Origin of the sequence: Massilia sp. YIM B02769, from assembly GCF_030411995.1 — a bacterium.
In the GTDB taxonomy this organism is placed as follows: domain Bacteria; phylum Pseudomonadota; class Gammaproteobacteria; order Burkholderiales; family Burkholderiaceae_D; genus Telluria.
This window is the reverse complement of the sequence record NZ_JASNRC010000003.1, coordinates 112,161-168,587: the sequence shown is the minus strand read 5'-3', so window position 1 is coordinate 168,587 and position 56,427 is coordinate 112,161. Positions and strand designations below refer to the sequence as shown.

Below are 56,427 nucleotides of genomic sequence, written 5' to 3'. Positions count from 1 at the left end.
AGCTTCGAGTCGAGCGCGGCGTCGCCGTGCATCTCGCCGTCGATCTCCAGGTGCGGCGCCTTTTGCTGCACCAGGCCCAGGGTGGCGCGCATCTTCTGCGCCGACTCGCTGTCCGAGGTGCCGAAGTTCGAATGCGACACCAGCGCCACGCGCGGGGTGATGCCGAACCGTTCCAGCTCCTCGGCCGCCATGATCGTGATCTCGGCCAGCTCGTGCGCGGTCGGGTTGTCGTTCACATGGGTGTCGACCATCGCCAACTGGCGTTCCTCGGTGATGATGAAGTTCATCGCCGCGTACACGTCGGCGCCCGGACGGCGGCCCAGCACCTTGTCGATGAAGTCGAGGTGGGTCCAGGTGGTGCCGTAGGTGCCGCAGATCATGCCGTCGGCGTCGCCCTTGTGGATCATCATGGCGCCGATCAGGGTATGGCGGCGGCGCATCGCCAGCTTGGCCATGTCGGCGGTCACGCCCTTGCGCATCACCATCTGGTGGTAAGTCTGCCAGTAGTCGCGGTAGCGCTCGTCGAAGTCTGGGTTGATGACGTCGAAGTGCTGGCCCAGTTTGAGGCGCAGGCCGAACTTCTCGATGCGCTGCTCCAGCACGGCCGGACGGCCGACCAGGATCGGGCGCGCCAGCTTCTCGTCGACCACCACCTGCACCGCGCGCAGCACGCGCTCGTCCTCGCCCTCGGCATACACGATGCGTTTCAATTCCGGCGGCGTGCTCTTCGCCACCTGGAACAGCGGCTTCATGAAGGAGCCGCTGCGGTAGACGATCTGCTGCAGGCTCTCGGCGTAGGCGTCGAGGTCGGCGATCGGACGCGCGGCCACGCCGCCATCCATGGCCGCCTTGGCCACGGCCGGGGCGATGTGGGTCAGCAAACGCGGGTCGAACGGCATCGGGATCAGGTATTCCGGACCGAACGACAGATTGTTGATGCCGTAGGTGGTGGCCACCACGTCCGACTGCTCGGCGTGGGCCAGGTCGGCGATCGCGTGCACCACGGCGATTTCCATTTCGCGCGTAATCGTCGTCGCACCGCAGTCCAGCGCGCCGCGGAAGATGTAGGGGAAGCAGAGGACGTTGTTCACCTGGTTCGGATAGTCCGAACGGCCGGTGGCGATGATGACGTCGCTGCGCACGGCTTTCGCGTCTTCCGGCAGGATTTCCGGGTTCGGGTTGGCCAGCGCCAGGATGATCGGGTTGGCCGCCATCTGCGCCACCATGTCCGGCTTCAGCACGCCGCCGGCCGACAGGCCGAGGAAGATGTCGGCGCCGGGAATGATGTCGGTCAGGGTACGGTGTTCGGTCTCCTGGGCGAAGCGCTCCTTGTCCGGGTCCATCAGTTCGACGCGGCCCTTGTAGACCACGCCGGCCAGGTCGGTCACGAAAATGTTCTCGATCGGGAAGCCGAGGTCGACGATCAGGTCGAGGCAGGCCAGGGCCGCGGCGCCGGCGCCGGAGACGACGAGCTTGCAGTTCTTGATGTCCTTGCCGACCACCTTCAGGCCGTTCAGGATGGCGGCGCCGACGATGATGGCGGTGCCGTGCTGGTCGTCGTGGAAGACCGGGATCTTCATGCGCTCGCGCAGTTTGCGCTCGATGTAGAAGCACTCCGGCGCCTTGATGTCTTCCAGGTTCACGCCGCCAAAGGTCGGTTCCAGCGAGGCAATGATGTCGACCAGTTTATCGGGGTCGTTCTCGGCGATCTCGATGTCGAAGACGTCGATCGCGGCGAACTTCTTGAAGAGCACGCCCTTGCCTTCCATGACAGGCTTGGAAGCAAGTGGGCCGATGTTGCCCAGGCCGAGGACGGCGGTGCCGTTCGAAATCACGGCCACCAGGTTGCCGCGCGAGGTGTACTTGTACGAGGCCGCCGGGTCCTTGACGATTTCCTCGCAAGGGGCCGCGACGCCGGGCGAATAGGCCAGTGCCAGGTCGCGCTGGTTCAGCAGGCCCTTGGTCGGGGTGACGGCGATCTTGCCGGGGCGGGGAAACTGGTGGTATTCGAGCGCTGCAGCACGCAGTTGTTGGCGTAATTCTTCTTTTTTATCCGATGACGAATCCATGCTATGCAGCCTTCCTGAACTAGAGGGGAACCTCCAATTTTATCAGACTGACTCTTTCTGGCGGCTACGTATTTTCCACTGGCGGGGGTGTTATATAAGCTAGTCTTATAGATGACATCCCCCTATAACCCCGGCCTATAAATGGAGGTTTGCCGCTATTTATATAGTGGCAATGTCCGCCGTCGGCCTGCCGACGTTAGAATTCGCGCATGCTTTCCGAATTCGATCTCATCAAACACTATTTCCGCCGCAACCGCCCCGGACAGGCTGTGCTCGGCATCGGCGACGACTGCGCCCTGCTCGCCCCCACGCCCGGCATGCAGATGGCGATCTCGTCCGACATGCTGGTCGAGGGGCGCCACTTCTTTGCCGGGGCCGACCCGCGCATGCTGGGGCACAAGTGCCTGGCGGTGAACCTGTCCGACCTGGCGGCGATGGGCGCGCGGCCGCTCGGGTTCACGCTGGCCCTGGCCCTGCCCGAAGCGAATCCGGACTGGCTGGCAGGGTTTTCGGCGGGGTTGTTTGCGCTGGCCGATGCCCATGATTGCGAACTGATCGGCGGCGATACGACCCGCGGGCCGCTGAATATCTGCATTACCGTGTTCGGCGAAGTGGCGCCGGGGCAGGCGCTGCGGCGCGATGCGGCGCGGGCCGGCGACGACATCTGGGTTTCCGGGACGCTGGGCGATGCGCGGCTGGCGCTGGCGGGCTACTGGAAAGAGTATGCGCTGGGCGAGGACGAGCACGAGGCGGCGGCATCGCGCATGCACATGCCGACGCCGCGCCTGGCGCTGGGCCTGCGGCTTGCGGACTTTGCCTCGCCGCCGGCGGCACTGGACATCTCGGACGGGCTGGTGGGCGATCTCGGGCATATCCTGGCGGCATCCGGCGTCGGGGCGACGCTGGACGTGGATGCGCTGCCGGCGGGGCCGGTGCTGGTGCGCCAGCCTTTGGCGTGGCGGCGCCGCTTCACGGTGGCCGGTGGCGACGATTACGAGTTGTGTTTTGCGGCGCGGCGCGAAGACCGGGAGGCAGTAATTGCGGCGGGTGCGGCCAGCGGCACGGCGGTGACGCGGGTCGGGACCATCGATGCCGAGGCCGGGTTACGGTTCGTGGATGCGTCAGGCGCGCCGGTATCGATTCAAGTCAGCGGGTGGGACCATTTCAGCGCCGGTTGATGTTCAAGCGTTGTCGTGGTGGGTGTAGGGTGGGTTCTCGAACCCACCACCCCGTGCGCACACCGCGAACTCACCCCGCCCGCGGCACCTTCCGGTCATCATACGGCCCATGCTCCATCCAGTACTGCCGGAACGCCAGCCGCACGTTGTCGCGCAACTCCGCATCGTTCCACGGCTTCGTATAAAACTTGTAGATCGACCCGCGGTTGATCGAATCGAGCACCACGTTCACGCCCGTGTAACCGGACAAAATGATCCGCATCGTGTCCGGATACATCTCCTTCACCTTGCTGAGGAACTCGGTGCCGCTCATCACCGGCATGCGCTGGTCGCACATCACCACCTGCACCCGGTACAGCGCCAGCGCCTCGAAGGCCTCGGCCGGCGACGACGCCGTCAGCACCCGGTAGTTGTCGCGCCTGAACAAACGGTGCAGCGCGCTCAGGGTGTCGGGTTCGTCGTCGACCACCAGGATGGTCTGCACATTGCTGTCGTCGGCGGCCGGCATGTCGGGCGCGGCGCGGTTCTTGCGCACCAGCGCCGCCAGCTGGGCCGCCGGCAGCGCGCGCGAGAAGTGGAAGCCCTGGATCTCGTCGCAGCGGTTGCGCCGCAAATAGGCCATCTGGGCGCGCGTTTCCACGCCTTCGGCGATCACCTGCATGTGCAGGCTGTGCGCCATGCTGATGATGGCCAGCGCAATCGCGGCGTCGTCCGGGTTGGTGACGATGTCGCGCACAAAGGCGATGTCGATCTTCAGTTTGTCGATCGGGAAGCGCTTCAGGTAAGCCAACGAGGAATAGCCGGTGCCGAAGTCGTCTATCGCGATGCGGATGCCGAGCGCCTTCAGGCGCTGCAGCACGGCGATGGTGCGCTCGGCGTTGGTCATCAGCGCGCTCTCGGTGAGTTCGAGTTCCAGCATGCCGGGGTCGATGCCGTGGCGCTCGATAGCGGCGCGCACCACGCTTTCCAGGTCGCCCTCGACGAACTGGCGGCTCGACACGTTCACCGCCACGCGCACTTCACGCACGCCCTGCTCGTTCCACTCGGCGATCTGGCGGCAGGCCTCGTCGACGATCCAGTCGCCGATGCGCACCACCATCCCGGTTTCTTCCAGCACCGGCACGAATTCGGCCGGATACACCAGGCCGTGGCCGGGACGGTGCCAGCGCAGCAGCGCTTCCACGCCGGTGACGCGGCCGGTGTTCAGTTCCAGCTTGGGCTGGTAGTGCAGCACGAACTGCCCGCCCTCGAGCGCGCTGCGCAGCGCCACTTCGAGATCGAGGCGGGCCAGCACCTGCACGTTCATGCCGGCGGTGAAGAAGCGGTAGCCGTCGCGCCCCGCTTCTTTCGCGCGCACCATGGCGGTGTCGGCGTATTTCACCAGCGTGCCGGGGTCGACCGCGTCGTCCGGGTACATGGCGATGCCGATGCTGGCGGTCAGCACCGCCTGCTGCCCGCCCAGGTCGAAGGGCGTGCGCAGCGCTTCGCGGATCTCGTTGGCCAGGTGCGCCGGCTCGTCCTGCTGTTCGCGCGTCATGTTCAGCACCACCGCGAATTCGTCGCCGCCCAGGCGGCCGACGGCGTCGCGCAGGTCCATCACCCGCACCAGGCGGTTGCTGACCTGGCGCAGCAGTTCGTCGCCCAGCGCCGGCCCCAGCGAATCGTTGATGATTTTAAAACGGTCGAGCGTGATGAACAGCACCGCCACGCGCCAGGTCTTGTCCTGGGCCAGTTCGATCGCTTCGCGCAGGTTCTGGAAGAACAGGGTGCGGTTCGGCAGGCCGGTCAGCGCGTCGTAGCTGGCCAGGTGTTTCAGGCGCTGCTGGGCGTGGCGCCGCTCGCTGATGTCGCGCGCCACCGCGATCAGGAGTTTGCTGCTGCCCGCTTCCTGCCACTGCCAGCTGATCTCGACCGGCACCGCGCCCTCGCCGCCGGCGCGCAGCAGCTCGGTCTCGGCGATGTCGGATTCGTGGGCGGCGCCATTCGTGTCGAGGTGGCGCTGCAGCTGGTCGGCGGTGGTCAGGCCCAGCGCCACCGGGTCGATGCGCAGCAAGGCGTCGCGCGAAAAGCCGAGCATGCGGCAGGCGCCATCGCTGACATCCACCAGCGCCAGGCTGGCGGCGTCGATCAGGAAGATGCCGTCGGCGGTGGCGTCCATCGCGCGCCGGAAGCGTTCCAGTTCGGCCGTGCGCTCGCGCACCGTGCGTTCCAGGTTGGCGCCGTGGGCCAGTGACTCGCGGTGCATCAGGCGCACTTCGAGCAGGTTGCGGATGCGCGTCATCACCTCGACCGTGTCGAGCGGCTTGCCGATGAAGTCGCGCGCGCCCGCTTCCAGCGCAGCCAGCTTCTTGTCCGGTTCGGCCGTCACCACCAGCACCGGCAGCCAGGACTCGCTTTCCAGCGGCTTCAGGGCTTCCATCACCTGGAAGCCGTCCATGTGCGGCATGTGCAGGTCGAGGATGATCAGGTCGAAGCGGTACTTCAGGTGCAGGGCCACCACCTGGCGCGGGTCGGTGGTGCTGTGCACGTTCTCGTAGCCGGTGGTCTTCAGCAGGTATTCGAGCAGCTGCACGTTGACCGGCTGGTCGTCGACGACCAGCACGCGGGCGCGCCGCACGTCGGTGGGCGTGATCATGTTTCTTGTCCTTTCTTGGCAGCCAGCCGGGCCAGCGTGCCGTCGATCGCTTCGTTGAACTTGTCGATGTCGACCGGTTTCGTCAGGTAGCGGAAGAAGCCCGCCGCCAGGCCGCGCTCGATGTCGCCGGCCATGGCGTTCGCCGACAGGGCGATGGCCGGGATCGCGGCCGTCTGCGGGTCGCGCCGCAGTTCGGCCAGCACCTCGTAGCCGCTCATGCCGGGCAGGTTAATGTCCATCAAAATGATGTCGGGATGCCGTTCGCGCACCAGCGCCAGCCCGCCCGGGCCGTCGCCCGCGGCGATCAGGTGCAAATCAGGCCGGAAGCGCACGATCTCCTCGACCAGTTTCAGGTTGGCCGGATTGTCCTCGATGTACAGCACCAGGTGCGGGGCGCCGGCGGCGCGCTCGGGCGGCGGCGCCGCCACGCCATCCTCGAACATGTTCGGACCGGCCAGCGGCGCCGTGGTCCCGAGTTCGATCGAGAACACGCTGCCCACGCCAGGGCTGCTGCTGACCTGGATCGCGCCGCCCATCAGCTCGACCAGGCGGCGCGTGACCACCAGGCCGATGCCGGTGCCTTCCTGGGCGCCGGCTTCCTGGCCGAGGCGGTTGAAGGGCTGGAACAGGCTGTCCAGCTGGTCGGGGCGCAGGCCCATGCCGGTGTCCTGCACCGAGATGCGCAGGCGCCCCGGCGCGGCGTGCGCGCAGTCGAGCACCACGGCGCCGGCCTCGCGGTTGTACTTGACGGCGTTCGACAGCAAGTTCAGGAGCACCTGCTTCAGGCGCGTGCGGTCGGCCAGCAGCACCGCGTCCACCTGTTCCGGGAACAGCACGCGGATGCCGCGCCCGGCCGCCAGCGGCTCGATCATGGTGCGGCACTCTTCCAGGATCTCGCCCAGGGCCACCGGCTCCATCGACAGCGGGATCGTGCCCGACTCCACCTTGGCCAGGTCGAGGATCTCGTTGATCAGGGTGAGCAGGTGGCGCCCGGACTTCAGGATGTGGCTGGAGAATTCCTTCTTTTGCGCGTCGGTGGTCGGCAGTGCCTCGGAGGTGAGGATCTGGGCGAAACCGAGGATGGCGTTCAGCGGCGTGCGCAGTTCGTGGCTCATCGAGGAGAGAAACGCCGATTTCGCCTGGTTGGCGTTCCTCGCCTCGTCGATGGCGTTGGCCAGTTCGGCGTTCGCCAGCGCCAGCTGCAGGGTGCGCTCGTCGACCCGGTGTTCGAGTTGCTCGTTCAGGCGCATCACTTCCTGCTGGGCGCGCGAACGCTCCTGGGCTTCGCGCGCGATCGTCGCGTTCGAGTCTTCCAGTTCGCGCGTGCGGCTCTCGATTTCGCTCAGCATGGCATTGAAGGAGTCGACCAGCTCGGCCGCCTCGTCGTTGCTGATGCGCGGCGCGCGGCGCGAATAGTCGCGCGTGGCCACCACGTCGTGGGCGATCTCGGTGATCGCCAGGATCGGCGCCGTGATCACGCGGCCCAGGCGCCGCATGACCAGGTAGGCGATCGCCATCGCCAGCAGGGTCACGGCCAGTGCGATGGCGAGATAGTCCAGGGTGCGCGCCAGCAGGCGGTTCTCGGCGCGCAGCCAGACCGTGCCCACGGTTTCGCCGTTCTCGACCACGGGACGGAACACCACCAGGTGGTCGCCCTCGATGCGCGCGGCGGCGTTTTCGGCGCGCGCCGGGAAGATCGCGCCGGCGCCATCGGCCGCGTAGGAGGCGAACAGGCGCCCGCGGTCGTCGTAGATGGCGGCGGCGTCGACCATCGGACGGGTGCGCAGCAGGGCCAGGTTTTCGCCGGCCAGGCGCGCGTCGTCGAAAGCCAGGGCGGCCGAGGTCATGTGGCCGACCAGCTCGGCCTGGGTCGAGAGGTCGTTGACCAAGGAGCGATGGTAACTGCGCAGGTCGTAGCCGATCACCAGCCCGACCGAGACCACCAGCGCGGCCAGGGTGGTGGCCATCACGACGGCAACCAGCTTCTTGCGGATCGAAGGCAGGCGGATCATGGCGCCTTGCCGTTCGAGAAATAGGTTTTGCGCGCGCACCACGCGGCCCGGATGGACAAAGCCATCACGACCGCGCCGGCCAATGCCGGCAGCTCGCGTATTGATGAAGCAGCATGGTGTTTGATCGGTTAACAAGAACGCGGCAGTAGTCCGCCGCGATGCAGGATAGCAGTATGGAATGTCAACGTGTCGCACGGGACATTTTGCACACTGAAAGTCTGCCACTCTACCGAATCCCTTGTCGTTTGGACAGCATTTGCGTGGATTTTCCCTGCAAGTTTGCCACACCGGCGACGGCTGCCGCGCGCTAGAATGGTTCCTGCGCGGCCAGTGCTGCCGCGCCGCCGCCCGCTCCCTTTTGCCTGCGGCGCAACGGTATCGACACTGGAGGAGCCGCATGAGCAACGAAATGATCGAACTCGCCACCAAGGTCGGCGCGGCATTGCAGGCCAAGCGCCTGGTGCTGGCCACCGCCGAATCCTGCACCGGCGGCGGCGTGTCGCAGGCCATCACCGAGATCGCCGGCTCCACCGCCTGGTTCGATTGCGGCTTCGTCACCTACTCGAACAACTCGAAGGCCGAACTGCTGGACGTGCCGGCCGCGCTGATCGCGCAATTCGGCTCGGTCAGCGAGGAAGTCGCCGGCGCCATGGCCGAGGGCGCGCTCTCGAACAGCAATGCCGACGTGTCGCTCTCGACCACGGGGATTGCCGGCCCCACCGGCGCGGTGCCGGGCAAGCCGGTCGGCACGGTCTGTTTCGGCTGGTCGCGCGGCGACACCACGTTCACGGAGCGCCTGGTGTTCCAGGGCGACCGCCAGGCCGTGCGCGAACAGACCGTCATCCACGCGCTGCGCGGACTCTTGCGCTTTATTGAATAGTGCGGGCGGCGCGCCGGTTCCACCTGTCGCTGGCGGGCCTGGGTCTGCTCGCGCCCGCTCTTGCCGTGCAGGGGGCGCCGGTGCAAACGCCGCCTGCACAAATCGTCTACGCCGCCGGCGACATCGCCCGCTGCGCCCATCCCGACCCGCGCTGGTCGGGCGCGGCCGATACCGCCGCCGTGGTGGCGTACGGCCTGGCCGCCGATCCGCAGGCCGTGGTGCTGACCCTGGGCGACCACACCTACCCGCGCGGCACGGCGAAGGAATTCGCCGACTGCTACGATCCGACCTGGGGCCGCTTCAAGGACCGCACCTGGTCCACGCCCGGCAACCACGAGTACTACACGAAGGGCGCCCTGCCCTATTTCGCCTATTTCGGCGCACGCGCCGGACGCCCGGAGCGCAGCTGGTACAGCCTGGACCTCGGCAGCTGGCGCGTGATCTCGCTCGACAGCAACCTGGCGCCCGCCGCTCATGCGGCCCAGCTGGACTGGCTGCGCGAGGAGCTGAAAGACAACCCGCGCCGTTGCACCCTCGCCTTCTGGCACCATCCGCTGTACAGTTCGGGCGGACATGGCAGCGTGCCGAAGATGCGCGATGCCTGGGCCCTGCTGCACGCGGCCGGCGCGGAACTGGTATTGTCCGGGCACGACCACGATTACGAACGCTTCGCGCCGCAGGATGCGCACGGCAAGCACGACCCGCGCGGGATGCGCCAGTTCGTGGTCGGCACCGGCGGCGCCTTTGCCACGCCCTTTCTCCTGTTCGAGAAGCACAGCGAAACGCGCGACGCCAGCCGCAATGCCGTGCTGCGTTTGCAGCTGCGCGAGGACGGCTACGACTGGGAATTGCTGGAAGCGACCCCACCTGAGTTGCCGAACGCATCGCCGCCCGACCATGGCAGCGCCGCCTGCCACTGACTTATACTGAATGATTCTGGAGTACCGCATGAAAACCCGACCGCTGTTTGCCGCCTCTGTGCTGCTGGCCGCTTTGAATAGCGCTGGCGCACAACCTGGTGGTAGCGCCGCGGCCCCTGCTGCCCCCGCCGACGTGCCAAGCGTCGCCTTCGACAAATACACGCTGCCGAACGGCCTGCAAGTCATCCTGGTGGAAGACAGGCGCCTGCCGCTGGTGGCCGTGAACGTCTGGTACCACGTCGGCCCGGCCAACGAGGCGCCCGGCCTGGCCGGCTTCGCCCACCTGTTCGAGCACATGATGTTCGCCGGTAGCAAGCACCTGCCGCGCGGCCTGGCCGACCGCCTGCTGGAAAGCGCCGGCGCCAGCGACAGCAATGGCGGCACCGGCTACGACAGCACCAGCTACTACGACACCGTGCCCGCCAACCAGCTCGAGCTGGCCCTGTGGGTGCACGCCGACCGCATGGGCTACCTGCTCGACGTGCTCGACCAGAAATCGCTCACCAACCAGCAGGACGTGGTGCGCAACGAGCGCCGCGAAACCGTGGAAAATGAACCCTACGGGATCGTCGAGGAAGCCCTGAACCACGCGCTGTTCCCGCCCGAGCACCCGTATTACGCCTCGGTGATCGGTTCGCACACCGACATCCAGAACGCGAAACTGGCCGACGTGCGCGACTTCTTCACGCGCTACTACGGCCCGAACAACGCCAGCATCGTGATCGCCGGCGACATCGACAAGGTGAAGGCGCGCGCCCTGGTGGCGAAGTATTTCGGCAGCCTGAAACGCGGCCCCGACGTCGAGCGCCCTCAGGTGACAACGCCGCCGATCACGGCCGAGCGCCGCCTGATCGTGCCCGACCGCGTCGAGCTGCCGCGCGTCTACATGGGCTGGCTCACGCCGCCGGCCTACCAGCCGGGCGACGCCGAACTGTCGGTGGCGGCCCAGATCCTCGCCGGCGGCAAGTCCAGCCGCCTGTACAAGTCCCTGGTCTACGAGCGCCAGATCGCCCAGGACGTCGACGCCGACCAGGATGCGCGGGCGCTTGCCTCGACCTTCCTGATCGAGGTCACGGCGCGCGCCGGCCACACGGCGCAGGAACTGGAAGCGGCGGTCGACGCCGAACTGGCCGCCCTGCGCGAGCACGGCCCGAGCGCACAGGAAGTCGAGCGCGCCAAGCGCCAGATCGAAACCGCCATGCTCACCGGCCTGGAGCAGCTGGGCGGCGACGGCCTGGCCGACCAGCTGAACCACTACAACCAGTTCACCGGCGACCCCGGCTACCTGGCGCAGGACATCGCCGCCCTGCGCCGCATCACGGCAGGCGACGTGCAGCGCGCCGTGAACACCTGGCTGCAGGCGAAGCACCGCGTGGTCGTGTCCGGCGTGCCGGGCGAACCGAAGCTGCCGCACGATCCGCCGGTGCCGAAGACCCGGAAGACTGCCAAGGCGAAGAACGCCGGCGTCAACCCAGCCGAAACCTGGCGTGCGAAGGCACCGCAAGCCGGCCCGGCGCCGGTCTTCCAGCTGCCGCAGGGCGAATCCTTCCGGCTGGCGAACGGCCTGACCGTGATCCACCACCGGAACCCGGCGCTGCCGCTGGTGTCGGCCGAAATCGTGGTCAAGAGCGGCGCCGACAGCAATCCGCTGGCCCTGCCCGGCCTGGCCGGCTTCACGGCGCAGATGCTCACCGAAGGCACAGCCAAGCGCAGCGCGCTGGCGATTGCCGACGAGATCGCGCAGCTGGGCGCCTTCCTGGATGCAGACAGCGGCACGAATGCCTCGGCGGTCTCGCTGCTGGCCTTGCGCTCGACCTTCGAGCAGGCCTTCGGCATCATGGCCGACGTGGTGCTGCACCCGGCGTTCCCGCCTGAGGAAGTGGAGCGCCAGCGCGCCAGCCGCCTGGGCGACCTGCTGGGCCAGCGCGACGAAGCCGAAGCCGTGGCCTCGGTGGCCGCCGCCGGCGCCCTGTACGGGCCGCGCCACCCTTACGGCTTTGGCCAGCTGGGTACCGAACCGGCGATCCGCGCCGTCACGCGCGAGGATGTACTGGGCTTCTGGCGCCGCCACTACGTGCCATCGAACGCGGCGCTGGTGGTCACCGGCGACGTCACGCGCGAGGAACTGAAGGCGTTGGCCGAACGCCACTTCGGCGCCTGGCAGGGAGACGACGCGCCGCCTTTCGCACCGGGCACGCCGACGCCGACCGGGGCGCGCGTGGTGGTGGTCGACAAGCCGGGTGCGCCGCAGACCGCGCTGCGCCTCGTGGCATTCGGCGCAGAACGGACCAGCGAGCAGTATCCGGCGCTGGAAGTCATGAACGCGGCCTTCGGCGGCCTGTTCACCAGCCGCATCAACCAGAATCTGCGCGAGGAAAAGGGCTACAGCTACGGCGTGTTCTCGGGCTTCCGCTACGGCCGCACGCCGGGCCCGTTCAGCATCGCCGGCAGCGTGCGCGCCGATGTCACCGGCGCCTCGGTGGCCGAGCTGCTGCGCGAAGCCCAGGCCATGCTCGACAAGCCGCTGCCTGAAGCCGAACTGGCGGGCGCACGCAACGCCCAGCTGCTGTCGCTGCCGAACGGCTTCGAGACGAATGCCGACATCGGCGCCAGCCTGGCCGAAGCCTTTGTCTTCGGCCTGCCGCTCGACTACTACCGCCAGCTGCCCGCCAGGCTGGCCGGCGTGACGGCGGCCCAGGTACAGGAAGCGGCGCGCCGCTACCTCGATCCGTCGCGCCTGATCATCGTGGCGGTGGGCGACCGCAAGCGCATCGTCGCCCAGCTGGAAAAGCTGAAACTGGGACCGATCGAACTGCGCGACAGCGAAGGACAGCTGCTGCCGTAACCCGTCGGGTGGGAACCCGTCCCCACCCGACGCGCCGCGCGTTTTTCGTAAGGTGGGGTCGTTAATGCCGAGGGCATTAACGACGAGCCCACGCTGTCTCACCATCTGCACGGAAGCAAACCTTTCAGTATCTCGCGCAGGACAACGCACGCGTTCTCCGAACGCCGGGTTGTCGAATCGTCTATCATGGCCCCACTGTATTCACACACCGGCGGCCCATGAACCAATTCACGATCCAGCAAAAGTTCTTCCTTCTCCTGCTCACCCTGGTCACCATCGCCTTCGGCTGGATCCTGCTGCCCTACTCCGGCGCGGTGTTCTGGGGCATGGTGCTGGCGATCCTGTTCGCGCCGCTGTACCGACGCCTGCTGCCCGTGACCAAGCAAAAGCCGACCGTCGCCGCCCTGCTCACCCTGTTCTCGATCATCGTGATGGTGATCCTGCCGCTGTCCCTGATCGGCGCCTCGCTGGTGCGCCAGGCGCTCGGCATCTACGACATGATCGGCTCGGGACAGATCGATTTCGGCCGCTACTTCCAGCAGATCGTCGGCGTGCTGCCGGACTGGATCGTGTCCGTGCTGGAGCGCTTCGAGGTCACCGACCTGGCCTCGCTGGAACAGAAGCTGTCCGAAGGCGCGGCCCAGGTCAGCCAGGTGTTCGCGCGCTACGCCATTAACTTCGGCCGGAATACCTTCGACTTCCTGGTCAGCCTGACCATCATGCTGTATTTGCTGTTCTTCCTCCTGCGCGACGGCCAGGGCCTGGCCAACCGCATCAAGCGCGCCGTGCCGCTCAGCCGCATGTACAAGCAGCGCCTGTTCGACAACTTCACCACCGTGATCCGCGCCACCGTGAAGGGCAACGTGCTGGTCGCCATCGCCCAGGGTGCCCTCGGCGGCCTGATCTTCTGGTTCCTGGACGTGCAGGCGCCGCTGCTGTGGGGCGTGGTGATGGCCTTCCTGTCGCTGCTGCCGGCCGTGGGCGCGGCGATTGTCTGGGCGCCGGTGGCGGTCTATTTCCTGGTGACGGGCGCGATCTGGCAGGGCGTGGTGCTGATCGCCTTTGGCGTGCTGGTGATCGGCCTGGTCGACAACATCCTGCGCCCTATCCTGGTCGGCAAGGACACCAAGATGCCGGACTACCTGGTGCTGCTGTCGACCCTGGGCGGCATGGCGCTGTTCGGGCTGAACGGTTTCGTGATCGGGCCGGTAATCGCGGCGCTGTTCATCGCGGCCTGGGAGATGTTTGCGTCGGCCGAGGAATTCCACCCGCAGTAAAGCCCCGAAAATGGTAACGGGGCCGGCCTGCACATGCGTGCTTGCCGGCCCCATCTTTTTACACTAACATGTGAACATCTATTCACATGTTAATGATGACTATTCCCGCCGAATCCGATCATGTCGAGCAGGTGGCCGACCTCTTCCACCTGCTCGGCGACGCCACCCGCCTGCGCATCGTGCTGGCCTGCCTGGCGCAGCCAACGGCGGTGGGCGACATCGCCACGGCCCTGAACCTGTCCAGCTCCCTGGTCAGTCACCATCTGCGCCTGCTGCGTGCGGCGCGTATCGTGAAGGCCGAACGCCAGGGCAAGCAGGTGTTCTACGCTGCCGCCGACGCCCACATCAGTACCCTGCTATCGAACATGTTCGAGCACATCGCCGAACCCGCCAACGGAAACGAACCATGAGCCATGACCATCATCATCACGACCACGCGCATGGGCACGCTCATGGGCACGGCCACCATCACCACCACGCCCCGGTCGAAGGCCACGGCCGTGCCTTTGCCCTGGCGATCGGCCTGAACACGGCCTTTGTCGCCATCGAATTCATCTACGGCTTCCTGGCCAACTCCACCGCACTGATGGCCGATGCCGGCCACAATTTGTCGGACGTGCTGGGCCTGGTGCTGGCCTGGGGCGCGGCCGTGCTGGCCAGGCGCGCCCCGAGTGCGCGCTATACCTACGGCCTGCGCAGCTCCTCGATCCTGGCGGCGCTGGCAAACGCCCTGCTGCTGCTGGTAGCCTGCGGCGCGATCGCCTGGGAAGCCGTGCAGCGCATCGCCGAGCCGCATCCGGTGGCGGGCGTCACGGTGTCGGTGGTGGCGGCCATCGGCGTGGCGATCAACGGCTTCTCGGCCTGGCTGTTCATGGCCGGCAGCAAAGGCGACCTGAACGTGCGCGGCGCCTACCTGCACATGGCGGCCGATGCGGCGATCTCGCTGGGCGTGGTGATTTCCGGCCTGGTGATCATGGTCACCGACTGGACCTGGCTCGACCCGGCTGTCAGCCTGGCGATCGTGCTGGTGATCGTCTGGGGCACCTGGTCGCTGCTGCACGAATCGCTGCAGATGGCGATGGCGGCGGTGCCGGCCAGCGTCGATGCGCACGCGGTCGAGCACTTCCTGGAAGCGCGGCCGGGCGTGACGAGCGTGCACGACCTGCATATCTGGGCGATGAGTACGACCGAAAACGCGCTGACGGCCCACCTGGTGATGCCGGGCGGGTATCCGGGGGATGGCTTCCTCGACGAGACCGTGGCGGCGTTGAAGAAGGAGCATGGGATTCACCATTGCACCTTGCAGGTGGAGGAAGGGACGACGAGGCACGGGTGTGCGCTGGCGCATGCAAGCTAGTTAGCCAAGACCGTACGGTGGGCACTCCGTGCCCACGCGGTTACGTGCGCATGCTTTCTGCGTTTGCTGTGCCATGTCGCTCGAAACGATGAGCGAAGCGTTAACCCGTTCGGGTTTGCCGTTGATAGTTGCGCTGCGGAGCGATGTGTTACGGCCAACGACGATGGATACGCACGTAACCGCGTGGGCACGGGGTGCCCACCTTACGATCAAGGCCACAGGCCTCAATCAGCCGGCGAGGTTAGCGAAGAGTGCAGTACTGAGGTAGCGCTCGCCGAACGACGGAATGATCGTCACGATCAGCTTGCCCGCGTTCTGCGGCCGCTGCGCCACCTGCAGCGCCGCCCACAAGGCCGCGCCCGACGAAATCCCGACCAGCAATCCTTCCTCGCGCGCCGCCGCCCTTGCCGTCTCGAAGGCATCCTCGTTGCGCACCGCGATCACTTCATCGTAGATCCCGGTATTCAACACCTGCGGCACGAAGCCGGCGCCGATCCCCTGGATCGGGTGCGGCCCCTTGGTTCCTTTGGACAGCATCGGCGACGCTTCCGGCTCCACCGCGATCGCCTGGAAGCCCGGCTTGCGTTCCTTCAGCACCTCGCCCACGCCGGTGATCGTGCCGCCGGTACCGACGCCGGCCACCACGATGTCGACCTTGCCGTCGGTATCGCGCCAGATTTCCTCGGCCGTGGTGCGGCGGTGGACCTCGGGGTTGGCGGGGTTGTTGAACTGCTGGGGCATGAAGGCGCGCGGGTCGGCCGCGACGATTTCTTCGGCGCGGCGGATGGCGCCGACCATGCCTTCGGCGCCCGGGGTGAGCACCAGTTCGGCGCCGTAGGCGCGCAGCAGCATGCGCCGCTCGTTGCTCATGGTTTCGGGCATGACCAGCTTGCAGCGGTAGCCGCGCGCCGCGCATACCATCGCCAGCGCGATGCCGGTGTTGCCGCTGGTCGGCTCGACCACGACGGTGTCCGGGCCGATCTTGCCGGCCTTTTCCGCCGCCTCGATCATCGCCAGGCCGATGCGGTCCTTGACGCTGTGCGCGGGGTTGTAGAACTCGAGCTTGGCGAGGACTTCGGCCCCGCCCTGGCCCAGCTTGCGGATCCTGACCAGCGGCGTATTGCCGATCAGCTCAGTGACATCGTTTGCGACGCGCATTCCACACCCCCACTGTTGGTTGTTGGCTGATGCTTATTTTACGCCGAGCAGTTCCACCTCGAAGATCAGGTCGGAATCCGGCGGAATCGAGCCGCCCGGTGCGCCGCGCGCACCATAGGCCAGGCGGCTCGGGATGATCAGGGTGCGCTTGCCGCCCACTTTCATCCCGGCCACGCCCTGCTCCCAGCCCTTGATGACCTGGCCGGCGCCCAGCTGGAAGTCGAGCGGCGTGCGGCCGGCGTCGAGCGAGGAGTCGAACTTGCGGCCGCGCTGGTTGCGCGCCATCGGCTTGTAGAACCAGCCCGTGTAGTTGACGGTGACCTTGTGGCCGAGCTCGGCCGTTTGGCCCTTGCCGACCACGCGGTCGACGATTTCGAGCTGGGGTTCGCTTGGCACGACCGGCTGCGGCGCCTGGGCGGCGGCAGCGGCATCCTGGGCCGCGCCGCTGACGGCTTCGGCGCCGCTCTGGGCGGCCTGGCCGGCCACGCCGGCGGCTTGCTGCGAACCGGCGGCGGCCTGGTCGGCGGCGCTTTGCACGCCCTGCTGGCGCACGGTGGTGGCGGCCTGGTCGGCGCCGGCTGCGGCGTTTTGCGGAGCGGTCACCGGGGCGCCCTGCTGGGCGTAGACGGCAGCGCTGGCGAGCAGCAGGGCCAGGAAGGAAGTACGACGGATCATGTGGTCTCTTTCAATAACAGGATTTCAATCGATCATCCTATGATAGCAAAGCCACACGGCGCGGTGACAGCCCCGTTACACCGCCTTACCTTTCGTTCACGCGGTCTCCGGCAACGCCAGCGCGTCCGGCGCGTCCATGCTGTCCGCCTCGGCCGCTTCTGCCATTTTGCGCAGGATATGGCCGGCAGCAATCATGCCGAAGCTGGCGGTGACCACCATGCTCGAACCGAAGCCGGCGCAGTTCAGGCCTGTCACACTGCTACCGATCTCGCAGGCATCCTCGGCTTCGGGATAACGCAGCGGCTCCATCGAGAACACGGCGTCGATGTGGTATTTCTGCTTCTCGCCGCGCGAAAAACCGTACTGCGCGCGCAGCAGCTTGCGCACCTTTTTCAGCAGCGGTTCCTGCTCGGTACGGGCCAGGTCGCGCACCTCGATCTTGGTCGGATCGATCTGGCCGCCGGCGCCGCCGATGGTCACCAGCGGCAGCTTGTGGTCACGGCAGTAGGCGATCAGCGCGGCCTTGGCCTTCACGCTGTCGATGGCATCGACCACGTAGTCGAAACCCTTGCCGCCCACCATCTGCGGGATGTTGTCCGGGTCGACGAAATCCTCGATCAGCGTCACCTTGCAGAACGGGTTGATCTGGGCGATGCGCTCGCGCAGGGCCTCGATCTTCGGCATGCCGACGGTGCTGGTGAGGGCCTGGATCTGGCGGTTGATGTTCGATTCGGCCACGTTGTCGAGGTCGATCAGGGTCAGGTGGCCGACCGCGCTGCGCGCCAGGGCCTCGACGATCCAGGAGCCGACGCCGCCCACGCCGATCACGCAAACGTGCGCCGCACGGAAGCGTTCGAGGGCACGCTCGCCATACAGGCGGGCGATGCCGCCGAAGCGGCGTGCGAAGTCGATTTCGTCGTCGAGGGCGGCGCTGAAGGTGGGGGTATCGGTGGTATGCATCCCGCCATTTTACCGAACCCATCTATCGCACCTGCACTAAAATGCCTCTTGGTCAATCAAAAAAATCTCCACTGTCAGAAAAACGCACATGAACGATTCCCTCCTCGATGCCGCCCCTGGTTTCGACCAGCCGATCGCCGTCCTCAAGCATTGCCATGGACGCATCCGCAAGCAGCTCTCCACCCTCGAACGCCTGCTCGCGCACCTGCCCGAACACGGCGCCGACGAACAGGCGCGCCAGGCGGCAGCTGCGGTGCTGAAGTACTTCGAGAAGGCGGCCCACCTGCACCACGACGACGAGGAGCAGGACCTGATCCCGATGCTGCGCGCCGTGGCGCAGGGCGAGGACGCGGCCACGCTGCAGGGGCTGGCGCCGACCATCCTGCAGGACCACAAGGAGATGGACGCGATCTGGCAGGACCTGCACGAACAATTGACGGCGATTGCCGAGGGCAGCGCCGCCACCCTGTCGAGCCCGGGCGTGCAGCGTTTCGTCCAGCGTTACACGGCCCACATGGAGCGCGAGGAAAGCACGATGGCGCCGATGGCCATGCGTTTGTTTTCAAGCGAGCAGATGGCGCGCCTGGGCGCGGCGATGGGGCGCCGCCGTGGCATCGAGGTAGGCAATGGTGCCCCGGCAGTTGCCGCACCGGCCATCGGCGACGCCGTCGCCGGCCTGCGCAAGGATTACGGCCAGGCCAGCCTGAACGACGACGACGTGCTGGACGATCCGATCGCCCAGTTCACGCACTGGTTCGAGCAGGCCCTGAAGGCCGAAGTCAACGAGCCGAACGCGATGAACGTGGCCACCGTGGATGCGGATGGCCGGCCGAGTTCGCGCATCGTGCTGGTCAAGCAGTTCGACGCGCGCGGCTTCACCTGGTACACGAATTACGACAGCCGCAAGGCGCAGGAATTGCGCGCCAACCCGCACGCTGCTCTGCTATTCTTCTGGAGCGAGCTGGAACGCCAGGTGCGCATCGAGGGCCGGGTCGAAACGACCTCGACTGAGGAAAGCGACAAGTATTTCCATAGCAGGCCCTTGAAGAGCCGCCTGTCGGCGATCGCTTCCCGGCAAAGCGCGCCGATCGCGAACCGCGCTGACCTGGAACGGAACTACGAAGCCGTTGCCGCCCAGGCTGGCGAAACGCCGCCGCGGCCGGCCAACTGGGGCGGCTTCCGCCTGGTGCCCGAGCGCATCGAGTTCTGGCAAGGACGCCGCTCGCGCTTCCACGACCGCATCGTCTACACGCGGCAGGAAGACGGCAGCTGGACCCGGGAACGCCTGCAACCGTAACATCGCACCACTGCACCACTGCACCACCGCTGCACGCAATCGTTTCACGCACAGCCCGTGTCCGCACGGGTTCCGTCATGCCGTTACGCTGGCCGGAGGAAACGTGTTTAACGAACTGAAAATCGGCGCCTGGAGCACGGGCATGCGCAGCAAGCTGTCGCTGCCCCTGCGTGTCGAACTGTGGAATGGCGAGCGCATCGACCTGTCGTCCGACCCGCCGCTCGTCACCATCCGCGTACCGCAGCCGTCGTCGCTGCGCTACCTGCTCTCGCCCTCGCTGTACAAGCTCGGGCAAGCCTACGTGGAAGGCGCCCTCGAGATCAAGGGACGGGCCGCCGACATGATCCGCATCGGCAGCGAACTGGCCGCTTCCACCGGCAAGCACGGACGCCACTTCACGCATCCGCTGCGCCTGTTTTCGCCGCACACGCGCCGCAAGGACGCCGAAGCGATCCGCTACCACTACGACGTCTCCAACGATTTCTACGCGGCCTGGCTCGACCCGAACCTGGTGTATTCCTGCGCCTACTTCGACACCGGCGCCGAGGACCTGGCCACGGCGCAGGTCCGCAAGATCGACCACATCCTCACCAAGATCGGCCTGCGCCCCGGCCAGACCCTGCTCGACATCGGCTGCGGCTGGGGTGCGCTGGCGATCCGCGCGGCCGACCGTTTCGGCGCGCGTGTGCTCGGGGTCACGCTGTCGGAGAACCAGGCCGCGCTGGCGCGCGAACGCGTGCAGGCGGCGGGGCTGGACGGGCGGGTCGAGATCCGCCTGCAGGACTACCGCGACGTCACCGGCCAGTTCGACCGCATCACCAGCGTCGGCATGTTCGAGCACGTGGGTGTGCAGCACCTGCCCGAGTATTTCGCGCGCATCAACACCCTGCTGGCGCCGGGCGGCGTGGTCATGAACCACGGCATCACCTCGACCGACGTCGAAGGCCGCGCCACGCCCTACGGCGGCGGCGAATTCATCGACCAGTACGTGTTCCCGCAGGGAGAATTGGCTCACCTGGGGGCGGTGATCAAGGCCATGCAGGCGGGAGGACTGGAAGTGCGCGACGTGGAAAACCTGCGCCGCCACTATGCGAAAACCTGCGCCGCCTGGACCGAGAATTTCGAGAACCATGCCGACGAGATCGCGCGGCTGACCGACGGCAAGCGCTTCCGCATCTGGCACGTGTACCTGGCCGGCTGCGCCTACGCGTTCGCGCACGACTGGATCAGTTTGTATCAGATCGTGTGCGGCAAGGCGGGGGAAGACCCGGCGCAGATACCGTGGTCGAGGAAGTACATGTACGAGTGAGGCGGCGGTGTGTTCGTGCGGCGGTGTTTATGGCCCGATGGTGTTTATGGCACGACGGTGTTTTTCGTAGGGTGGGCTCTCGAGCCCACGCTGTATGGCACGGATGATCTATCGAAACGCTGCGATATTGGACTCGCGGTGAGTTGGCTTCTTTTCATGTGCTGACACAGCGCGGGCTCGAGAGCCCACCCTACGAAACCCCGCCAATTCCGGGGTTTGCCTTACTTCATAAACTGCTGGAACGTCTTCCTGAACTTCGCCACCTTCGGCGCCACCACGAACGCGCAATAGCCCTGCATCGGGTGCTGCGCATAATAATTCTGGTGATACTCCTCGGCCTTGTACCAGGTTTCTTCCGGCAGCACCTGGGTCACGATCGGCGCATCCCACACGGCCGCCATTTCCGCCATCACCTGCCGCGCGGTCGCTTCCTGTTCGGTATCCTGGGTAAAGATCACCGAGCGGTATTGCGGGCCGACGTCGTTGCCCTGGCGGTCCTGGGTGGTCGGGTCGTGGATGGTAAAGAAGATCTGCAGGATGTCGCGGTAGCTGATTACCGACGGATCGAATTCCAGCCGCACGACTTCAGCGTGGCCGGTGGCCGCGCCGCATACCTGCTCATAGGTCGGATTCACCACATGGCCGCCCATGTAGCCCGATTCCACGCGCGTGACGCCGCGCACTTCCAGATAAACGGCCTCGACGCACCAGAAGCATCCGCCGCCAAGGATCGCCACGCCGGTTGCTGTTTGCTCGCTCATCGCATACCTCGATAGTGTTAGTGATGGCTTCACTGTAACGTAAAGCCACACTTTGTGCAGACGCAACATATGGCGCGAACCGGATGCGGATACGAGCCAGGCGGCATCGCGCGCCCCGCGATGGCATAATGAGCATGCAACTTTTTAAGGGTCCGATGAACACACGCTCTCCCCGCGCCACCGAGCGCGGTTTCGATTCGGCGCATTTCCGCCAGGCACTGTCGCAATTTGCGACCGGGGTCACCGTCATCACGACGCGCCTCGAGGACGGCAGCTTCCGTGGGCTGACCGCCAGTTCCTTCAATTCCGTCTCGCTCGATCCGCCGCTGGTGCTGTGGAGCCTGGGCGCGGCGGCGAACAGCATGCCCATCTTCAGCGGCAATTCGCACTACGTCATCAACGTGCTGGCGGCCGGCCAGGAAGAACTGGCGCTGCGTTTTTCGCGCCGTACCGACAACCCGTTCGACGGTGTCGACTACGACCTGTCGCGCACCGGCCAGCCGATCCTGAAGGGCGCCGTGGCCTGGTTCGAATGCCATAACCGCAGCCGCTATCCCGAAGGCGACCACGTGATCTTTGTCGGCGAAGTCGAGGAATGCGCAGTCGAGCCGCAGCCGGCGCTGCTGTTCCACGGCGGGCGTTTCGGCGTCACGGCGTAAATCCAGTCACGCAACCGGCGAGGATCGCGCCAGCTCCCTGGAGTTTCAGGCAAGCCTCGCTGCCCTCCCCGCCCTACCATTTCTCTTCCTCGCAACGCTTTATCAAAGGAAGAGACACCATGAGCAAAGTCTGGATGATTACCGGCGCCGGCCGCGGCATCGGCGCCGAGATCGCACGCGCAGCCCTCGCCAACGGCGACAAGGTCGTGGCCACCGCCCGCAAGCTGGGCCAACTGCAGGACACCTTTGCCGGCGCCGACCCCGAACGCATCGCCCTGGTCGAACTCGACGTCGCCGACGAAGCCCAGGCGGCGCCGGCCATTGCCGCCGCCGTCGAACGCTTCGGCCGCATCGACGTGCTGGTGAACAACGCCGCCTACGGCCTGCTGGGCCGCCTGGAAGAAGTCTCCAGTGCCGACATCGCCCAGCAGTTCGCCGTCAACGTGCACGGCGTGATGCACATGCTGCGCGCCGTGCTGCCGACCATGCGGCGCCAGCGTGGCGGCCACATCATGAACATCAGCTCGATCGCCGGCATCACGGGCTTCGACGGCGCCTCGGTGTATTGCGCCAGCAAGTACGCCATCGAAGGCTTGACGGCCTCGCTGGCGCTGGAAGTGGCGCCGTTCGGAATCAAGGTCACGACGGTCGAACCCGGCTTCTTCCGCACCGAATTCCTCGACCCGAGCTCGGTGCGCTACGGCGCCGCCGCCATCGACGACTACGCCGCCCACGGTTCGATCGAGCAGGCGTATGGCGCCTACAAGGGCAAGCAGCTGGGCGACCCGGTCAAGCTGGCCGCCGCCGTGGTCGAACTGGCCGCGATGGCCGCGCCGCCACGCCAGTTCCTGGCCGGCAGCGATGCCCTGGCCATGGCCGGCGCCGCGCTCGACGCCCGGCGCACCGAGATGGCGGCCTTCGCGGCGCTGACGGTATCGACCGACCACGCTGCCTGAGTACCGTGTGCATGGTGTATTCTTCAGCGACACATGACGACGACTACGCCATGAATGCGCCCTCTCCTTCCATCGACCTCGGCTTGACCCGGCTGGCCGGCCTGCTGGCCGCCAGCGCGCCCCAGGACGGCACGTTTGCGACCTGCATCCCGGGCGTGCACGCGGTGCGCGCCTCGAACGACAGCGCGGAGCTGGTGCACGGCCTGCACCGGCCCGCGCTATGCATCGTCGCGCAGGGCGCCAAGACCGTAATGCTGGGCGACGAGTCCTACGACTATGACCCGTCGCGCATGCTGATCTTTTCGCTCGACCTGCCGATCGCCGCCATGATCCGGCAAGCCAGCGTGGCCGCACCCTACCTGTCGTTCCGCTTCGATTTCGACCTGGAACGCCTTAGCGAGCTGATCCTGAAGGCTTACCCGGAAGGCGTGCCGCCGGTGCGCACCGGCCGCGCCGTCTACGTGGCCCAGGCGGGCGAAGAAATCATCGACGCCGCCGCACGCCTGCTGGCACTGGCCGCCCGGCCCGAGGACGCCGCCCTGCTCGGCCCGCTGGTGCAGGACGAAATCATGCTGCGCCTGCTGCGCGGCCCCTTCGGCGCGCGCCTGGCGCAGATGGGCAGGATCGAGACCCACCGCATCGGCAAGGTGGTGGCCTGGATCCGCGCGCACTACGACCAGCCGATGCGCATCGACGACATGGCGCAACTGGCGCACATGAGCCCTTCCTCGCTGCACGGCCAGTTCAAGTCGCTCACCTCGATGAGCCCGCTGCAATTCCAGAAGACCCTGCGCCTGCAGGAAGCGCGGCGCCTGATGCTGGCGACCGGCATGGACGCCAACCTGGCCTGCCAGCGCGTCGGCTACCTCAGCGCCTCGCAGTTCAGCCGCGAATACGCGCGTCACTTCGGTAATGCGCCGACACGCGACATGGTGCGCTTGCGCGATGCGGGGCTGGCGGGCGCGGTTTCCTTTACCCAGTAGACATTGCGCTTCGAGCGAAAATGAAAATGCCTGTCGCAGTTTGAAAAGCAGCGTCAGTACGTCCTTCCTATAATTCCCTGACTCCGGAGCGCCGCCCGTGCGTATGCCGCCTACAAGAATCCGACAGAGACAGGACCGATCCATGACCACCTCCGCTTCGACCCGCAAGACCGCCTTCCACTGGGACGACCCGCTGCTGCTGAACAGCCAATTGACCGACGAAGAGCGCATGGTGCGCGACGCCGCCGCCGCCTACTGCCAGGACAAGCTGCAGCCGCGCATCCTCGAGGCCTTCCGCCACGAGACCATGGACACCTCGATCTTCCGCGAAATGGGCGAACTCGGCCTGCTCGGCCCGACCATTCCGGAACAGTACGGCGGCCCTGGCCTGAACTACGTCGCCTATGGCCTGATCGCGCGCGAAGTCGAGCGCGTCGATTCGGGCTACCGCTCGATGATGAGCGTGCAGTCCTCGCTCGTGATGGTGCCGATCTTTGAATTCGGTAACGAGGCGACCAAGCAGAAATACCTGCCGAAGCTGGCCACCGGCGAGTGGATCGGCTGCTTCGGTTTGACGGAACCGAACCATGGTTCGGATCCAGGCTCGATGGTGACCCGTGCGCGCAAGGTCGACGGCGGCTACGCGCTCACCGGCTCGAAGATGTGGATCACCAATTCGCCGGTGGCCGATGTGTTCGTGGTCTGGGCCAAGGACGACGAAGGCGCGATCCGCGGCTTCGTGCTGGAAAAGGGTATGGAAGGCTTGTCGGCCCCGGCGATTCACGGCAAATTCGGCCTGCGTTCCTCGGTCACCGGCGAGATCGTGATGGACAACGTGTTCTGCCCTGAAGAGAACGCCTTCCCGGACGTGCGCGGCCTGAAAGGTCCGTTCACGTGCCTGAACTCGGCGCGCTACGGCATCGCCTGGGGCGCACTGGGCGCGGCCGAAGCCTGCTGGCATACGGCGCGCCAGTACACCATGGACCGTAACCAGTTCGGGAAACCTTTGGCGGCGAACCAGCTGGTGCAAAAGAAACTGGCCGACATGCAGACCGAGATCACGCTGGGCCTGCAAGGCTGCCTGCGCCTGGGCCGTATGAAGGATGAAGGCACGGCGGCGGTCGAGATCACCTCGATCATGAAGCGCAATTCCTGCGGTAAGTCGCTGGACATCGCGCGGACTGCACGCGATATGCTGGGCGGGAATGGCATCTCGGACGAGTTCGGGATCATCCGCCACATGGTGAACCTGGAAGTGGTGAATACCTATGAAGGCACGCATGACATCCACGCGCTGATCCTGGGCCGGGCGCAAACCGGTATTGCCGCGTTCTGATAAGCCATGCGGGTCGCGGCAATCGGTTTCCATGAAAGCGATTTCCCGTGAAAATAAAATACTTTTTATCCTGGCTAAACCGGATGGGCTATCCGGTTTAGCATCGCGACATAATCCATTCTCTTATTCTGGAATATCCGTAGATATTCCCTTCACGGAATTGCATTTCATCGAATGCTATTCCAGCTCCGGCAGAGACAAACATCGTCGTATTTCCTCGTCGGCGGATTAGCCGCCACTTCCACCCGCATTTCCGGCGCCCATCAATATTGCCCCAACTGCATTTCCCCTCGCTTACTATTCGTATGAATTTATTAACCATTAGCGCGAAAAAGTGCCGCACGATTACAAATCTATACAAATTCGTCTTTACACTGTGTACAATAAATTAATTTTCAACTAGTGTTCCACCCACCTACAAGCGCGGAACATGAATCTCACCCCCACCCTGACATCGACAAACTCTCGGTCAACCGATGCATCGGCATTGTCCCTGGATCTGTTGCTTAGTAACTTGCCTGGGGCTGTGTACCGTTGCCTGAATGATCCCAAGTGGACCATGGAGTTCGTCAGTGCCGGCATGGAACGCCTGACGGGCTATCCGGCTTCGGCCTTTATCGGCGAGCACCCGCTCTCGTTTGCCAGCCTGATCCATCCCGACGACCGCGCCAAGGTGGCGGACGACACGAATGCGGCGATCCGCGACCGCCGCGCCTACCAGCTCAGCTACCGCATCACGAACGCCTCCGGCCAAATGCGCTGGGCCTGGGAGCAAGGCGCCGCCGTCTACGATGAGCGCGGCGCCGTGGTGGCGCTGGAGGGCTTCATTGCCGACATCACGGTGGTGCGCCGCGCCGACATGCTGGCCCTGGAGCAGGCCTCGCTGCTCGACAAGGCGCGCGACGCCATCTTCGTCATGGACATGAGCGCGCGCATCACCTACTGGAACAAGGGCGCCGAGCGCCTGTACGGCTGGAGCGCCGAGGAAGTGCGCGGCCAGCACATGCCGGACCTGCTGTGCGACGACCACGCCGCCTACAGCGAAGCCTGGCGCAATGCGCTGCAGGAAGGCGAATGGTCGGGCGAACTGCACCAGCACCGGCGCGACGGCGTCACCATGCAGGCCGACACCCGCTGGACCGTGGTGCCGGCGAATGCCGCGGCCGGCATGCCGCAAAAAATCCTGGTGATCAGCACCGACATCAGCGAGCGCAAGAGCAACGAGGCGCGCATCCACCGCCTCGCCTATTTCGACGCCCTCACCGAACTGCCGAACCGCGCCAGCCTGATGGACCACCTGCGCCGCGCCCTGATCGGCAGCGCGCGCTCGCGCAAGTACGGGGCGCTGATGTTCTGCGACCTCGACAACTTCAAGACCCTGAACGACACCCACGGCCACGCCGCCGGCGACGTGCTGCTGCAGGCGGTGGCGCGGCGCCTGGAAAACAGCGTGCGCGAGGCCGACATGGTGGCGCGCCTGGGCGGCGACGAATTCGTGATCCTGGTGCCGCCCGAGGAAGACACGATGGCCGCCGCCGCGCACCAGGCCGAGACCGTGGCGGCGAAGATCGTCGCGGCCATGTCGGCGCCCTTCCAGCTGGCCGACTTCATGTATGCGGTCTCGACCAGCGTGGGTGTGACCATGATCAGCGGCATGACCGACACCGTGGAGTCGGCATTGAAGCAGGCCGACACCGCGATGTACCAAGCCAAGGCCGCCGGCCGCAACACCTTCCGTTTCTTCGACCCGGCCATGCAGGCGGCCTGGAGCGCGCGTTCGGAACTCGAGACCGGCCTGCGGCGCGCCCTACGCAACCACGAGTTCATGCTGAACTACCAGCCGCAACTCGACGGCGCCAGCCGCGTGATCGGCGCCGAAGCCCTGCTGCGCTGGCGCCAGCCGAACGGCGAGGTGCTGTATCCGACCGAATTCATCAAGGCGGCCGAGGAAACCAGCCTGATCGTCGACATCGGCCGCTGGGTGCTCGGCACGGCCTGCGCCGAACTCGCCAACTGGCAGCGCAACCCGGCCACCCGCCACCTGTCGCTGTCGGTGAACGTCAGCGCGCGCCAGTTCGTCGAGCCCGATTTCGTGGCCATGACCCAGGAAATCCTGGCGGCCACCGGCGTCGACCCGCACGGACTGAAATTCGAGCTCACCGAAACCCTGGTCGTCACCGATTTCGCGCACACGGTGCAGACCATGGAAACCCTGCGCCGCCTCGGCATCACCTTCTCGCTCGACGACTTCGGCACCGGGTATTCTTCGCTGGCCTATTTGCGCAAGCTGCCGCTCGACCAGCTGAAGATCGATTATTCCTTCATGCGCGACGTGCTCACCAACGGCAACGACGCCTCGATCGTGCGCTCGATCATTGCTTTGGGGGGCAGCCTGGGGCTGCAGGTGATTGCGGAAGGAGTGGAGACGGCGGGGCAGCGGGAGTTTCTGTCGGAGGCCGGGTGCTATGGCTTCCAGGGCTACCTGTACGAGAAGGCGCTCAGCGGCGAGCGGTTTGCGCAGTATGCGGCCGGCGTGCACTGATGCCGCATTTCGGCCACGGTAGGTAACCGTACGGTGGGGTGTTTGAGGCCGGGGGCCTCAAACACGAAGTGCCCACGCGGTTACGTGCGTGTCCTTCTCGCCACTGGCCGTAAAACATCGCCCGCTGCCCCGAAGCGAAGCCGCTAGCCGTTGCATGCGTTTCGAGCGACGCCTCACTGCCAACGGCTTCGGAGCCGTGCGTACCGCGTGGGCACGGAGTGCCCACCCTACGAAATCTTCGCCCGCAAATAAAAAAGCCAGCACGGCTAACCATGCTGGCTTTTTCGATTGCGTGACTGCTTAGAACTTGTAACCCACCGCCAGCACCACTGCCACCGGATCCAGCTTCATGTGCTGGGTCTGGCCGGTCGAGAAGTGCACGTCGGTGCGCAGGCGGCTCTTGTTGACGGTCGCGTCGACGAACCATTTCTCGCTCAGGTTCATCGCCACGCCGATCTGGCCGGTGTAGGTGAACTTGTTATCGATGTCGAAGGTCGTGGCAGGGCCGCCCGGGTTGGTCAGGGCGGTCAGCTTGCCCGAACCGCGTTCCTTCATGAAGTAGGCGTAGGTCGCGCCCAGGCCGATGTACGGACGGAAGGTCGCGGTCGGCTCGAAGAAGCGGTATTGCAGGAACAGGGTCGGTGGCAGCGCCTCGACGGTGCCCAGTTCGCCCGTGCCTTCGATCGAGCCTGCGCCCTTGATCTTGTGCTTGTACGGGGTGCCCAGCGCGACTTCGGCCGAGATGTTGTTGGTCAGGCCGTAGGCGAAGATCAGCACCGGCTGGATGTCGCGGTCGACGCCTGCCTTGGTGAACGGCAGGGCCGGACCGGTCAGGTCGCCACTCTCGACTTTCGGGGTCAGCTGGTTGAAGCCGAATTTCGCGGTCCACTGGCCGGCCGACTGGGCCGAGGCGCCGGTCGCGCATGCCAGCGCGGCAGCGGCGACGGCCATTTTCACGACGCTATTCAAACGTACTTTCATTATTTCTCCTGATTCTTATTGGAGCCGCACACCGCCCTGCTTCAGGCCGGTGCGCGGCTGAGCGCTTTGTTCTTCAGCCCGGGATTACAGCCAGCCCTTGACGGCCATATCTTTCAAGATATAGCGCGCGATCAGCCAGTACTCGTACGGGGTCGGGTGGATGCTGTCGGCATACATGAAGTGCGCGGTATCGCCAGCGACCAGGGTACGCGTGGTGCACAGCAGCGAGGTTTCCTTGACCGCCGGGTTGGCCAGGTCGCAGGCCGGCGTCGTGACGTTGCTCAGACCATAGATTTCCTTGGTCTTCGGGTTGGTCATCTGGTCGCGGCTGATGCTGTACAGGTCGACGTACAGGATGGCCGGGCTCTCGCCCAGGCCGGCCTTCAGCTGGGTGTTGAAGGCGTTGACCATGGTGTCGATCAGCGGCTGCAGCGCAGGCTGGGCGCGGCCCGACGGGGTGTTGGCCACGTCCGGCAGGTTGTTCACGACAACGTACTTGGCGCCCTTGGCGACGATATCCTTGACGATGGCGGCTTTTTCCGCGCCGGCCTTGCCCAGTGCGGCGACCAGGGTTTGCGCGTTCGCGGCGGCATACTCGGCGGCAGCCTTGGCGCCGGCGGCGGTGGCATCGGTACCGGCCTTGGCGGCAGCGGCACGCGCGGCGTCCAGGGTGGCGCCTTGTCCGACCGCAGCGCCGACAGCCGCGTTGATGATCGCGGTCTGGCCATTCGCGGCATTCGTCACGACGGCTTGCTGGATCAGCGGCAGCGCGGTTGCCGGGTTCGGGGTGGTGGCGACCAGGCCGCTGATCAGCAGGCCCGGGAAGGCTTGCTGGCCTGCGGTGGTGCCGGCCGAGCTGACGGCGGCCAGTTGCATCAGGACGTCGTTGCCGCCGGCCATGATGGTGACCAGTTCGGTGCCGCTGAACTTGCCGCCGGTCTTGGCCAGGTGCATCTGGACCTGGGTGGCGACCGGGACGGTCATTTCGCCGATTTCAGGCTTGACGACCTTGTTGCCCGGACCGATAGGATTGGTCACGCGGGCGCCGCCCTGGGCGTAGTTGAAGCAGTTGACGTTGTTGACGATCGGGACGTTGAAGTCGAGTGCCGGGTTGGCGTCGTTGTTGGTGCCTTCCAGGCCGGTCTGGGCCGCGCATGGGGCCGGCAGACGCAGTTCGGCAGCCAGCACTTCGGTCCAGTTCAGGCCGGTCAGTGCCGGATCCTTCGAGGTTTCCGAACCATTGATCGAGAACTTGCCGCCGCCGGCAACCTTCACGGCGCCGACGTTGTAGGTGCCGACGTCCGACAGGCTGTCGCCGAAGGTGACTTGCTGGCTGAAGGTGATCGGGTGGGATTGGTCGCCACCGCTGCTACCGGTGCCGCCGCAAGCGGCGAGCGCAGCTGCGGTCAGCAGTGCGAGCGCAAAATTCTTTTGACGCATTGTGTCTCCTGATGGAAAGGATGTTTTTTCTGTGAAACGAACGCCCGTGCTATTCGTGCCGTAACTAATATGCCAGTGTTCTTTCCGCTTGTATATGGGTCAATTGTCGTGTCGTCGGCAGGAGACAACAGTTGACGGGGATAAATTACTGGCAACGCGCTGGATTATAACAAGCATTAACGCTCGTTATATGTCTGACGGTAACAGGGAGGTATGTGCGGTGGATTTTTGGGGTAACCGTAGGCGTGATGCAACGCAATGGCGCGGCTCGACATGTAGGGTGGGTTCTTGAACCCACCGTCCGGATGACGCAACGACATGGTGGGTTCGAGAACCCACCCTACCGATATCACGCAACGATGAGATTAGACGTCGCGGTTGAGCAGCTTGTAGGGTGGACACCTGTGTCCACGCCGTACAGCGCCTGCATATGGCCAGGTATGCAACGGTACGACAGCGTGGACACAGGTGTCCACCCTACCACTGCAAACGAACGCATCGTACGACAGGTGGGTTCGGAGAACCCACCCTACGCTTACACGTCGCGGTTGAGCAAACCGTGCACGATGCCGGTCGAGCCGTGCGCCGCGCGGCGCAGGCGGTCGTTGACGCCCAGCCAGGCGCCATTCTGCGGCGGCGCTTCGACCAGGATCAGGTCGGCGCCCTGCCCGTCCATGGCGCGCAAGGCCGCGTACAGCGCATGCGCAAAGCCGTCCGGCGTGGCCGGCAGGCGCTGGCTGGCGTGGGCCGCCGGCAAGTCGGAATAATGGATCAGCGCGACCTTGCGGCCGGCTTCCTCCATGCGTGCCAGGGTCTGGGCCAGGGTCGCCGTGTCCTGCATCGCCACCGGCGTATGCGGCGCGTAATGCGATTCGAGCGTGCCCGAGGCGCGCGGCGCGGCCACATCGGGCGCGGCCGGCATGCGGTCGATCACGGCGGCAATCGCTTCCGCGCTCACGTGACCCGGGCGCAGCAGCACCGGCCCGTGGGTGGCCAGGCGCGACAGATCGACGATGGTCGACTCGATGCCGACTTGCGAGGCGCCGCCGTCGAGCACCAGCGCCACCGAACCGTCGGCGTCGAACTCGTCGCGTACGTGGTGCGCCAGCGTCGGGCTCACATGGCCGAACTTGTTGGCCGAAGGCGCGGCGACGCCGCCCTGCCCGCCCTTGAAGGCGCGCAACAGGGCAATCGCCACCGGGTGCGACGGGCAACGCAAACCCACCGTGTCCTGGCCGCCGCTCACCGCATCCGGGATGTTCGGGGCGCGCTTCAGGATCATGGTCAGCGGACCGGGCCAGAAGGCCTCGGCCAGCGCATGCGCCTCCGGCGGAATCTCGCAGGCCCAGTGCGCCATGTCGGCTTCCGGCGCCAGGTGCACGATCACCGGGTGATCCTGCGGCCGGCCCTTGGCGGCGTAAATGGCGGCGACAGCGGCCGGGTTCTCGGCATCGGCGCCGAGGCCGTACACGGTCTCGGTCGGGAAGGCGACCAGCTGGCCGGCTTCCAGCGCGCGCGCTCCGGCGTCGATGGCGGCCAGGTCGATTGCTCCATCCTGGCTCATGCTGCGATCCCGAGGATGGCGCAGGCTGCGCGCAATTGTTCCTGCGCCTGAGCCAGCGTTGGCGCGACGAAGCTCACGTGGCCCATCTTGCGACCGCGGCGCGGGTCATCCTTGCCGTACAGGTGCAAAAAGGCGCCCGGCAGCGCCAGCACGCGGTCCCAGGCGGGTTCGCGCGGGTTGCCGCCATCCTGGTTGCCGTCGAACCAGACGTCGCCCAGGATGTTCAGCATGACGGCCGGCGAATGCTGGCGCACATCGCCCAGCGGCAGGCGCGCCATGGCCCGCACCTGCTGGGCGAACTGGCTGGTGACGCAGGCGTCGATCGTGTAGTGGCCGCTGTTGTGCGGACGCGGCGCCATTTCGTTGACCACCAGCGAGCCGTCTTCCAGCACGAAGAATTCGATGCAGAGCACGCCCACATAGCCGAGCTCGGCCACGATGGCGCGTGCGGCATCCTGCGCCTGTTGCGCGCAGTCGGCCGACACATTCGGGCCAGGCACGGTGGTGGTGAACAGGATGCCGTCGCGGTGCACGTTCTCGGCAATCGGATACACCACGGATTGCCCGTCGGCGCCGCGTGCGGTCAGCACCGATACCTCATAGGCCAGCGGCAGCATCTTTTCCAGCAGGCAGGTCACGCCACCCATGGACTCGAAAGCGGCGCGCACATCCTCGCGGCTCTTCACACGCACCTGCCCCTTGCCGTCGTAGCCCATGCGCACGGTCTTCAGGATGCCCGGCAGCAGGTCGTCACCGATGGCGTCGATGTCTTCCAGCGAGGCAATCACTTTGTGCGGCGCCGGCAGCACGCCGGACTTGCTCGCGCAATCGACGAAGAAGCGCTTTTCCAGCACGCGGTCCTGGGCAATCGCCACGCACGCACCCGCAGGCGCGACGAAGCTGCCTTGCGCCAGCAAGTTCATGCTGTCGGCCGGCACGTTCTCGAACTCGGTGGTGACGGCGCTGCACAGGGCCGCCAGCTGGCCGAGCGCGATGCTGTCGTTGTAGTCGGCCTGGACCAGGCGCTCGGCCACCTGCCCCGCAGGGCAATCGGCGCTGGGCTCCAGCACGGCGACCTTGTAGCCCATCGCCTGGGCGGCGTGGGCGAACATGCGGCCGAGCTGGCCGCCTCCCATCACGCCCAGCCAGGTCGGCGGGTTGGCGGTGGGAAGAAACGAAGGATGCTGCGAATTACTCATACGATCTCATACTGGCAGGGTCATCGCCTGGGCGGCGGCGGTCTGGTCCTTGCGGAACTGTTCCAACTGCGCGGCCAGGGCGTCGTCGCCGGCGGCGATGATCGCCACCGCGGTCAGCGCGGCATTCGCGGCGCCGGCTTCGCCGATGGCGAAGGTCGAAACCGGCACGCCTTTCGGCATCTGCACCATCGACAACAGCGAATCCTCACCGCGCAGGTACTTCGAGGGCACCGGCACGCCCAGCACCGGCACGATGGTTTTTGCCGCCACCATGCCCGGCAGGTGGGCTGCGCCACCGGCGCCGGCGATGATGGCGCGCAGGCCGCGCGCACGCGCCGTTTCCGCATACGTGAACATCTCGTCCGGCATACGGTGCGCCGAAATGACCTGCGCCTCGAAGGGCACGCCGAACTGCTTGAGCACGTCGACGGCGTTCTTCATCACGTCCCAATCCGAGGACGAACCCATGATGACGCCGACCAGCGGCTTGACTGCGTTTTCGGTCATCTTAGACTTTCAGCTTGTCGCCGGTCAGGCGTTCGATGGCTTCGAAGTACTTGGCCTGGGTTTTCGCGATCACGTCCGCCGGCAGGGCTGGCGCCGGTGCGGTCTTGTTCCAGTCGCTCAGGGTTTCCAGGTAGTCGCGCACGAACTGCTTGTCGAAGGAAGGCGGCGACATGCCCGGCGCGTACGAATCGGCCGGCCAGAAGCGCGAGGAATCGGCGGTCAGGACTTCGTCCATCAGGTGCAGCACGTTGTTTTCGTCGAGTCCGAATTCGAACTTGGTGTCGGCGATGATGATGCCCTTGGTCGCGGCGTATTCCGATGCCGCGGTGTAGAGGGCAATCGAGACCTCGCGCATTTTCGCGGCCAGTTCGGCGCCGATGCGCTCTTCCATCTCGGCGAACGAGATGTTCTCGTCATGCTCGCCGATGTCGGCTTTCGCGGCCGGGGTGAACAGCGGCTCGGGCAGCTTGTCCGCCTGGCGCAGGCCGGCCGGCAGTTCGATGCCGCAGATTTTTCCGCTTGCCTGATAGTCCTTCCAGCCGGAACCGATGATGTAGCCGCGCACCACGGCCTCGACCAGGATCGGCTTCAGGCGCTTGGCAACCACGGCGCGGCCGCGTACCTGCTCGACTTCATCGGCAGCCACGACGCTTTCCGGCGCCACGCCGGTCAGGTGGTTCGGCACGATGTGGCCGAGTTTCTCGAACCAGAAATCGCTCATCTGGTTCAGGACCATGCCCTTGCCCGGGATCGGCTCGTTCATGACGACGTCGAAGGCCGACAGGCGGTCGGTGGTGACGATCAGGATCTTGTCGTCGCCGACAGCGTAGTTATCGCGCACTTTGCCGTGGCCAAGCAGTGGCAGGGACTGGATCGTGGATTGGTAGAGGCTGTTCATAGAAGGAGTATCAGAGAAACAGAAGCGGCGGATCCGTCGTTGGCACCCGCCCAAAAGAAACGCGGGCTGCCGCAGCAGCCCGTTCCAAACGCAATTTTACTTTACAACCTGCGCCAGCTCGCCGGCCTTGTAACGCTCGGCCATTTTTTCGAGCGGAATCGGCTTGATTTTCGCAGCCATGCCTTCGCAGCCAAACGACTGGAAGCGCGCCTTGCACACTTCCATCGCCGCTTCGCGCGCCGGCTTCAGGTAGTCGCGCGGGTCGAACTTCGACGGATTCTGGAACATGTACTTGCGGATCGCCGCGGTCATGGCCAGGCGGATGTCGGTGTCGATGTTGATCTTGCGGACACCGTGCTTGATGCCTTCCTGGATCTCTTCGACCGGCACGCCGTAGGTCTCTTTCATGTCGCCGCCGAATTCGCGGATGATGGCCAGCAGTTCCTGCGGCACCGACGAGGAACCGTGCATCACCAGGTGGGTGTTCGGGATGCGCGCGTGGATTTCCTTGATGCGATCGATGGCCAGGATGTCGCCGGTCGGCTTGCGCGTGAATTTATAGGCGCCGTGCGAGGTGCCGATGGCGATTGCCAGGGCGTCGCACTGAGTGCGGGCCACGAAGTCGGCGGCCTGGTCGACGTCGGTCAGCAGCTGCTCGCGGGTCATGGTGCCGTCGGCGCCGTGGCCGTCTTCCTTGTCGCCCTTCATCGTTTCCAGCGAACCGAGCACGCCCAGTTCGGCTTCGACGGTCACGCCGATCGAGTGCGCGAACTTGACGACCTCTTTCGAGACTTCGACGTTGTATTCGTAGGAAGCCACCGACTTGCCGTCGGCTTCCAGCGAACCGTCCATCATCACCGAGCTGAAGCCCGAACGGATCGCGGCCATGCAGACCGCCGGCGACTGGCCGTGGTCCTGGTGCATGACGACCGGGATGTGCGGGTAGGCTTCGACGGCGGCGTCGATCAGGTGGCGCAGGAAGGCTTCGCCGGCGTACTTGCGCGCGCCTGCCGAGGCTTGCATGATGACCGGCGCACCGACGGCGTCGGCCGCAGCCATGATGGCCTGCACTTGCTCCAGGTTATTAACGTTGAATGCCGGCAGGCCGTAGCTGTTTTCGGCAGCGTGGTCCAGCAGTTGACGCAGTGATACGAGTGCCATGGTTGTACTCCAGATAAAAGAAACTTTTTCAGGAGCTTCGACAACGCGAAGCCACCTTTAATCCCTGACGATCAGTCCTTGTAGGTCTCGCCCACCCGCACGATCTTGAGCGCATTGGTGCCGCCGGCCTCGCCCATCGGCGAGCCCCAGGTCACGACGATGGTGTCGCCCGGGGTGACCATGCCTTCCTTGATCAGGAGCTCTTCCGCCTTGCGCAGCACGGCGTGGCTGCCGCCTTCCTGCATCAACGGGAATGCTCGCACGTTCCGGTACAGCGAGGCCTTGCGCTGCGTCGTTTGTGACGGGGTCAGGGCGAAAATCGGGGTGTCGATGTTATGTCGGCTCATCCACAGCGCGGTCGAGCCCGATTCGGTCAGGGCGACGATCGCTTTCACGGCCAGGTGGTGCGCGGTGAACAGGGTGCCGTAGGCAATCGACTGGTCGATGCGGGTGAACTCGACGTTCAGGAAGTCCGTGTCGAGCTTGTTGTATTCGGATTGTTCCGCTTCCAGGCAGATCGCGGCCATCATCTCCACGGTCTCAACCGGGTACTTGCCAGATGCGGTTTCGGCCGAGGTCATGACGGCGTCGGTGCCGTCCAGCACGGCATTCGCCACGTCCGAGACTTCGGCGCGGGTCGGCACGGCGTTCACGATCATCGATTCCATCATCTGGGTCGCGGTGATCGCCAGTTTATTCGATGCGCGCGCCATGCGGATCATGCGCTTCTGCAGTGCCGGCACGGCGGCATTGCCCACTTCGACGGCCAGGTCGCCACGCGCGACCATGATGCCGTCCGACGCGTCCAGGATTTCCTGCAGCACAGGAATCGCTTCGGCGCGCTCGATCTTGGCGATCATCATCGGCTTGTGGTGGTAGGCCTCGCCGGCGATGTTCGCCAGCTGGCGCGCCATTTCCATGTCGGTCGCGCTTTTCGGGAAGGAAATCGCCAGGTAGTCGGCCTGGAAGCTCATCGCGGTCTTGATGTCTTCCATGTCCTTCGAGGTCAGCGCCGGCGCGGTCAGGCCGCCGCCCTGGCGGTTGATGCCCTTGTTGTTCGACAGCTCGCCGCCGACCTTGACCGTGGTGCAAATCTCGTGGCCCACGACCTTGTCAACGATCAGGACGATCAGGCCATCGTTCAGCAGCAGCTTGTCGCCGGGACGGACGTCGCGCGGCAACGCCTTGTAGTCGAGGCCGACGCGCTCCTGGTTGCCCAGTTCGCCGTTCTCGCCCCACTTCGCATCCAGCACGAACTTGTCGCCATTGTTCAGGAAGATCTTGCCCTCCTCGAACTTACCGACGCGGATCTTCGGACCCTGCATGTCGGCCATGATCGCCACCTCGACGCCGCAGGCTTCGGCGGCGCGGCGCACCAGGGCGGCGCGGTCGATGTGGTCCTGGGCCTTACCGTGCGAGAAGTTCAGGCGCACGACGTCGACGCCGGCGCGGATCATCTTGACGAGGATATCGAAATCGGTCGACGCGGGGCCGATGGTGGCAACGATCTTGGTGGCGCAATACATGTTGATCCTTGGTCTTGGAAAGAGAAGCGCAGCTCGGGGCTGCGCTGGGTGTTACCTGATGCTTACTTGGCGTTACGCTGCAGCAGGATCTCGACTGCCGGCAGGGTCTTGCCTTCCAGGAACTCGAGGAAGGCGCCGCCGCCCGTGGAGATATAGCCGATCTTGTCGCCGATGTCGTACTTGGCAATCGCGGCCAGGGTGTCGCCACCGCCGGCAATCGAGAAGCCGTTCGAGCCGGCAATCGCCAGCGCCAGGGTTTTCGTGCCTCCCGCGAACTGGTCGAATTCGAACACGCCGACCGGGCCGTTCCAGACGATGGTGCCGGCTTTATTTACCTGCTCGGCCAGCATGGCGGCCGTCTTCGGACCGATGTCGAGGATCATGTCGTCGTCCGCCACATCCGCCACATCCTTGACGGTGGCCGCGGCGGTCGGCGAGAACTCTTTCGCGCAGACCACATCCACAGGAATCGGCACCGAGGCGCCACGCGCGCTCATCATGTCGATGATTTGTTTCGCTTCGCCGACCAGGTCGTTCTCGACCAGCGACTTGCCGATGTTCAGGCCGACAGCCTTCATGAAGGTGTTGGCGATGCCGCCGCCGACCACCAGGTTATCGACCTTGCCGGCCAGGCTTTGCAGGATCGACAGCTTGCTCGACACTTTCGAGCCGGCCACGATGGCCAGCAGCGGACGCGCCGGTTGGCCCAGGGCTTTACCGAGGGCGTCGAGTTCCGCAGCCAGCAGCGGGCCGGCGCACACCACCGGTGCGAACTTGGCGATGCCGTGGGTGGTCGCTTCGGCGCGGTGGGCGGTGCCGAAGGCATCGTTCACGTACACGTCGCACAGCTTGGCCATCTTCTGGGCCAGTTCATCCGAATTTTTCTTTTCGCCTTTGTTGACGCGGCAGTTTTCCAGCAGCACAACCTGGCCCGGGGCCACGTCCACGCCATCGACCCAGTTCTGTTTCAGTTCCACCGTCTGGCCGAGCAGTTCGGACAGGCGCGCGGCGACCGGCGCCAGCGTGTCTTCCGGCTTGAATTCGCCCTCGGTCGGACGGCCCAGGTGCGAGGTGACCATGACGGCGGCGCCGGCTTTCACGGCGGCCTGGATGGCCGGCACCGAGGCGCGGATACGCGTGTCTTCGGTGATATTGCCGGCGTCATCTTGCGGCACGTTCAGGTCGGCACGGATGAAGACGCGCTTGTTTTTCAGCGCATCGCGGTCGATCAGGTCTTGCAAGCGGGTGAAACTGAGAACGGCGTCCATGGCGACTCAACAGTGAAATAATGAAAGAACGATATTCTACCTTAGCTGGCTGCGCCAAAAACGTGCAAGGTGCGCAACAGTGTGAAAGCAAGCATGCCGAATACGATCGTCTGCAGCATGTTGCGGCGCCAGAGGTAAAAACCGAGCGCGGCAATGCCGCCCAGCAGTTTCGGATTCCCCAGTTCCAGGTGCGCATTGCCGGCGCTGTCGAGCAGCAGATCCGGCCCGATGATCGCCGCCAGCGCGCAGGCCGGCGCATAGCGCAGCATGTCCTGCACGTGCGGCGGAATGCTCACCTTATGGCCGATCAGCCAGAAGCCGCTGCGGGTGATGGCCGTGGACAAGGCCAGTACGCCGATCACGGCCCAGATTTCCCAGTCAGCCATGGCGCGCTTTCTTCTTTTCGATCAGTTTTTCGGTTGCCAGCGCCGCCAGCATGCCGACGACGACCGCCACCAGCAGGCCCAGCTTATAGGGGAAGCCGTTTGCCAGCACCGCCACCGCGCCGGCGACCAGCACCCCGCACAAGGCGGCACTGTTGATGATCAGCGGCACGGTAATGCAGAGGATCGCCAGCGTCCCGGCAAAGCCCAGGCCCCACTCGCTGGGGATCGCGCTGCCGAGGAAGATGCCGATCAGCGAACCGGTCTGCCAGGCGCACCAGTTCGGGAACATCAGCCCTTTCAGGTAAGACAGCTTGCCCTTCACCGGCACCGCGGTCGGGAAGCGCTGCAGGAACATCGCCACCGTCAAGTCGCCCGAGATATAGCCGTAGAACAGGCGCTGGCGCCACGGCAGGTGCGTGAAGTGCGGCGCCAGCAGGGCCGAGAAGATCACGAAACGCAAATTCACGACCAGCGCGGTGGCGAAGACCACCCAGATCGGCGCATGCGCCACGATCAGCGGCAACGACGCCAACTGGGCGGAACCTGCAAACACCAGCAAGGTCATACCGCACGCCTGCCAGACCGTGAGCCCGGTCTTGACCATGGCGATACCGACCACCATGCCCCAGGCGGCAATGCCGAACAGCGTCGGGATGCCCGTCTTCAGGCCTTCGCGCCAGAGTTCCGGGTCGTGTTCTTCGATCAGGGGAGTCGATTGCGTGGCTGGCGGCGCGCTCATGTCGCCTTCCCGCAACAGCCTGGATGAGTTACCGCGAGAACGAAACCAAAATGATGGGACATGAAACGTCGAGAAATGAAGGTCTTGAATTCGGCCCGGCAGATGACCGTAAGGTGGGCACCCCGTGCCCACGCGTTACCTGCCTATGCGCTGGCCCGCTACCGCACGATGTCGCTCGCACCGCATCCGCGAGCCGCACGTCGATGTGATCATTCCGACATTCTACCGATCATCCCGTCCCACCGCTCGAATCCGTTAAAATCCCATCTTTACCCAAACCCTGCCCTCCGGAGAATTGCAATGAACGTAAAGACGATGCCTGTGGTCGAACTGCAGGCCAAAGACCTGCCGGCCCACTGCCCGAACCCGGCGATGCCGCTGTGGTCGTCGCACCCGCGCGTCTTCCTCGACTTCGACCATGAAGGCACGGCCAAGTGCCCGTACTGCGGCACCCAGTACCGCCTGGCCCCTGGCGTCGAGTTCAAGCACCACTGATCCGGCGCGCGGCCCGCGCCGCATGCTCATGGACTACCACGCCCCAAGGTGGCTGCCCGGCGGCCACCTGCAAACCATCTACCCCGCGACCTGCATCGCCAAGCCGCCCGTTGCCTACCGGCGCGAGCGCTGGAACGTGCATGATCCGCTGCTGGGCGACGACTTCGTCGACGTCGATTTCGTTGACGGCGAACCGGGTAAACCTTTGGTCGTGCTGTTCCACGGGCTGGAAGGTTCGTCCCACAGCCACTACGCACGCGGCCTGATGGCGGCGTTGGCCAGCCGCGGCTGGTCCGGCGCGGTGCCGCATTTCCGCGGCTGCTCGGGCGAAGCCAACCTGACGCCGCGCTTCTACCACTCCGGCGATGCCGCCGAAATCGACTGGATCATGGCGCGCCTGTGCCAGCGTGCGCCCGGCCCGCTGTACGTGGCCGGCGTCTCGCTTGGCGGCAATGCCCTGCTGCGCTGGCTCGGCGAATCCGGCCACAGCGCCGGTTTCGTCACGGCCGCCGCAGCCATCTCCGCTCCGCTCGACCTGGCGCGCGGCGGCGAAGCCCTGGGCTCGGGCCTGAACATGCTCTACACCCGCATGTTCCTGCAAACGCTGAAGCCGAAGTGCCTGGCCAAGCTCGAACAATTTCCCGGCCTCTTCGATCGTAGCGCCCTGCTCGCCGCGCGCGACCTGTATGCATTCGACAACGTGGTCACCGCGCCCCTGCACGGCTACCGCGACACCGACGATTACTGGCACCGCGCCAGCGCCCGCCACGTGCTGCACGACATCACGGTACCGACGCTGGTGCTGAATGCGCGCAACGATCCCTTCCTGCCGGGCCAGTACCTGCCCTCCTCCGCCTCGCAGGCCGTCACGCTGGAATATCCCGAAGAAGGCGGCCACGTCGGCTTCCCCGCCGGCCCCTTCCCGGGGCGGATCGACTGGCTGCCGGCGCGCATCCTCGCCTTCTTCGACGAGCTGGCGATGCGCGCGCCGAATGACAGCGAGTTATGCAATGCTCAAGCCCATGGATGACATCGTAAAACAGGCAATGGCCAAGTGGCCGAACGTGCCGCACTGCTACGGCTGGCTGGCACTCGATGCGCGCGGCGGCTGGCGCATGCGCGACGAAGCGGCGCAGCAGTCCAACGCCCCCGGCGACAAGCTGAACAATCCGGCGCTGGTCGGCTTCATCAACCGCAACTACCTGCACGACGACCAGGGCCGCTGGTATTTCCAGAACGGCCCGCAGCGCGTCTACGTGAACCTCGAAGCGACGCCTTTCATTGCCCGCACCGATCCGGCCCAGGGCATGACGCTGCAGACCGGCGCGGCGCTGCCTGCCATCGAGCGCCTGTTCCTGACCGAGTCGGGCGCAGCGATCGTGCAGGCGGGCGAGATCGTCGCCCAGGTCGATGACCGCGATGTGGCGCAATTGTTCGAGAGTCTGGAGCTGGACGGCAAGCAGGCCAGCGACGACGCCTTGCTGGCCTGGCTGGAAAGTGGTGCGGGAGCACTGACGCTGCATTACCGCGGCGCGACAGTACCGGTGGAGCGCATCGAGCGCGACGCCTTGCCGCAGCGCTTCGGCTTCGTACGCACGCCGGCGCCGGCCCAAGCTTCGAGCAATTAACGGACCGTAGCAGCTTCTCCGGCGACAAGGTACCAGACACGCAGGCCGACATCCGACGACGTCAGGTTGGCCGCAAGCCAGGGTCAGGTCTGTCATTCAGACACAGCCTCAACCGTACGGATCAAAGAAACACAAAAGGCTTCTGCTGAGAAACCAAAATTCGTGTCCAAGGCTGAGCCTGTGTCCGGATGGCAGACCTGACCCCAGTTGTTTTTAAGGCACGGTTTCTTCGAGTTCCTTCAGCTCGCGCTGGCGTTCCTTGAGCTCGCGCTCGCGGGCATCGATGACCGACTGCTCGTAGAAGGACACGTCTTTCGCCTTGCGCGCGAAATTCAGCTGGTCCACCGCGGCCGGCAGGGCGCCGGCCAGGACATACGACTCGGCCAGCGCCATGTGCTGCAGCGCGATCTTGCCCTGGCTCGAATAGGCTTTCGCCATCAGGTCATAGAGTTTCGGGTCTTCGCGGTACATGCGCACCTGGTCGCGCAGGTAGCGCGTGGCATCCTCAAACTTGCCGGCGGCGATCATCGCCTCGGCATACTGGCGTGCCAGCGCGCGCGACAGCGGGTAGGCGTTGACGGCCTGTTCGGCCTCCTTTACCGCGCCTTGTACCACCTCCTGCGGCTGCCCGGCGGCCAGCTTGATCTCGAGATCGAGCCCGGCAAACATGGCGCCGCCATCGCTGGCAGGTGCTGCCGACAGCACGCCGTCCTTCGGCTTCATGCTGGCGCGCGACTTGTCGAGCCAGCTGCGCGCGGCAGCCAGGTCGCCTTGCTTCAGGGACAGGTAAGCCAGGCCATATTGCGCAGCCACTTGTTGCTGACGCTGCGGCTGGGTCAGCTGGGTCTCGAAGGTGGTGCGGGTATCGCGCAAGCCGGTCGTGCTGCCGTCCTGCAGCACGCGCGCACGCGCCCGGGCCAGGTGGAATTCGATGGCGTCGGCGCGCTGGCGCTGCGGCGTTTCGCGGATGCGCGACTGGATGTCGGCAATGCGCTCGCCGGTCAGCGGGTGGCTGCTGAGGAAAGCCGGCATTTCGCCGTACACCTTGTTGGCGCTCTGCAGGCGCTTGAAGAAGGCCACCATGCCCGTGGTGTCGTAGCCGCCCGCGCCCATGATCTGGAAACCGACGCGGTCGGCCTCGCGCTCGGCGTCGCGGCTGAAGGCGAGCTGGCGGTCGATCGCCAGGCCCTGCCCGCCCATCAGCACGCCCATCGCCGCATCGGGGCTGGCCTTGGCCGCCAGCGCAGCCAGGATCATCGCGGCCAGCGGCAGCAGCGCATCCTGTTTTTGCTGGCCGATCATGCGCGCGATGTGGCGCTGCGACACGTGGCCGATTTCGTGCGACATCACCGAGGCCAGTTCGGATTCGGTCTGGGCCGCGATCAGCAGCCCGGAATGGATGCCGATGAAACCGCCGGGCAGCGCGAATGCGTTCAGCACCGGATCGCGCACGGCGAAGAAGCCGAAGTCGGCGCCGGTTTCGCCGCGCGCGCCGGGTACGGCGTCGACCAGGGCGCCACCGAAATGGTTCAGGTAATCGAGGATCTGGTCGTCGTCGAGGTAATCGCGGTCGCGCCGGATCTCGCGCATGATCTCTTCGCCGAGCTTGCGCTCGATGATCGGCGACAGGTCGCCGCGCGCGGTGTCGCCCAGGGTCGGCAGGCGCACGCCGGCGGCGGCGTTGGCGGCTTGGCCGGCCGGCGCTGCGCAGGCAAGACCGGTTGCGACCGACACCAGCAGGGCGGCCAGGGAACGGCGCCAGCGCCTGGAGGCGGAGGGCGTGGAAGAGCTCAGCGCGGAATAGGTCAGCGATTTCACGGTGCTATGATAACCGCATCCGCGCACGGCTTGCCGCCAGCGGAAACACTTTCTTACTCGAGCATACCAACAAGATCATGACCAGTTCCAACGCGCCCACCGACACCAGCCCGCTCACCCATTTCGACGCCAGCGGCCAGGCCCACATGGTCGACGTCGGCGCCAAGCAGGAAACCCACCGCATCGCCGTGGCCGCCGGCACCATCCGCATGCTGCCGGCCACGCTGGCGCTGATCCAGTCGGGCAACGCCAAGAAAGGCGACGTGCTCGGCATCGCCCGCATTGCCGCCATCATGGGCGCCAAGCGCACCAGCGACCTGGTGCCGCTCTGCCACCCGCTGCCGATCACGCGCGTGGCGGTGGATTTCGAGGTCGATTCAACGAACAACAGCGTACATTGCCGGGCGCAGGTGGAAACTGTCGGCAAGACCGGGGTCGAGATGGAAGCGCTGACCGCCGTGCAGGTCGGCTTGCTGACGATTTACGACATGTGCAAGGCGGCCGACCGGGGCATGGTCATGACGAATGTGCGGGTGCTGGAAAAGCACGGCGGAAAATCGGGCGACTGGACGGCGGCGGTATAGCCGTCGTTCGGCCAGCCCGAATGCCTTTCACGAGCAGGGAATCGTCTTTGCACCCGGCAGGGTACTCAGAGGCTTGAAGCCGGCTGTGGCAGCTGCGGCGTCGTCAGCGACCGCAATCTCGAAGATCCCGATCTTGCCGTCGGGGGCGCCGCATACCGCCGGCATAGGCTGGCCATCCGTCCCGCACTCGGCAGAGCGGACCTGGACGTTGGCTGCCGCCAGTTGCTCTTGCAGGGCAGTGAGCGAGAGACCGCCGCCGCTGCACTGGAGCGAGCCGGTCGCTTTAAACACTTTGATTCCGGCCACTCGGGTCTGGATGTCCGGCCCGCCACCGTCACCGCCACCGCCACACGCGCCCAACGATGCTACTGCCAAAACTGGAAGCAATATACGCATGTCAGTGTCCCTGTTAGCTAGTTTGACGACGATATCGTCGTCCGACGCTGAGTATGTACACACATTGAGTATTTGACAAGTTCCAGTTGTCATTAAATTGCCATCAAATTGTCATCAAATCCTATTGGCCGCACCAGGAAGGGCGACGCACTCGGCACCGCCCACGTTGCCAGGCAAGCTGACCTTGCCCCTACTTCACAGCGGGCAGGCTTCCCATCCACACCCGCGTGAACGCCTGGCCCATCAGGCCGACGGCTTTTCCGTTTGCCTCGGCAAAGCGTTCCATCGACTGCTGCTGGACCGACAGGGCGTTCTTTGCGAGCGCATCGGTACAGGATTGCGCCGCGGTGATGACGGCGCGCAGCATCTGCTCCTGGATCACTTTCGCTGAACTCAGGAACAACTGCTCCGTATTGGTCTTGACGACTTCCCTGTACAAGCCAGCCACGTCGGACCACATGCCAAAGAAAGGCATCGGCATGGCAGGGTAGACTGGACTTGGATATGCGTTCATGGTCGACATGCTGCTCTCCTGATGAGTAGACAAAATGGACAGGCCAATGGGGACGAACCACCGCATTGTGCGGTGCACCATCGAGTCTACTCTTCAGTTGCCTGTCTTGTCATCCACGCGCGCGGTGCTTGTCTTATTCCCGGACTTCGGCCTCGACCAGTTGCGCCAGCAGCTGTAGCGACTCTTGCCAGCCCAGGTAGCAGGCCTCGACAGGAATCACGGCAGGGATGCCTTCCTGCCTGATCTTCAGTTCCACGCCACAAAACACCTCGCCCAGCTCGACGGTCGTCTGCATCCGCCCCGGCAGTTGCGGATCGTCGAACTCGGCCGTGTAGCGCAAGCGCCTGCCCGGCTCCAGCTCCATGTATTCGCCACCGAATGAATGGCTGTGCCCGGTCGTGAGATTGGTGAAGGACATCCGGTAGCGCCCGCCGATCCGGCTTTCGATCTCATGCACGGTAGCGAAGAAGCCGTGCGGCGGCAGCCATTTGACCAGGGCGCCGGGCGTGACGAAAGCACGGTGCACGCGGTCGGCGGGGGATTTGAGGATGCGGTGCAGCTCGACGGTATTGGTGGACATGATCGTTTCCCTGTTCTGGAGTAAAGAGGACAGCCCTCTGCCGGTACGACGATCCGACAGCCGCCGTTTCGACGTACGTGACGGATTTCTTTCCAAAGTTGGCCAAAGCCGACAGCCTGGCTGCATCTGCCAAACGTGTTAAATTGCTGGTTTGCCCACGGCACAACCGTGCTTTGGCAACACATAACACCGAGACACGCTTGAAGAGGATCGAATGACATTACGCTTGCTGATGCTGGGTGCGGCCGTGGCCGCCTCCAGCGCCGTTGCCGCGCCGCGCGGCCTGACCGTGGAAGACCTGGTGACCCTGGAACGCGTCGGCGCCCCGGTGCTGTCGCCGGACGCCAGCCGCGCCGTCTACACCGTGCGCAGCACGGACATGGACAAGAACCGCGGCCATACCAACATCTGGATGGTCGACCTGCGCGGCACGAAATCTGCCCCCGCCGTCTTCGTCAGCGATGCGAGCAGCAGCACCGATCCGGAATGGTCGCCGAAGGGCGACGCCGTCTACTTCCTCTCGAGCCGCTCGGGCAGCTCGCAGGTGTGGCGCCAGCCGGCCGCCGGCGGCGCGCCGGTGCAGGTGACGAACCTGCCGCTGGACGTCGACAACTTCCGCGTTTCTCCAAGCGGCGACCGCATCGCACTTAGCATGGCCGTGTTCCGCGACTGCGCGGACCTCGCCTGCACCGAGGCGCGCCTGAAGGAACAAGCCAAGAACAAGGCCAGCGGCAAGGTCTACGACCGCCTGTTCGTGCGCCACTGGGACACCTGGAACGACGGCCGCAACGCCGTGCTGTTCTCGGCCGCGCTGGATAATAAAGGTGTCGTGACCGGCACACCGGTCAGCCTGTCGGGTTCGCTCGACGGCGACGTGCCCTCGAAGCCTTTCGGCGACCGCGAGGAATACCGCTTCAGCCCGGACGGCAAGACCGTCGTGTTCGCGGCGCGCATCGCCGGCAAGACCGAAGCCTGGTCGACCAATTTCGACTTGTACTCGGTGCCGGCCGCCGGCGGCGGCGCCCCGCGCAACCTGACGCAAGATAACCCGGCCTGGGACACCAAGGCCGTGTTCTCGCCGGACGGCCGCACCCTCGCTTACCTGGCCATGGCGCGTCCCGGCTTCGAGGCCGACCGCTACCAGATCATGCTGATGGACGTGGCCAGCGGCGCGAAGCGCAAGCTGGCGGCCGACTGGGACCGCTCGGCCGGCGGCCTGCAATGGGCGGCGGACGGCAAATCGCTCGTGGTGGATGCCGAGGACATCGGCCAGCACCGCCTGTTCCGCATCGAGGTCGCCAGCGGCAAGATCACGCCATTGACCGACAAGGGATCGATCGGCGGCTTCGACGTGCGCGGCAATACCGTCGCCTACTCGCTGGCCACCCTGAACTCGCCGGCCCAGCTGTATTCGGCGAAACTGGCAGGCGGCAAGCCGCAGCAGCTGACCACGAACAACACCGACAAGCTGGCCGACGTGCGCTTCGGCGAATTCGAGCAGTTCTCGTTCAAGGGCGCGGGCGGCGACACGGTCTACGGTTACGTGATGAAACCGTGGAATGCGACGCCGGGCGCGAAATACCCGGTCGCCTTCCTGGTGCACGGCGGCCCGCAGGGCAGCTTCGGCAATGCCTGGAGCTACCGCTGGAATCCGCAGATCTACGCCGGCGCCGGCTACGCCGCCGTGTTCATCGACTTCCACGGCTCGACCGGCTACGGTCAGAAGTTCACCGACGCCATCAGCGGCGACTGGGGCGGCAAGCCGCTCGAGGATTTGCAGAAGGGCCTGGCGGCGGCCGTCGAGAAGTTCCCATGGCTGGACCGTGAGCGCAGCTGTGCGCTGGGCGCCTCCTACGGCGGCTACATGATGAACTGGATCGAGGGTAACTGGCCGGACGGCTTCAAGTGCATCGTCAACCACGACGGCGTGTTCGATACCCGCGGCATGGCCTATTCGACCGAGGAACAATGGTTCACCGACTGGGAAAGCGGCGGCCCCTACTTCACCGTCCCGGAAAACCATGAGCGCTTCAACCCGGTGCACCACGTGAACAAGTGGAAGACGCCGATGCTGGTGGTCCAGGGCGACCTCGATTTCCGCATCCCGACCGCGCAGGGCCTGTCGACCTTCACGGCGCTGCAGCGCAAAGGCATCGAAAGCAAGTTCCTGATGTTCCCGGACGAGAACCACTGGGTACTGAAGCCGGCCAACTCGGTGCTCTGGCATCACACCGTCATCGACTGGCTCGATCATTACCTGAAACGCTGACACTGTCTGTTTCGCCCGCAAAGCCCGCTGATCCAGCGGGCTTTTTTTTGGCCAAAGTGACAATGGGCGTTTTTTCATTCCGACAAGCACTGGTATCATACCGGTCCTTGCTGGCCAGGCGGTCAGCTATCTGGATACCCACCATGCATGTTGGCCAAGCGCACGAGCTGAAACCCGAGGATATCGATTTCGAGACCATGAATCTGCAGGTCGGCACACGCCTGCAGTTCATCACGCACCGCCGCATCAAGCCGGTTCAGCATTTTTCCTGCCTGATCGGTTACCTGAAGGATGAGTACATCATTCTCAAGATCCCGATGGAAAACGGTGCGCCGATTGCGCTGGCGGAAGGCGAGCGCCTGACGATCCGGGTGTTCTCGGGCATCAAGGTGTGTTCGTTCGCCTGCACCGTGGAGCGCATCTTCATGCGGCCGCTGTTCTATGTGCACGTCTCCTTCCCACGATCCGTGCAGGGCACCAGCCTGCGCACGGCGATGCGGGTCAAGGTGGACTTGCCGGCGCGGATAGGCGGCGAGGGACACGACGGGCAGCAGGACTGCACCATCGTGAATTTGTCGGTCAGCGGCGCGCTGATCGAATCGAAGAGCCGCCTGCCGCAGGACGAGGAAGCGCTCATGCTGGCGTTTGCGCTGAAGGCACCGCCGGACAACCAGGAGGTACGGGTTGCGACCAGGGCGGCGATCCGCAATGTGAACGTGGTGCAGGCGGGGGATGGCGAGGTGTTCACCTACGGGCTGCAATTCACCGCGCTCGATCCGGTGCATTACACGCTGTTGCAGAACATGACGTACGAGGCCTTGCTGGCGGATCGGCAGAAGATTGTCTGAATTGCCGAGGCGCTGGGGCTTACGTCATTGCTATAGGCCACATAACAAGAAAGACCGCCGAGGCGGTCTTTTTGTTATGGGCCAGTCGGTTCGACCAGCCCGGTGTTGCAAAGCGTCGATTAGCCTTCGCCGCCTTCTTCTTCGTCAGCAGCACCAGCAGCGGTGCAGCCGGTTGGCATGAATTTCGCGTCAGCGAAACCAACCGTTTTGCAGCTGTACTCACCTTTGCCCGAACGGTACAGGGCGATTTTTGCGCCGGTGGCTGGAACAGCCGCCAGACGGCCTGGCGAATCGATCGTGCAGGTGATCACAGCTTCGTTAGCGGTAGCGGTCGTGGTTGGCAGAGCGTAGGTAAAGGCCGAGCAATTACCGGTGGTGGTCGGCAGGCCCGAAGCAGTGCCGTACGCTTCAGCGGTGGTAGTCTTGCCTTCGACAACAGCCATTTCGAAACCAGTCTTGCCGCCGGTGATGTCAGCGTAGGCAGCAGCTGCCTTCGACTTGGCGATGTAGTCCTGGTATGCAGGGATCGCGACAGCAGCCAGGATGCCGATGATGGCAACGACGATCATCAGTTCGATCAGGGTGAAGCCGGCTTGTGCTTTCTTGACGAATTTCATTTGTTTCATGGTAAGTCTCTCCAGAGGGGTCAGGGAATTCGGTTGGTCATGCTTTGCTTGGTGCCACGCTCAACCTATTGCAAGCGCCGTGCCAGGTCATTTCCCCACAAAATCATTAGTTTCTCTGAAACAAAAGCGACAAATTACGGCAGAGCTCGCTTTTTCGGTGACAAATTTTGTCAGCTCATGCGCAATTTCTGTCGGGCAACAGCTGAGTGCGCAAAAAATGTCGTGCCGTGCCAGGCGCAACCGGCAATAAAAAAGGGAGCCCGCAGGCTCCCTTCTCGAGACAAGAAATGTCCGGTATTACAGCATGGCCTTCAGCAGGCGTGCCATTTCCGATGGGTTCTTGGTGGCTTTGATGCCGCACTCTTCCATGATGTCCAGCTTGGCTTGCGCGGTATCGGCGCCGCCCGAGATCAGCGCGCCGGCGTGGCCCATGCGCTTGCCCGGAGGAGCGGTGACACCGGCGATGAAGCCGACGACTGGTTTCTTCATGTTGTCCTTGACCCAATGCGCGGCATTGGCTTCGTCCGGACCGCCGATTTCGCCGATCATGATGACCGCGTCGGTATCAGGATCGTCGTTGAACATCTTCATGATGTCGATGTGCTTCAGGCCGTTGATCGGGTCGCCGCCGATGCCGACTGCCGACGATTGGCCCAGGCCCAGTGCGGTCAGCTGGCCAACTGCTTCATAGGTCAGGGTGCCCGAGCGCGAGACGACGCCGATGCGGCCCTTCTTGTGGATGTGGCCCGGCATGATGCCGATCTTGATTTCGTCCGGGGTGATCAGACCTGGGCAGTTCGGGCCCAGCAGCAGGGTCTTCGAGCCGGCCTTGGCCATGCGGTCCTTCAGGGCCATCATGTCACGGACAGGAATGCCTTCGGTAATGCAGATGGCCAGGTCCAGGTCGGCTTCGACGGCTTCCCAGATGGCGGCAGCTGCGCCCGCTGGCGGGACGTAGATGACCGACACGGTTGCGCCGGTGGCGGCTTTGGCTTCCGACACGTTGGCGTAGATCGGGATGCCTTCGAAGTCTTCGCCGGCTTTCTTCGGGTTCACGCCAGCAACGAAGGCGGCCTTGCCGTTCGCGTAGTCGCGGCACATGCGGGTATGGAACTGACCGGTCTTGCCGGTGATACCCTGGGTGATGACTTTAGTATCTTTGTTGATCAGGATCGACATTTGTTTATTCCTTCGAATTAGGCGTTACCAGCTGCAGCGGCGACCACGGCCTTGGCTGCGTCTTCCATCGTATCGGCGGCGATGATCGGCAGACCGGAGTCGGCCAGCATCTTCTTGCCCAGGTCTTCGTTGGTGCCTTTCATGCGCACGACCAGCGGCACTTTCAGCGAGACGGCTTTCGATGCGGTGATCACGCCTTCGGCGATGACGTCGCAACGCATGATGCCGCCGAAGATGTTGACCAGGATGGCTTTCAGGCCTGGGTTCTTCAGCATGATCTTGAATGCTTCGGTGACTTTCTCAGCCGTCGCACCGCCGCCCACGTCCAGGAAGTTGGCCGGCTCGCCGCCGAACAGCTTGATGGTGTCCATGGTGGCCATGGCCAGGCCGGCGCCGTTCACCAGGCAGCCGATGTTGCCGTCCAGCGAGATGTAGGCCAGGTCGAACTTCGATGCTTCGACTTCGGCTGGATCTTCTTCGTCCAGGTCGCGGTAGGCCAGGATTTCCGGCTGGCGGAACAGGGCGTTGGCGTCGAAGTTGAACTTGGCGTCCAGGGCGATCACTTTACCGTTGCCGGTCAGGATCAGCGGGTTGATTTCGGCCAGCGACGAATCGGTTTCCCAGTAAGCCTGGTACAGGCCTTTCAGGTTCTGGCGGGCTTCGGCCAGCGATTCGGCAGGGATGCCGATCTTGGTCGAGATGTCGTCCGCTTCGGCGTCGGTCAGGCCGACCGATGGGTCGATCGCGATCGAGTGGATTTTTTCAGGGTTGCTGTGGGCGACTTCTTCGATGTCCATGCCGCCTTCCGACGAGGCCATCAGCACGACCTTCTGGGTCACGCGGTCGGTGACCATCGAGACGTACAGTTCCTTCTTGATGTCGGCGCCTTCTTCGATCAGCAGGCGGCGGACTTTCTGGCCTTCCGGGCCGGTCTGGTGCGTGACCAGCTGCATGCCCATGATCTGTTCTGCGTATTCCTTGACTTGCTCCAGCGACTTGGCAACCTTCACGCCGCCGCCTTTGCCACGGCCGCCAGCATGGATCTGGGCCTTGACGACCCAGACCGGGCCGCCCAGCTCTTCAGCTGCCTTGACGGCTTCTTCCACCGACATGCACGGAATGCCGCGCGGTACCGTCACCCCGAACTTCCGGAGGATTTCTTTGCCCTGATACTCATGGATTTTCATGCTGGCTTCCCTTCTTCTCTGTTACTGATTTGGATAGTTAATTAGAAACTTCGTGGAAAACTTCGACAGCGAAGTCTACTCCGGTACGGCCTTGATCGCCCAGCGAGGGTAATACTGTGCCACAGCGGGTCCATCGGCCCGCAACGCGTGGCAGCGGTCGATTTCGTAAGGACGCTCAGCGTCGCCGTCGTTGGCGGCGTTGCGCGTCTCGAACGCATCATCGGCGAAGGCCTGGATTGCCGCTGTGGGCAAGACCTGCGCCAGTTCAGTCAGGTGGGTGCAGCCGAGCACGCCGGAAAGGCGGTCTTTCAGGTGCAGCCGGAAATGCTTGGCCAGCGACATGCCGATCAGCTTTTTATAAGCGGGACCGATGGAATCGCAGTAGCCGGGGTACGGCACCGAGTCGGACGCTGCTTCGGCGTCGACGATCTCGAGGTCGCGGTTGATGGTGACGCGCAGGCGCAGGTCGTGCACGGCGGTGCCGGCGGGACGCGTGCCGGAGGCGAGCACGATGTCTTGTTCCTTGACGTCGCGGATACGCGCGTCAAGATCCCACAGACCATCGTCGCGCGCATACGCTTCGACGGTAATGGCGCGCGTGTGCCGGAGCTGGCGCGAAGCGGGAGAAGACAAGGGCATAAAAACGGTGCCGACAGGGCGGCGGTAAATGTATGCAGCCGGTGTGCTTGAATCGCACGTCGCCGCAGCTTCTGCGGCAACAACCGCTCATGCGGCGCTGCTTAAACCGTGAAAGTTTAGCACAGGCCGATGGCGGGCGCACCGTTACATGACTGAGTGACCACACTAGAGGGCGGGGTATCGCGGGAAGCGTGGCAAGCTTGCCAATGTTGCCGCTGCCCGATCCGCGATGTCGGGCGGGCGTGGGGCGGCTCAGGAAAAATCGTTGCGGAAGAAGCAGTGCTGGCCGTCGCGGTCGAGGCAGATCTGGGAGTCGCTGTCGATGGTGGCGGCCCAGACCGCATTGCCGGCTTCGGGCTCGGTGCCGTGCCAGACGATGCCGGAAAACGAGACCGACAGGGCCGGCCCGGTTTCTTCGCGCCAGGAGCCGCGGATTTCGTCGGTGTTGCGGCCGGGGCCGCTGGTTTGCAGGACGTAGTCGCCGCCGGGACGCACGTCGAGGACGACCGACATGTCGGCGGTGCTGAGGACATAGACCCCGGTGGGGGTGACGGGTGGCTGGGTGCAGCCAGCGAGGGTGGCGGTGAATGCCAGTGCGAGCAGCGCTTTCATGCTTGTCCTTCTTGTTCGCGTGGTCGCGGCGCGCGCCGTTGCCAGGACGACGGACGCCGTGTCGATTGCGGCAATGCGCCGCGGTCCGGCCGCACGGGGCGGCCGCCGGCAAGCCCCAGCGCGCAGCACCATCCGTCGTTGAGGAATATGCGGGCGCATATCAACGAATGGCGCTCCGCGCTGGCGCCTGCTTCATACGAGAGTGAAACGTGATGGCCCGAAGCGCGACGACTCAGAACGCGTCGTCGTCTTCCGGCGCACCCTTGAGTGCTTCGCGCACGGCGCCGCTGGAAAAGCCGCGCGCCATCAGGAAGCGCATCTGCTTGCTGCGCTCGGCCGCATCTTGCGCCACGGTGCCGAACTTGCGGCGCCAGACGTCGACGGCGCGCGCCTTTTCGCTCGAGGCCAGCTCGGACTTGAGCTCGGCCAGGGCTTCGCCGTTGACGCCGTGGCTTTGCAGCTCGGCCACGACCCGGCTGTTGCCGTAGCGGGAGGCTTTTCGGTGAATCAGGGATTCAGCGAAACGCTCCTGCGACAGCCAGTTGTTCTTTTCGAGGAAATCGAGGAGGGCTTCGACGTCGTCGCCCTCCTCGGCATGGCGCGCCAGCTTGCGCCCCAGCTCGAGCCGGCTGTGCTCCCTCATGGAGAGGAAGCGCAGCGCCCGTGCTTTCAGGCTCAGCGGTGGCGCGCGCATGATGCTGCCAATGTTGCCGATACTGCGTAGGACACCTTCAAGCTTATTCCGACACGGCTTTCAGCTTCGCCTTGTCGTCGTCGCCAGCTGGCGCAGCGGCAACCGGCGGCAGTTCGCGTACGCCCAGCGCGGCGCGGACCTTGTTTTCGATTTCGCGTGCCAGTGCCGGACGGTCTTTCAGGAACTGACGTGCGTTATCTTTACCCTGGCCAATGCGTTCGCCGTTGTAGCTGTACCAGGAACCCGACTTCTCGACGATCTTGTTGTCGGCGCCCAGATCCAGGATTTCGCCTTCGCGCGAGGTGCCTTCTCCGTACAGGATGTCGAAGTGGGCTTCCTTGAACGGTGGCGCGATCTTGTTCTTGACGACCTTGACCTTGGTTTCGTTACCGATCACCTCGTCGCCCGACTTGATCGAACCGGTACGGCGGATGTCCATGCGCACCGAGGCGTAGAACTTCAGCGCGTTACCGCCGGTCGTGGTTTCCGGGCTGCCGAACATGACGCCGATCTTCATACGGATCTGGTTAATGAAGATCACCAGGGTGTTGGTACGGTTGATCGAGCCGGTGAGCTTGCGCAGCGCCTGCGACATCAGGCGGGCTTGCAGGCCCGGCAGCGAGTCGCCCATGTCGCCTTCGATCTCGGCGCGCGGGGTCAGTGCCGCCACCGAGTCGATGACCACCAGGTCGACCGAACCCGAACGCACCAGGGCGTCGGTGATTTCCAGGGCCTGTTCGCCGGTGTCGGGCTGCGAGATCAGCAGCTCGTCGAGCTTGATGCCCAGCTTTTGCGCATAGCCGACGTCGAGCGCGTGCTCGGCGTCGATGAAGGCGCAAGTGCCGCCGAGCTTTTGCATCTGGGCGATGGTCTGCAGGGTCAGCGTGGTTTTACCCGACGACTCCGGACCGTAGATTTCCACGATACGGCCGCGCGGCAGGCCGCCGACGCCGAGGGCGATGTCCAGGCCCAGCGAGCCGGTGGACACGGTTTGCACTTCTTCGACCGGTGCATTCGCGTCCATGCGCATGACCGAGCCCTTGCCGAACTGCTTTTCGATTTGCGCGAGGGCGGCAGCCAGCGCCTTGCCTTTTTCGGAGGCATTTACTGCGGATTTTTTGTCGTCCATAATTTTCTTTCAGTCTTGGAGGTAACCAAGGTGTGGGCGCCGTCGCGCGTTTCAATAGCTAGTACTGTATAAAAATCCAGTGGTTTTGGCAAGCGAAAAAATGAAATGTCGGTTTGAGAAAACTCGCATTGTTGCGCTAAATCAAACACAATGAAGGCAGCACCGGGGTTTAATCGAAAACAGGGTACAACCATGCGAATTCTACTTGCAGAAGATGATAGCGTACTCGCGGACGGGCTGACGCGCTCCCTGCGTCAATCCGGCTACGCGATCGATTGCGTGCGCAACGGCGCCGACGCCGACACCGCCCTCTCCACCCAGGAGTTCGACCTCCTCATCCTCGACCTCGGCCTGCCGCGCATGCCCGGCCTGGAAGTGCTGCGCCGCCTGCGCGCCCGCTCTTCCCTGCTGCCGGTGCTGATCCTCACCGCCGCCGACTCGGTCGAGCAGCGCGTCGAGGGCCTGGACCTGGGCGCCGACGACTACATGGCCAAGCCTTTCGCCCTGTCGGAACTGGAAGCGCGGGTGCGCGCCCTGACCCGGCGCGGCGCCGGCGGCGGCCCGGCCGTCATCCGCCACGGCCCGCTGGTCTATGACCAGGTCGGGCGCAGCGCCTACATCAACGAGCAGATGCTCGATCTCTCGGCGCGCGAACTGGGCCTGCTGGAAATCCTGCTGGCGCGCACCGGCCGCCTGGTCTCGAAGGAGCAGCTGGTCGACCACCTGTGCGAATGGGGAGAAGAGGTCTCGAACAACGCCATCGAAGTCTATGTGCACCGGCTGCGCAAGAAGATCGAGGTCGGCGGCGTGCGCATCGCCACGGTGCGCGGGCTCGGCTATTGCCTGGAAAAATATTCCGACGCCGCACGCTCGGGCGCCGGCGCCGGCGCCGAAGCCGCCAGCGAACACAAGTAAATAAACCCACGTGAACGACCGCGACGCCGGCCTCGTGCCGCCCGACAGCGCCTTGCCGGCAGGGTTGCACGAGCCGCTGTACACGCCGCCGAATCCCGAGCCCGAGGCGAGCATCCAGCATTCGCTGTTCGGCGAAATCCTCGACTGGATGCTGGCGCCCCTGCTGCTGCTGTGGCCGATGAGCATCGCCATTACTTACCTGGTGGCGAAATCGATCGCCAATCAACCCTTCGACCATGCGTTGGAAGACCGGGTCACGGTACTGGCCCAGCAGGTGCGCGAGGTGGACGGGGCGATTGCTACCCGCCTGCCCGGCAGCGCGCGCGACATCCTGCGCGCCGACGACGTCGACAGCGTCTACTTCCAGATACGCGATGCGGGCGGCGGCCACATCGATGGCGACCGCGAACTGCCGCGCCCGCGCGATGACGAAGGCGACAAGGACGGCGCGGTGCACTTCCGCAACGACGCCGTGCACGGCACGCCGGTGCGCGTGGCCTATTTGTATGTGAACCTCGACCCTTTCCACCAGGCCGACGCCGCCGCCAACGCCGACGAGCCCGCCGCACGCAAGGCCCTGGTGCAAGTCGGCGAAACCCTGGACAAGCGCGCCCTGCTCGCCAACGAAATCATCAAGGGCGTGATCCTGCCCCAGTTCATTATCCTGCCGGTGATCCTGGCCCTGGTGTGGTTTGCCCTGTCGCGCGGGCTGTCGCCGCTGGCCGAGCTGCAGGAGCGCATCCGCGCGCGCTCCTCGGACGATCTGTCGCCCATCGATTCCCGGCAAGTGCCGGAAGAAATTTCGCCGCTTGTCGGCTCGCTCAACGACATGCTGG

51 protein-coding genes (2 of these 51 running past the window's edge) are annotated in these 56,427 nt (G+C 64.9%); 22 read left to right on the top strand and 29 right to left on the bottom strand.

Translation table 11 applies throughout. From position 1 onward, the window contains the following. Window positions 1–2,069: the 5' portion of an NADP-dependent malic enzyme gene (locus QPK31_RS05860; RefSeq protein WP_290422008.1), read on the bottom strand. It extends 244 nt beyond the left edge of the window; 2,069 of the gene's 2,313 nt are visible here — the first part of the coding sequence; its start codon is at window positions 2,067–2,069; its stop codon lies off the left edge, out of view. Window positions 2,070–2,278: 209 nt separating this feature from the next. On the opposite strand from QPK31_RS05860, the gene thiL reads away from it, so the two are divergent. Then, window positions 2,279–3,247: a thiamine-phosphate kinase gene (gene thiL / locus QPK31_RS05855; RefSeq protein WP_290422007.1), complete on the top strand. Its 969-nt coding sequence runs from the start codon at window positions 2,279–2,281 to the stop codon at window positions 3,245–3,247. A 70-nt stretch (window positions 3,248–3,317) separates the two neighbouring features. Here thiL and QPK31_RS05850 read toward each other — a convergent pair whose 3' ends face one another. Then, window positions 3,318–5,882, bottom strand: a complete 2,565-nt coding sequence (locus tag QPK31_RS05850) for an EAL domain-containing protein (RefSeq protein ID WP_290422006.1) — start codon at window positions 5,880–5,882, stop codon at window positions 3,318–3,320. Continuing rightward, window positions 5,879–7,894, bottom strand: a complete 2,016-nt coding sequence (locus QPK31_RS05845; RefSeq protein WP_290422005.1) for an ATP-binding protein — start codon at window positions 7,892–7,894, stop codon at window positions 5,879–5,881. The genes QPK31_RS05850 and QPK31_RS05845 overlap by 4 nt, the downstream gene beginning before the upstream one ends. A gap of 397 nt (window positions 7,895–8,291) precedes the next feature. On the opposite strand from QPK31_RS05845, the gene QPK31_RS05840 reads away from it, so the two are divergent. The 6 genes from QPK31_RS05840 (at window position 8,292) to QPK31_RS05815 (ending at window position 15,173) form a co-directional block, all read left to right on the top strand. Continuing rightward, window positions 8,292–8,774, top strand: a complete 483-nt coding sequence (locus tag QPK31_RS05840; RefSeq protein WP_290422004.1) for a CinA family protein — start codon at window positions 8,292–8,294, stop codon at window positions 8,772–8,774. Continuing rightward, the gene (locus QPK31_RS05835; RefSeq protein ID WP_290422003.1) at window positions 8,774–9,694 is read left to right on the top strand and encodes a metallophosphoesterase; all 921 of its coding nucleotides are present in this window, start codon (window positions 8,774–8,776) and stop codon (window positions 9,692–9,694) included. Before QPK31_RS05840 ends, QPK31_RS05835 begins: the two co-directional genes overlap by 1 nt. Before the next feature lie 28 nt (window positions 9,695–9,722). Beyond that, complete coding sequence (locus tag QPK31_RS05830) at window positions 9,723–12,539, top strand: pitrilysin family protein (protein ID WP_290422002.1); 2,817 nt, start codon at window positions 9,723–9,725, stop codon at window positions 12,537–12,539. Window positions 12,540–12,757: 218 nt separating this feature from the next. Further along, window positions 12,758–13,816 carry an AI-2E family transporter gene (locus QPK31_RS05825; RefSeq protein WP_290422001.1) on the top strand — a complete coding sequence of 353 codons (1,059 nt, stop codon included), beginning with the start codon at window positions 12,758–12,760 and terminating at the stop codon, window positions 13,814–13,816. A gap of 95 nt (window positions 13,817–13,911) precedes the next feature. Further along, window positions 13,912–14,226 (top strand): ArsR/SmtB family transcription factor, encoded by a 315-nt coding sequence (locus QPK31_RS05820; protein ID WP_374045788.1) that lies wholly within the window; start codon window positions 13,912–13,914, stop codon window positions 14,224–14,226. Beyond that, window positions 14,223–15,173, top strand: a complete 951-nt coding sequence (locus QPK31_RS05815) for a cation diffusion facilitator family transporter (RefSeq protein ID WP_290421999.1) — start codon at window positions 14,223–14,225, stop codon at window positions 15,171–15,173. Before QPK31_RS05820 ends, QPK31_RS05815 begins: the two co-directional genes overlap by 4 nt. Window positions 15,174–15,401: 228 nt before the next feature. Here the strand turns inward: QPK31_RS05815 and cysK are convergent, their stop codons facing one another. From cysK to tcdA, 3 genes are all read right to left on the bottom strand, one after another. Beyond that, window positions 15,402–16,331 carry a cysteine synthase A gene (cysK, locus tag QPK31_RS05810; protein ID WP_290421998.1) on the bottom strand — a complete coding sequence of 310 codons (930 nt, stop codon included), beginning with the start codon at window positions 16,329–16,331 and terminating at the stop codon, window positions 15,402–15,404. A 33-nt stretch (window positions 16,332–16,364) separates the two neighbouring features. Beyond that, window positions 16,365–17,006: an FKBP-type peptidyl-prolyl cis-trans isomerase gene (locus QPK31_RS05805; protein ID WP_290421997.1), complete on the bottom strand. Its 642-nt coding sequence runs from the start codon at window positions 17,004–17,006 to the stop codon at window positions 16,365–16,367. Window positions 17,007–17,102: 96 nt separating this feature from the next. Then, the gene (gene tcdA, locus QPK31_RS05800) at window positions 17,103–17,966 is read right to left on the bottom strand and encodes a tRNA cyclic N6-threonylcarbamoyladenosine(37) synthase TcdA (RefSeq protein WP_290421996.1); all 864 of its coding nucleotides are present in this window, start codon (window positions 17,964–17,966) and stop codon (window positions 17,103–17,105) included. An 88-nt stretch (window positions 17,967–18,054) separates the two neighbouring features. Here tcdA and pdxH point away from each other — a divergent pair, with 88 nt between their 5' ends. Together pdxH and QPK31_RS05790 are read left to right on the top strand one after the other, a co-directional pair. Further along, window positions 18,055–19,263, top strand: a complete 1,209-nt coding sequence (pdxH, locus tag QPK31_RS05795; protein WP_290421995.1) for a pyridoxamine 5'-phosphate oxidase — start codon at window positions 18,055–18,057, stop codon at window positions 19,261–19,263. A 103-nt stretch (window positions 19,264–19,366) separates the two neighbouring features. Next, a complete protein-coding gene (locus QPK31_RS05790; RefSeq protein ID WP_290421994.1) occupies window positions 19,367–20,572 on the top strand; it encodes a cyclopropane-fatty-acyl-phospholipid synthase family protein in 1,206 nt (401 codons plus the stop codon). Window positions 20,573–20,793: 221 nt separating this feature from the next. Here QPK31_RS05790 and msrA read toward each other — a convergent pair whose 3' ends face one another. Further along, window positions 20,794–21,333 carry a peptide-methionine (S)-S-oxide reductase MsrA gene (msrA, locus tag QPK31_RS05785; RefSeq protein ID WP_290421993.1) on the bottom strand — a complete coding sequence of 180 codons (540 nt, stop codon included), beginning with the start codon at window positions 21,331–21,333 and terminating at the stop codon, window positions 20,794–20,796. Window positions 21,334–21,488: 155 nt separating this feature from the next. Between msrA and QPK31_RS05780 the strand changes: the two genes are divergently transcribed. The 5 genes from QPK31_RS05780 (at window position 21,489) to QPK31_RS05760 (ending at window position 27,809) form a co-directional block, all read left to right on the top strand. Next, on the top strand, window positions 21,489–21,992 hold the full coding sequence (locus QPK31_RS05780; protein WP_290421992.1) for a flavin reductase family protein: 504 nt from the start codon (window positions 21,489–21,491) through the stop codon (window positions 21,990–21,992). A 119-nt stretch (window positions 21,993–22,111) separates the two neighbouring features. Beyond that, on the top strand, window positions 22,112–22,948 hold the full coding sequence (locus QPK31_RS05775; protein ID WP_290421991.1) for an oxidoreductase: 837 nt from the start codon (window positions 22,112–22,114) through the stop codon (window positions 22,946–22,948). Between the two features lie 50 nt (window positions 22,949–22,998). Continuing rightward, on the top strand, window positions 22,999–23,931 hold the full coding sequence (locus QPK31_RS05770) for an AraC family transcriptional regulator (RefSeq protein ID WP_290421990.1): 933 nt from the start codon (window positions 22,999–23,001) through the stop codon (window positions 23,929–23,931). A 142-nt stretch (window positions 23,932–24,073) separates the two neighbouring features. Then, window positions 24,074–25,267, top strand: a complete 1,194-nt coding sequence (locus QPK31_RS05765; protein WP_290421989.1) for an acyl-CoA dehydrogenase — start codon at window positions 24,074–24,076, stop codon at window positions 25,265–25,267. A 430-nt stretch (window positions 25,268–25,697) separates the two neighbouring features. Continuing rightward, entirely contained in the window at window positions 25,698–27,809 is a 2,112-nt protein-coding gene (locus tag QPK31_RS05760; RefSeq protein WP_290421988.1) for a bifunctional diguanylate cyclase/phosphodiesterase, read from the top strand. Window positions 27,810–28,109: 300 nt separating this feature from the next. Here QPK31_RS05760 and QPK31_RS05755 read toward each other — a convergent pair whose 3' ends face one another. The 11 genes from QPK31_RS05755 to QPK31_RS05705 all read right to left on the bottom strand — a co-directional run bounded on the left by QPK31_RS05755 (window position 28,110) and on the right by QPK31_RS05705 (window position 39,478). Next, a complete protein-coding gene (locus QPK31_RS05755; RefSeq protein WP_290421987.1) occupies window positions 28,110–28,790 on the bottom strand; it encodes an OmpW family protein in 681 nt (226 codons plus the stop codon). Window positions 28,791–28,874: 84 nt separating this feature from the next. Further along, on the bottom strand, window positions 28,875–30,230 hold the full coding sequence (locus QPK31_RS05750) for an SGNH/GDSL hydrolase family protein (RefSeq protein ID WP_290421986.1): 1,356 nt from the start codon (window positions 30,228–30,230) through the stop codon (window positions 28,875–28,877). 535 nt (window positions 30,231–30,765) lie between these two features. Beyond that, window positions 30,766–31,794, bottom strand: a complete 1,029-nt coding sequence (locus QPK31_RS05745; RefSeq protein WP_290421985.1) for an L-threonylcarbamoyladenylate synthase — start codon at window positions 31,792–31,794, stop codon at window positions 30,766–30,768. Beyond that, window positions 31,791–32,993, bottom strand: coding sequence for a 5-(carboxyamino)imidazole ribonucleotide synthase (locus QPK31_RS05740; RefSeq protein WP_290421984.1), 1,203 nt, complete (start codon window positions 32,991–32,993; stop codon window positions 31,791–31,793). Before QPK31_RS05740 ends, QPK31_RS05745 begins: the two co-directional genes overlap by 4 nt. 6 nt (window positions 32,994–32,999) lie before the next feature. Further along, on the bottom strand, window positions 33,000–33,500 hold the full coding sequence (gene purE, locus QPK31_RS05735; protein WP_290421983.1) for a 5-(carboxyamino)imidazole ribonucleotide mutase: 501 nt from the start codon (window positions 33,498–33,500) through the stop codon (window positions 33,000–33,002). A gap of 1 nt (window position 33,501) precedes the next feature. After that, entirely contained in the window at window positions 33,502–34,398 is an 897-nt protein-coding gene (locus QPK31_RS05730; protein WP_290421982.1) for a phosphoribosylaminoimidazolesuccinocarboxamide synthase, read from the bottom strand. Window positions 34,399–34,494: 96 nt separating this feature from the next. After that, on the bottom strand, window positions 34,495–35,559 hold the full coding sequence (gene fba, locus QPK31_RS05725) for a class II fructose-bisphosphate aldolase (protein WP_229439213.1): 1,065 nt from the start codon (window positions 35,557–35,559) through the stop codon (window positions 34,495–34,497). A gap of 71 nt (window positions 35,560–35,630) precedes the next feature. Beyond that, a complete protein-coding gene (gene pyk, locus QPK31_RS05720) occupies window positions 35,631–37,085 on the bottom strand; it encodes a pyruvate kinase (RefSeq protein WP_290421981.1) in 1,455 nt (484 codons plus the stop codon). A 62-nt stretch (window positions 37,086–37,147) separates the two neighbouring features. Then, window positions 37,148–38,353, bottom strand: a complete 1,206-nt coding sequence (locus QPK31_RS05715) for a phosphoglycerate kinase (protein ID WP_290421980.1) — start codon at window positions 38,351–38,353, stop codon at window positions 37,148–37,150. Between the two features lie 41 nt (window positions 38,354–38,394). Beyond that, the gene (locus tag QPK31_RS05710; RefSeq protein WP_290421979.1) at window positions 38,395–38,739 is read right to left on the bottom strand and encodes an AzlD domain-containing protein; all 345 of its coding nucleotides are present in this window, start codon (window positions 38,737–38,739) and stop codon (window positions 38,395–38,397) included. Then, entirely contained in the window at window positions 38,732–39,478 is a 747-nt protein-coding gene (locus QPK31_RS05705; protein WP_290421978.1) for an AzlC family ABC transporter permease, read from the bottom strand. The genes QPK31_RS05710 and QPK31_RS05705 overlap by 8 nt, the downstream gene beginning before the upstream one ends. A 300-nt stretch (window positions 39,479–39,778) precedes the next feature. Between QPK31_RS05705 and QPK31_RS05700 the strand changes: the two genes are divergently transcribed. The 3 genes from QPK31_RS05700 to QPK31_RS05690 are packed head-to-tail and all read left to right on the top strand — an operon-like array spanning window position 39,779 to window position 41,601. Continuing rightward, window positions 39,779–39,973, top strand: coding sequence for a zinc-finger domain-containing protein (locus QPK31_RS05700; RefSeq protein ID WP_290421977.1), 195 nt, complete (start codon window positions 39,779–39,781; stop codon window positions 39,971–39,973). Between the two features lie 28 nt (window positions 39,974–40,001). Then, complete coding sequence (locus QPK31_RS05695) at window positions 40,002–41,003, top strand: YheT family hydrolase (RefSeq protein WP_290422277.1); 1,002 nt, start codon at window positions 40,002–40,004, stop codon at window positions 41,001–41,003. After that, a complete protein-coding gene (locus tag QPK31_RS05690; RefSeq protein WP_290421976.1) occupies window positions 40,996–41,601 on the top strand; it encodes a DUF2946 family protein in 606 nt (201 codons plus the stop codon). Before QPK31_RS05695 ends, QPK31_RS05690 begins: the two co-directional genes overlap by 8 nt. Before the next feature lie 213 nt (window positions 41,602–41,814). On the opposite strand, the gene QPK31_RS05685 is transcribed toward QPK31_RS05690, so the two are convergent. Next, window positions 41,815–43,338: a M48 family metalloprotease gene (locus QPK31_RS05685; protein WP_374045787.1), complete on the bottom strand. Its 1,524-nt coding sequence runs from the start codon at window positions 43,336–43,338 to the stop codon at window positions 41,815–41,817. Between the two features lie 158 nt (window positions 43,339–43,496). On the opposite strand from QPK31_RS05685, the gene moaC reads away from it, so the two are divergent. Next, window positions 43,497–44,003, top strand: a complete 507-nt coding sequence (gene moaC, locus QPK31_RS05680; protein ID WP_290421975.1) for a cyclic pyranopterin monophosphate synthase MoaC — start codon at window positions 43,497–43,499, stop codon at window positions 44,001–44,003. 27 nt (window positions 44,004–44,030) lie between these two features. On the opposite strand, the gene QPK31_RS05675 is transcribed toward moaC, so the two are convergent. From QPK31_RS05675 to QPK31_RS05665, 3 genes are all read right to left on the bottom strand, one after another. Continuing rightward, on the bottom strand, window positions 44,031–44,399 hold the full coding sequence (locus QPK31_RS05675; protein ID WP_290421974.1) for a hypothetical protein: 369 nt from the start codon (window positions 44,397–44,399) through the stop codon (window positions 44,031–44,033). 190 nt (window positions 44,400–44,589) lie between these two features. Next, window positions 44,590–44,922, bottom strand: coding sequence for a hypothetical protein (locus QPK31_RS05670; RefSeq protein WP_290421973.1), 333 nt, complete (start codon window positions 44,920–44,922; stop codon window positions 44,590–44,592). A 124-nt stretch (window positions 44,923–45,046) separates the two neighbouring features. Continuing rightward, entirely contained in the window at window positions 45,047–45,493 is a 447-nt protein-coding gene (locus QPK31_RS05665) for an SRPBCC family protein (protein ID WP_290421972.1), read from the bottom strand. Window positions 45,494–45,707: 214 nt separating this feature from the next. On the opposite strand from QPK31_RS05665, the gene QPK31_RS05660 reads away from it, so the two are divergent. Together QPK31_RS05660 and QPK31_RS05655 are read left to right on the top strand one after the other, a co-directional pair. After that, window positions 45,708–47,762, top strand: a complete 2,055-nt coding sequence (locus QPK31_RS05660) for a S9 family peptidase (protein ID WP_290421971.1) — start codon at window positions 45,708–45,710, stop codon at window positions 47,760–47,762. 143 nt (window positions 47,763–47,905) lie between these two features. Further along, complete coding sequence (locus tag QPK31_RS05655; protein ID WP_290421970.1) at window positions 47,906–48,610, top strand: flagellar brake protein; 705 nt, start codon at window positions 47,906–47,908, stop codon at window positions 48,608–48,610. 119 nt (window positions 48,611–48,729) lie between these two features. Here QPK31_RS05655 and QPK31_RS05650 read toward each other — a convergent pair whose 3' ends face one another. The 7 genes from QPK31_RS05650 to recA form a co-directional block, all read right to left on the bottom strand. Further along, complete coding sequence (locus QPK31_RS05650; protein WP_290421969.1) at window positions 48,730–49,236, bottom strand: pilin; 507 nt, start codon at window positions 49,234–49,236, stop codon at window positions 48,730–48,732. 297 nt (window positions 49,237–49,533) lie between these two features. Further along, window positions 49,534–50,415, bottom strand: a complete 882-nt coding sequence (gene sucD / locus QPK31_RS05645; RefSeq protein ID WP_290421968.1) for a succinate--CoA ligase subunit alpha — start codon at window positions 50,413–50,415, stop codon at window positions 49,534–49,536. Window positions 50,416–50,432: 17 nt separating this feature from the next. Next, the gene (gene sucC, locus QPK31_RS05640) at window positions 50,433–51,602 is read right to left on the bottom strand and encodes an ADP-forming succinate--CoA ligase subunit beta (protein WP_290421967.1); all 1,170 of its coding nucleotides are present in this window, start codon (window positions 51,600–51,602) and stop codon (window positions 50,433–50,435) included. A gap of 75 nt (window positions 51,603–51,677) precedes the next feature. Further along, entirely contained in the window at window positions 51,678–52,241 is a 564-nt protein-coding gene (locus QPK31_RS05635; protein ID WP_290421966.1) for a DUF2889 domain-containing protein, read from the bottom strand. Between the two features lie 252 nt (window positions 52,242–52,493). Beyond that, window positions 52,494–52,853, bottom strand: coding sequence for a hypothetical protein (locus QPK31_RS05630; protein WP_290421965.1), 360 nt, complete (start codon window positions 52,851–52,853; stop codon window positions 52,494–52,496). A 232-nt stretch (window positions 52,854–53,085) separates the two neighbouring features. Continuing rightward, the gene (gene recX, locus QPK31_RS05625; protein WP_290421964.1) at window positions 53,086–53,547 is read right to left on the bottom strand and encodes a recombination regulator RecX; all 462 of its coding nucleotides are present in this window, start codon (window positions 53,545–53,547) and stop codon (window positions 53,086–53,088) included. 43 nt (window positions 53,548–53,590) lie between these two features. After that, the gene (gene recA, locus QPK31_RS05620; RefSeq protein WP_290421963.1) at window positions 53,591–54,676 is read right to left on the bottom strand and encodes a recombinase RecA; all 1,086 of its coding nucleotides are present in this window, start codon (window positions 54,674–54,676) and stop codon (window positions 53,591–53,593) included. A gap of 192 nt (window positions 54,677–54,868) precedes the next feature. Here recA and QPK31_RS05615 point away from each other — a divergent pair, with 192 nt between their 5' ends. Together QPK31_RS05615 and QPK31_RS05610 are read left to right on the top strand one after the other, a co-directional pair. Further along, window positions 54,869–55,591 carry a response regulator transcription factor gene (locus QPK31_RS05615; RefSeq protein ID WP_290421962.1) on the top strand — a complete coding sequence of 241 codons (723 nt, stop codon included), beginning with the start codon at window positions 54,869–54,871 and terminating at the stop codon, window positions 55,589–55,591. A 10-nt stretch (window positions 55,592–55,601) separates the two neighbouring features. Beyond that, window positions 55,602–56,427, top strand: the 5' portion of a protein-coding gene (locus tag QPK31_RS05610; protein ID WP_374045781.1) for a sensor histidine kinase N-terminal domain-containing protein. It continues 731 nt past the right edge of the window; 826 of the gene's 1,557 nt are visible here — the first part of the coding sequence; the start codon lies at window positions 55,602–55,604; its stop codon lies beyond the right edge, outside the window.

Bases quoted from the DNA above. Each gene is read 5' to 3' on its own strand.
- thiL (WP_290422007.1), top strand. From the start codon at position 2,279: ATGCTTTCCGAATTCGATCTCATCAAACACTATTTCCGCCGCAACCGC.
- QPK31_RS05850 (WP_290422006.1), bottom strand. From the start codon at position 5,882: ATGATCACGCCCACCGACGTGCGGCGCGCCCGCGTGCTGGTCGTCGAC.
- QPK31_RS05845 (WP_290422005.1), bottom strand. From the start codon at position 7,894: ATGATCCGCCTGCCTTCGATCCGCAAGAAGCTGGTTGCCGTCGTGATG.
- QPK31_RS05840 (WP_290422004.1), top strand. From the start codon at position 8,292: ATGAGCAACGAAATGATCGAACTCGCCACCAAGGTCGGCGCGGCATTG.
- QPK31_RS05830 (WP_290422002.1), top strand. From the start codon at position 9,723: ATGAAAACCCGACCGCTGTTTGCCGCCTCTGTGCTGCTGGCCGCTTTG.
- QPK31_RS05825 (WP_290422001.1), top strand. From the start codon at position 12,758: ATGAACCAATTCACGATCCAGCAAAAGTTCTTCCTTCTCCTGCTCACC.
- QPK31_RS05820 (WP_374045788.1), top strand. From the start codon at position 13,912: ATGACTATTCCCGCCGAATCCGATCATGTCGAGCAGGTGGCCGACCTC.
- QPK31_RS05815 (WP_290421999.1), top strand. From the start codon at position 14,223: ATGAGCCATGACCATCATCATCACGACCACGCGCATGGGCACGCTCAT.
- cysK (WP_290421998.1), bottom strand. From the start codon at position 16,331: ATGCGCGTCGCAAACGATGTCACTGAGCTGATCGGCAATACGCCGCTG.
- QPK31_RS05805 (WP_290421997.1), bottom strand. From the start codon at position 17,006: ATGATCCGTCGTACTTCCTTCCTGGCCCTGCTGCTCGCCAGCGCTGCC.
- tcdA (WP_290421996.1), bottom strand. From the start codon at position 17,966: ATGCATACCACCGATACCCCCACCTTCAGCGCCGCCCTCGACGACGAA.
- pdxH (WP_290421995.1), top strand. From the start codon at position 18,055: ATGAACGATTCCCTCCTCGATGCCGCCCCTGGTTTCGACCAGCCGATC.
- msrA (WP_290421993.1), bottom strand. From the start codon at position 21,333: ATGAGCGAGCAAACAGCAACCGGCGTGGCGATCCTTGGCGGCGGATGC.
- QPK31_RS05780 (WP_290421992.1), top strand. From the start codon at position 21,489: ATGAACACACGCTCTCCCCGCGCCACCGAGCGCGGTTTCGATTCGGCG.
- QPK31_RS05775 (WP_290421991.1), top strand. From the start codon at position 22,112: ATGAGCAAAGTCTGGATGATTACCGGCGCCGGCCGCGGCATCGGCGCC.
- QPK31_RS05770 (WP_290421990.1), top strand. From the start codon at position 22,999: ATGAATGCGCCCTCTCCTTCCATCGACCTCGGCTTGACCCGGCTGGCC.
- QPK31_RS05765 (WP_290421989.1), top strand. From the start codon at position 24,074: ATGACCACCTCCGCTTCGACCCGCAAGACCGCCTTCCACTGGGACGAC.
- QPK31_RS05760 (WP_290421988.1), top strand. From the start codon at position 25,698: ATGAATCTCACCCCCACCCTGACATCGACAAACTCTCGGTCAACCGAT.
- QPK31_RS05755 (WP_290421987.1), bottom strand. From the start codon at position 28,790: ATGAAAGTACGTTTGAATAGCGTCGTGAAAATGGCCGTCGCCGCTGCC.
- QPK31_RS05750 (WP_290421986.1), bottom strand. From the start codon at position 30,230: ATGCGTCAAAAGAATTTTGCGCTCGCACTGCTGACCGCAGCTGCGCTC.
- QPK31_RS05745 (WP_290421985.1), bottom strand. From the start codon at position 31,794: ATGAGCCAGGATGGAGCAATCGACCTGGCCGCCATCGACGCCGGAGCG.
- QPK31_RS05740 (WP_290421984.1), bottom strand. From the start codon at position 32,993: ATGAGTAATTCGCAGCATCCTTCGTTTCTTCCCACCGCCAACCCGCCG.
- purE (WP_290421983.1), bottom strand. From the start codon at position 33,500: ATGACCGAAAACGCAGTCAAGCCGCTGGTCGGCGTCATCATGGGTTCG.
- QPK31_RS05730 (WP_290421982.1), bottom strand. From the start codon at position 34,398: ATGAACAGCCTCTACCAATCCACGATCCAGTCCCTGCCACTGCTTGGC.
- fba (WP_229439213.1), bottom strand. From the start codon at position 35,559: ATGGCACTCGTATCACTGCGTCAACTGCTGGACCACGCTGCCGAAAAC.
- pyk (WP_290421981.1), bottom strand. From the start codon at position 37,085: ATGTATTGCGCCACCAAGATCGTTGCCACCATCGGCCCCGCGTCGACC.
- QPK31_RS05715 (WP_290421980.1), bottom strand. From the start codon at position 38,353: ATGGACGCCGTTCTCAGTTTCACCCGCTTGCAAGACCTGATCGACCGC.
- QPK31_RS05710 (WP_290421979.1), bottom strand. From the start codon at position 38,739: ATGGCTGACTGGGAAATCTGGGCCGTGATCGGCGTACTGGCCTTGTCC.
- QPK31_RS05705 (WP_290421978.1), bottom strand. From the start codon at position 39,478: ATGAGCGCGCCGCCAGCCACGCAATCGACTCCCCTGATCGAAGAACAC.
- QPK31_RS05700 (WP_290421977.1), top strand. From the start codon at position 39,779: ATGAACGTAAAGACGATGCCTGTGGTCGAACTGCAGGCCAAAGACCTG.
- QPK31_RS05695 (WP_290422277.1), top strand. From the start codon at position 40,002: ATGGACTACCACGCCCCAAGGTGGCTGCCCGGCGGCCACCTGCAAACC.
- QPK31_RS05690 (WP_290421976.1), top strand. From the start codon at position 40,996: ATGGATGACATCGTAAAACAGGCAATGGCCAAGTGGCCGAACGTGCCG.
- moaC (WP_290421975.1), top strand. From the start codon at position 43,497: ATGACCAGTTCCAACGCGCCCACCGACACCAGCCCGCTCACCCATTTC.
- QPK31_RS05675 (WP_290421974.1), bottom strand. From the start codon at position 44,399: ATGCGTATATTGCTTCCAGTTTTGGCAGTAGCATCGTTGGGCGCGTGT.
- QPK31_RS05670 (WP_290421973.1), bottom strand. From the start codon at position 44,922: ATGTCGACCATGAACGCATATCCAAGTCCAGTCTACCCTGCCATGCCG.
- QPK31_RS05665 (WP_290421972.1), bottom strand. From the start codon at position 45,493: ATGTCCACCAATACCGTCGAGCTGCACCGCATCCTCAAATCCCCCGCC.
- QPK31_RS05660 (WP_290421971.1), top strand. From the start codon at position 45,708: ATGACATTACGCTTGCTGATGCTGGGTGCGGCCGTGGCCGCCTCCAGC.
- QPK31_RS05655 (WP_290421970.1), top strand. From the start codon at position 47,906: ATGCATGTTGGCCAAGCGCACGAGCTGAAACCCGAGGATATCGATTTC.
- QPK31_RS05650 (WP_290421969.1), bottom strand. From the start codon at position 49,236: ATGAAACAAATGAAATTCGTCAAGAAAGCACAAGCCGGCTTCACCCTG.
- sucD (WP_290421968.1), bottom strand. From the start codon at position 50,415: ATGTCGATCCTGATCAACAAAGATACTAAAGTCATCACCCAGGGTATC.
- sucC (WP_290421967.1), bottom strand. From the start codon at position 51,602: ATGAAAATCCATGAGTATCAGGGCAAAGAAATCCTCCGGAAGTTCGGG.
- QPK31_RS05635 (WP_290421966.1), bottom strand. From the start codon at position 52,241: ATGCCCTTGTCTTCTCCCGCTTCGCGCCAGCTCCGGCACACGCGCGCC.
- QPK31_RS05630 (WP_290421965.1), bottom strand. From the start codon at position 52,853: ATGAAAGCGCTGCTCGCACTGGCATTCACCGCCACCCTCGCTGGCTGC.
- recX (WP_290421964.1), bottom strand. From the start codon at position 53,547: ATGCGCGCGCCACCGCTGAGCCTGAAAGCACGGGCGCTGCGCTTCCTC.
- recA (WP_290421963.1), bottom strand. From the start codon at position 54,676: ATGGACGACAAAAAATCCGCAGTAAATGCCTCCGAAAAAGGCAAGGCG.
- QPK31_RS05615 (WP_290421962.1), top strand. From the start codon at position 54,869: ATGCGAATTCTACTTGCAGAAGATGATAGCGTACTCGCGGACGGGCTG.